The organism is Rhodanobacter spathiphylli B39, assembly GCF_000264295.1.
In the GTDB taxonomy this organism is placed as follows: Bacteria; Pseudomonadota; Gammaproteobacteria; order Xanthomonadales; family Rhodanobacteraceae; genus Rhodanobacter; species Rhodanobacter spathiphylli.
The window spans coordinates 57672-115342 of record NZ_AJXT01000021.1 but is presented as its reverse complement, the minus strand read 5'-3'; the positions used below and the strand labels follow the sequence as shown (position 1 = coordinate 115342).

The following is a 57671-nucleotide window of genomic DNA, read 5'->3' as shown; positions in this document are numbered from 1 at the left end:
TGTTTGCGGCGCATGAGCCGGGCGAACCCGATGCCGAGCGGCGCGAGCTGGCCGTGGCCATGGGCCAGGACATCGCCCTGGCACTGGAACGCGCCAGGCTGGCCGACGAGCTGGAGCAGGCTCGCGTGCAAGGCGAGACGGAGCGCCTGCGCAATGCCCTGCTCTCCTCGGTCTCGCACGATCTGCGTTCGCCGCTGGCCTGCATGATCGGCGCCGCCGACACCCTGGCCATGTACGAAACACAGTTGCCGCAGGGCGAACGGCAGGAGCTGTTGCAGGCGATCCTGCACGAGGGCCAGCGGCTCGATCGCTACATCCAGAACCTGCTGGACATGACCCGGCTGGGCCACGGCACCCTGAAACTGCATCGTGACTGGGTCGATGTGACCGAAGTGGTGGTTGCCGCCACCGACCGGCTGCACCGGCTGTTTCCGGAACAGCCGGTGCAGACCGGGCTGCCGCCGGATACGGTGTTGCTCTACGTGCATCCGGCACTGATCGAGCAGGCCCTGTTCAACGTGCTGGAGAACGCCGCGCACTTCTCCCCGCCGGGCGAGGCCGTGCGCATCGAGGCCGGCGCCATGGGCGAGCAGCTGCGGATCGACGTGATCGACCGCGGCCCCGGCATTCCGCCGGACGAGCGCGCACGCATCTTCGACATGTTCTATTCGGTCTCGCGTGGCGACCGCGGCAACAAGGGCACCGGGCTGGGACTGTCGATCTGCCGCGGCATGATCGGTGCGCATGGCGGCAGCGTGGAAGCCTTGCCCACGGCCGGTGGCGGCACCACCATCCGCATCATCCTGCCACTGCCACCTGCACCGGAGACCAGCACTTGAACACTGCCGCGCCACGCGTGCTGGTGATCGATGACGAGAGGCAGATCCGCCGCTTCCTCGACATCGGCCTGCGCGCCGAGGGATATCAGGTGCTGCTGGCGGCCAACGCCGCGGAAGGTCTTGCACTCGCCACCACCCAAGCGCCCGACCTGGTCATCCTCGACCTGGGCCTGCCCGACCGCGAAGGCCACGAAGTGCTGGCGGAGTTGCGCCAGTGGAGCTCGGTACCGGTGCTGATGCTGTCCGTGCGCAACGCCGAGAGCGAGAAGGTGCGCGCGCTGGACAACGGCGCCAACGACTATGTGACCAAGCCGTTCGGCATGCAGGAGCTGATGGCCCGGCTGCGCGCCCTGCTGCGCCACCATCCCGCAACCGCCGCGACCGACGTGCCGCCGCGGTATGACGACGGCCATCTGGCGATCGACCTGGCTCGACGTGAAGTCAGCCTCGATGGCCAAGGGGTCGCGTTGACGCGCAAGGAATACGCCGTGCTCGCGCTGCTGCTGCGCCACGCCGGCCGCGTGGTCAGCCAGCAGCAGTTGCTGCGCGAGGTATGGGGGGCCAGCCACGTGCAGGACACCCACTACCTGCGCATCGTGCTGGGCCGCCTGCGCCAGAAGCTGGGCGATGATCCGGCCGCGCCGCGCTGGCTGAAGACCGAGCCGGGCGTGGGATACCGCTTCCTGGAAGGCAGCAGCGAATCGCCGCCTGGCTGAAGTCGTGCAGACCGGCAGCGTCCCTGCCGCATCCACCGGCTCGCGGCCTCGCTGCTTGCCTACATCTCGATCTCTTCGCCGCCAAGGTCCGTGATCATCCGCTCGGCCTGCCGCACCAGCACCTGCGACGATTCCTTGTAGCGGTTCGCGATCTCGCGGATGCCGTCCGCGCAGCCGAGAAAGGCATCGACGACGTCCGGGTCGAAGTGCGTTCCGCGCCCTTCGCGGATGACCTGCACCGCCTCTTCATGGGATATCGCCCGCTTGTAGACGCGCTTGTTGATCAGTGCGTCGTACACGTCCGCCACGGCCATCAGCCTCGCCGAAATGGGAATCTCCTCCCCCTTCAGGCCCTTCGGGTAGCCGCTGCCATCCCACCATTCCTGATGGCTGTAGGCGATCTCCTTGGCATAACGCAGGAAGCCGATCTCCTCGCCGATGGCGAGTTCCGCGTTGGCAATGGCGTTGCCGCCCAGCGTGGTGTGCATCTTCATGATTTCGAATTCGTCCGGCGTCAGCTTGCCGGCCTTGAGCAGAATCCGGTCGGGAATGCCGATCTTGCCGATGTCGTGCAGCGGTGCCGACTTGAACAGCAGGTCGATCGTGCCCTCGGTCAGGAAGGCGGCGAAACGCGGGTGACGGGCGAGCTTCTGCGCCAGCAGCTTCACGTAATGCTGGGTGCGCAGGATGTGGTTGCCGGTGTCGTTGTCGCGGGTTTCGGCCAGCGATGCCAGGGCGCGGATCGTCACCTCCTGGATCATCGTGACTTCCCGCGTGCGCCGCTGCACCTCGCGCTCCAGAAACTCGCTCTTGTACTTCAGGAAGTCGCGCGCCGCCTTGAGCTGCAAATGGTTGCGCACGCGCGACTGCACCAGCGGCGGACTGATCGGCTTGGTGATGTAGTCGACGGCGCCCAGCTCCAGGCCGCGACGCTCTTCCTCGACCGAGCTCATCGCGGTCAGGAAGATCACCGGGATGTCCCGCGTCCGCGGGTCCGTCCGAAGCTGCCGCAGCACTTCGTAGCCGTCCATCTCCGGCATCATGATGTCGAGCAGGATCAGGTCCGGCGGCGTCGACGCCTGCGCCAGCTGCAATCCGCGCGCACCACCAGGGGCGACCTTCACCTTGAACTCTCCGCGCAGCACCTCGCTGATCAGGGCGAGGTTTTCCGCGGTATCGTCGATGACCAGCACGACTTCCCGAGTTTCCGATTCGCTCATTGCCTGTCTCCGTTGCTTCACGGCTGCATTCCCTGAGACCCTGTCTAACATACACCCGAGGGCTCCGGGGAAAGAATCTGTGTTCGGCGAGTCACTGCGAAAGCGCGTCGAGCGCCGTCAGCGCCGCATCGAAGTCGAACGCCGATATGGCGCGCGCCACGTCGTGAAAGACGGATGAATGTGACGCCCCGACGGTGAGGCCGAGGATCTCCTCGATCACCGCAGTGGCCTCCGCGTCGCCATCGAGCAGCAGGATGCGCAGGCGCTGGATCAGTCCCTGCAGGTACTCCGGGTCTGCACCGGCCGACGCGGCCAGCGCCTCCGGTTCGTGCGTGGTCAGGACGGCCAGCCCGGCCAGGACCTCGTCCAGTTCCACGCAGGTGCGCCGCAACAGATCGGCGATGCGACCCGGCTCCGCATCGTCGATACAGGCAAGCTCGAGTGCGGCGGCACACGCCTGCAGCTCGCGTGCGCCCAGGGTCCCGGCGAGGCCCTTCAGGGTATGCGCCGCCCGCTGCCGATCGACCGGGTCACCCTGCTCCGACGCCTTCACGAAGCGCGTCTCGAAATCCCGCTGACCGTCGCGAAACATCGTCAGCAGCCGCGTGTACAGCGCCACGTCGTCCATCGCCGCGGCGAGGCCGGCCTTCGCGTCGATGCCCGGCAACGGCGGCAGCCGGCCGGCAGTCGGAGCGCTGATGGCGGACGACGCGATGCCCTGCGCCGGCACGGTGCCCTTCCGCGCGACCACCGACGAAGCAGCCGGCCTGATCCACTTCGCCAGCGTCGCGAACATGTCGGCGACGCGCAGCGGCTTGGCGATGTGGTCGATCATGCCGGCATCGATGACCTTCTCGCGGTCGCCGATCATCGCGTTGGCGGTCATCGCGATGATCGGCATGCCCGCCAGCGCCGGCTGGGCGCGGATGGCCCGGCTGGCTTCGTAGCCGTCCATCACCGGCATCTGGCAGTCCATCAGCACCGCGTCGAAACGGCTGTCCCGGCCAAGGATGTCGAGCGCCTCCTGGCCGTGGCCGGCAACCACCACCTCCATCCCGGCCTGGGCCAGGATCTCCCTGGCCAGTTCCTGATTGACGTCGTTGTCCTCCACCAGCAGCACGCGGGCGCCACGCAGCTGACGCAAGGCCTCGCTGTTGCGTTCGGCCTTGCGATGGACGCGGGAATCGACCACCCGGCCTTTGCCCAGCGCCTCGACCACGGCGTCGAACAGCGACGAGAAGGTCACCGGCTTGGTCAGCACGGCCTGCACCCGAACCCCGCTTTTCGCCGCGGCATCGAGTGCTTCATCGCGACCATGGGCGGTCACCATGATGACCGCGGGGAAGGAAGTCATGGCCGTGTATTCCTGCAGGCGGCGAATGGCTTCCACGCCATCCATCGTCGGCATTTTCCAGTCCATCAGCACCACGTCGTAGGGATGGCCGCCGGCTGCCGCTGCAGCTTCGGCAATCATCACCAGTGCCTGGCCACCACCGCTGGCGGTATCGACGTCCACGCCGAACTCGGCGGCTATCGTTGCCAGGATCTCCCGTGCCACGGGGTTGTCGTCGACGATCAGCAAGCGCAATCCGTTGAGATCGTCGGCATACAGTTCGGGGCGAAGCGAGGGCATGGCCTGCACACCCAGCAGCGCATGAAAATGGAAGGTCGAGCCCTGGCCCGGCTCGCTGTCGACCCATATCTCGCCACCCATCATGCCGACCAGCCTGCGCGAAATGGCCAGACCGAGGCCGCTGCCGCCATATTTGCGCGTGGTCGAGCTGTCAGCCTGGGAGAACGACCTGAACAGCGCCGAGACCTGCTCGCTGGTCATGCCGATCCCCGAATCGCGCACCTGGAAATGCAGTTCGACCTGGTCACCCCTCTGGGCAACCCTCTCGACACTGACCACGACCGCGCCCTTCTCGGTGAACTTGACCGCGTTGTTGCCCAGGTTGACCAGCACCTGCCCCAGCCGCAGCGGATCGCCGACCAGCGCGGTGGGCACGTCCGGCGCGATTTCGAACAGCAATTCGAGGTTGCGCTGCTCGGCTTTCAGGCCGACCAGGTTGGCAAGGTTGTCCATCACGTCCTCCAGGCGGAAGTCGACCGACTCCATGGTCATCTTGCCCGCCTCGATCTTCGAGAAGTCGAGGATGTCGTTGATCACCCCCAGCAGGTTCTCGGCGGCGCGGTGGACCTTCTCGATGTAGTTGCGCTGGCGCGGGTCCAGCGCGGTCTGCAGGGCCAGGTAGGACATGCCGATGATCGCGTTCATCGGCGTACGTATCTCGTGGCTCATGTTGGCAAGGAAGTCGCTCTTGGCGCGGGTCGCCTCCTCGGCGATGTCCCTCGCCCGCAGCACCTCGCCCTGGACGCGCTTGCGCTCGGTAATGTCGACCAGCCAGCCGATGATGCCGTCCTCGCCATCGAATGACAGCGGAACATAGGTACCCTGCATGTCGCGAATGCTGCCGTCGCGGACAAACAGGTGGGTCTCCGCGTTCCTGGCAAAGCCGTCGCGCCGGATGATCTCCATCAGGTCTTCGCGTTCGCGCAAGTCCACATACAGACGACGCCAGTCGTCGCCCGGGCCGAGGCCGAAGGTCTTCATGAACCGCGGATTGGCGAACTTGATCTTCCCGTCCACCGAGAAGTCGATATTGATCGGACTGGTGTCGAGGATCTTCTGCAGACGCTCGCGCTCACCCGCCAGCTTGACGGTCTGCTCGCCGACCTTGGCCTCCAGTTCGTCGGCAAAGCGACGCAGCGCCTCGCTCGCGCGAACCTCGATGGTGTTGTCCACGCCGACGGTGGCCACGCCCACTGGCGCCTTTTCACCCGACACCTCGATGGGGAACCGCACCAGCTGGTGGTGTCTGGTCTCGCCCTGGGCATCGGTGAAGCTGATGTCGAATCGCGCGGGCTCGCGCTTCCGCAGCACTTCGTCACGCTGCCGCTCGCGTTGAACCCGATGTTCCGACTCGGTGGTTTCGTAGCCCGCGGCATCGACGAAGATGTCGAGCAGCGGCGCGATCGCATCGAATCGCGAGTTGGTCTGCACATACCTTCCATCGGCGGCCTGGATGCACATGTAGGCGGGGGCGTTGCTGAAAAAACTGGCGAGGCGTGCCTCGCTGCCTTGCATGTCGCGTCGCAGACGTGCGTCGCGATACGACAGCAGCAGCAACAAGGTCACCGCGGTCGCCGCCAGGGCGTAGACCCAGAACGCCGCGAACCGGGAAGGCCGATACGCTTCGGACTCGTCGATTTCCACGATCAGGCCAAGATTCATTTCCCGCAACCATTGGCCCGCCCCCACCACCGGCACCCGACGGTAGTCGAGGTAGTCGTCCATGAACCAGCTTTCGCCGCCGTTCGAGGCCAGGACTGCCTGCGCCAGCCGCGTCGGCGGATCGCTGTCCAGCGGAAGCGGCAGCTTGCCCGATGTCGCCGGGCGGTCCGACGGCACGCGAGCGTACAACCGGCTGACATGATTGCCCTGCGGCGTCGACAGGTTTCCCTGGAAAGCCGACTCGAAGCGGCTCGGCGTGCGCAAGCGCGCATCGCGACCGATCAGCATCGCCTCGCCGGTCTCCCCCTGCCAGCCTGCCGCCAGCAGGGGGAACAGCAACTTGCGCGGGTTGGAGCCAAGGCAGAAGTAGCCCAGCACCTGCGGCCCGTCAGCCACGGTGCGACAGGCCAGTTGCACGAAGTCGCGGTCGCCCGCGGCCTTCGCCTGCGGTGACAGCTTGGTCGCGCGGAACGGCGCGGACACGGCAAAGCCGTCGGCGGCGAGCCTGGGCAGCATCGCGGTCAGCACTTGCGAGGTGTCGCCGACATGCACCGGCTCATCCACGGCGAGGATCTTTCCCGCTGGGCTGTAGAGCACGTAGATCCTGAAGCCGTACTGGGTCTGGCGCCGGGCCGCCCAGGCGGCGGCCATCGAGCGCGCGCCGGCATCTGCCGGACTCCGCGAAAGTGCCCGGGTGAGGGCGACCAGCTCGGGGTCCTTCACGATGGCAGAGGTAGCCTCGATCTGGTTTCTGTACAGCACCTGCAGCAGATCGGCCGCGGCATCGAGGCTGGCCTTGAGCTGGGAGCGCACCGACTGCTGGTCGAGCACGCGAATCCGGTTGGCCGCCACGACGCTGAACAGCACGATGACGATCGCGCTCGACGCGGCGACCAGGGGCAACCAGTTGCGGAACGCGGTGACGCGATTGCCGCGCTCCCGAACGAACGAAATCACTTCCGGCAGGGACTTCATTGGTGGCCCGGGCCCGCGAGCACACCCGTTGCGAAACCCGCGGCCGTCGTGTCGGACACGGCCACCGCCACGGCGGCTGCGCTGCCAGGGATGATGCGCGTCGGCGTGACGCGGCCCATCGACAGGATCGGGACAGCCTTTCCTCGCAGCTTCGTGCCCATGTGACCTCCCCGCAACGCGACCGAGATTGCATGCGCGATCGTGTCACGCGCGCTGCCACTCCACGTTCACATGCCGGTCGTGCATGCGCCATGAAAGTGGGGCTGCGCGCAGCACCCACGCCGGCGCGAGCTCAGGCCGACAGGTGCTCGTACACGATGACCGCGCCCACGCCGATCAGGATGATGCCGCCGATCACCTCGGCGCGTCGACCCACCATCGCACCGAGCACGCGACCCAGCATGATGCCCAGCGTGACCATGGTGAAGGTGCACAGGCCAATCACCACGGCAACCACGGCGATCGGCGTGTCGACGAAGGCCAGGCCCACGCCCACCGCCAGCGCGTCGATGCTGGTGGACAGGCCGGTCAGTGCAAGGCCGACGAAGCCATGTTTTCTGGTTTCGTCCACGGGCTCGTCCGCCTCCGGCTTCACGCCGTTCCAGATCATGTGCAGGCCCAGCGCCAGCAGCAGGGCGAACGCGGCCCAGTGGTCCCAGGCCTGGATATAGCGCGAGGCGCCCCGGCCCAGCAGCCAGCCGACGACCGGCGTGATCGCCTCGATGACACCGAAGATCAGACCGGCGCGCATGGCCTGGGACAGCCGCGGGCGCGCCATGCCCGCGCCCTTGCCGATCGCCGCGGCGAACGCGTCGGTGGACATGGCGAAGCCGAGCAGCAGGATGGAAACGGGATTCATGCAATGCCTTGTGGTCGGGCCAGGCGCAACGGCAGCACGACGCGCCCGACCTCCGTGGCGCCGTGAACCGCTGGTCTCGCCAACCGGGATCGGTGTCCTCGCCACGGCGGATGGACGCCGAGCATGTTGACGAAGACGCCTCGTCGCGACGAGGCAGGCTACTCCCCAAGGGGTATGGATGAGCCGGGATGTCCGGCACAACCGGGGGCAAGGGTAACACGGCGGCCGGGGCTGTCGGCATTCCACGCTACAATTGCCGGTTCGCGTCCCCAACGACACATCTCCATGTCCAGCCATCTCCAGGAAACCCGCCGTCGCCGTACCTTCGCCATCGTCAGCCATCCTGACGCCGGCAAGACCACGCTGACCGAAAAACTGCTGCTGTTCGGCGGCGCGATCCAGCTGGCGGGCTCGGTGAAGAGCCGCAAGACGTCGCGCAGCGCCACCTCGGACTGGATGGCGCTGGAGAAGGAGCGCGGGATTTCGGTGACCTCGTCGGTGATGCAGTTCCCTTACGAGGGCAAGATCGTCAACCTGCTCGACACGCCGGGACACGCGGACTTCTCCGAGGACACCTACCGCGTGCTGACCGCGGTGGACTCGGCGCTGATGGTGATCGACTGCGCCAAGGGCGTGGAGGAACGCACGATCAAGCTGATGGAGGTGTGCCGCCTGCGCGACACGCCGATCATGACCTTCATCAACAAGCTCGACCGCGAGGGCCGCTCGCCGATCGAGCTGCTGGACGAGGTGGAGTCGGTGCTGGGCATCGCCTGCGCCCCGCTGACCTGGCCGATCGGCATGGGCAAGCGGCTGAAGGGCGTGTACCACCTGGCGCTGGACGAGGTCCACGTGTTCGAGCAGGGCAAGAATTTCACCCGGCAGGATTCCACCATCTTCAAGAGCCTGGACGCGCCGGGCCTGGTCGAGCGGATCGGCGAGGAAGCCATGCGCGAACTGCGCGAGGAACTCGAGCTGGTGCAGGGCGCGGCGCCCTCGTTCGACCTCGACGAATACCTGGCCGGCCGGCAGACGCCGGTGTTCTTCGGCTCGGCGGTGAACAATTTCGGCGTGCAGCTGCTGCTGGACTTCTTCGTCGAGCACGCGCCATCGCCGCAGCCGCGCGACACCACCTCGCGGACGATCGAGCCGGAAGAGGAAAAACTGTCCGGCTTCGTGTTCAAGATCCAGGCCAACATGGACCCGGCTCACCGCGACCGCGTGGCCTTCATGCGCGTGTGTTCGGGCACCTACAACGCCGGCATGAAGATGGTGCAGACGCGCACCGGCAAGGAAGTGCGCATCGCCAATGCGCTGACCTTCATGGCCAGTGATCGCGAGATCGTCGAAACGGCCTACCCCGGCGACGTGATCGGCCTGCACAACCACGGCACCATCACCATCGGCGACACCTTCACCGAGGGCGAACAGGTTTCCTTCACCGGCATCCCCAACTTCGCCCCCGAACTGTTCCGTCGCGCCCGGCTGCGCGATCCGCTGAAGATGAAGGCGCTGCAGAAGGGCCTGGCACAGCTGTCCGAGGAAGGCGCCACCCAGTTCTTCCGGCCGCTGATGTCGAACGACCTGATCCTGGGCGCGGTGGGCGTGCTGCAGTTCGAGGTGGTCGCCTACCGGCTGAAGGACGAGTACAACGTCGACGCCACCTTCGAGCCGGTCACCGTCAGCACCGCGCGCTGGGTGCACTGCGACGACGAGAAGAAGCTGGACGAGTTCCGCGAGAAGAACGCGATGAACCTGGCCATCGACGGGGCCGGCGAGCTGGTCTACATCGCGCCGACCCGGGTCAACCTGCAGCTGGCGCAGGAGCGCTGGCCACAGGTGCGCTTCGCCAACACGCGCGAGCACGCGGCGGCCGTCGACGTCTGAATTCCCGGCGGCATGACGGTCGTCACTGGGCAACCCGGCGACTGACCGCTAACCTGCGCTGATTCCAACCGGGGGAAACCAGCACATGCCGCAGCCAGCCATCGCCTTCGTCACGCCCGCCGATGCACCTCCGTGGAAACGCTGGCTGGTGTATTCGGCCGGTGCGCGCATCGTGATCTTCATCGCGCTGTTCATCGCGCTGAGTTTTGCCGCTGGCGCCGTGCTGCACCTGCTGGGTCTGGGCAAGGCCTCACCGCCGCTGGAACGCGCTTTCGGCCAGTTCGTCATCCGCGCCCTGATCCCGCTGCTGGTCTACCTGATCCTGGTGAAATGGATCGAACGCCGGCGCATGCGCGAACTGGCGCCAGCCACGCTGCTGCCGCAAGGCCTGCTGGGCGTGGCGTTCGGCCTGGTGCTTTTCAGCATCATCGTCGGCGTGATGTACCTGCTGGGCAGCTACCAGGTGACCGGCACCAACCCGGATGCGGCATGGCTGCCGGCCTTGCTGGTGGTGGGGCTGGGCGCGGGCATCGGCGAGGAGATCATGTTCCGTGGCGTGCTGTTCCGCATCGTCGAGGAAGGCATGGGCACCTGGGCCGCGCTGATCATCTCGGCGCTGTTCTTCGGCGCCGTGCACCTGGGCAATCCCGGCGCCACGCTGTGGAGTTCGCTGGCGATCGCGATCGAAGCCGGCCTGCTGTTCGGCCTGCTGTACCACCTGACGCATTCGCTTCCGCTGTGCATGGGCCTGCACGCGGCATGGAATTTCGCTCAGGGGACGATCTACGGCATCCCCGTTTCGGGCACTGACGCTGACGGCTGGCTGGTGTCCACCCGCAGCGGCCCGGACTGGCTCAGCGGCGGCGTGTTCGGCGCGGAGGCTTCGGTGGTCGCCCTGGGGCTGTCTTTGCTGTGCACGGTGGGCCTGCTGGTGATGGCCCTGCGTCGAGGCTCGATCGTTCCGTTGCGGTCACGCCGCTGAGCGGCGGGCGGTGAAACCGGTGGCTGGCCCGTGGCTGAATTCGCCACGGCACGCGGTTGGGGTTTGGTCGGCGTAGCGGCTACCCTGAGGACGGGTCGCCGACCGGCGACCCCACCTCGCCGGTATCGGACACCGCCATGGCCACCCACAATTCGCAGCAGCCCGGTTACCGCAGGAAGATCTCGTGGCTGGCCAACCAGCCACTGACGCGCAAGATGATGCTGGCCATCGGCCTGCTGCTGGGCGTGTTCCTGGTCGCCAACGTGGTGACCCTGCACTCCCTGCAGACGCAGGAGAGCAACCGGCGCTGGGCCGGCCACACCTATCAGGCCCTGCTGCAGATCGACACGGTGCAACGCGCCGCGCAGACCGCCCAGGTGGGCGCGCGCGGCTTTCTGCTGACGGGGTCGGACAACGAGCTCGCATTGTTCCGGAAGTCCACGCGCGAGCTGGACCTGCGCATTCGCGGGTTGCGCCAGCTGGTGGCGGACAACCCCCTGCAGCAGGGCCGGCTCGACGCCGTGGCCGCCATGGCCGGCCGCTGGCAACGCCAGGTGGTCGATCTGGGCATCACACCGTTGCAGCGGCTGGACCCGGGCGCCCCGGACGCCGCCCTGGAACGTCAGCGCATCCAGGCCGGATACATCGCCGGGCGCACCGTGCGCGTCGAGGAGATATCCGCGGTGCTGGACCAGATGGCCGACGAGGAAAGCCGTCTGCTGGCCCTGCGCAACCAGCAGCTGGACCTGACCCTGCGCAACACCAAGGCGCTGAACGCGCTTTCCATCCTGCTCGGCATCCTGCTCGGCATCACCGTCATCCGGCTGACCTCGCAACTGGTGATCCGCCCGCTGCGGCGCCTCACCGACCAGATGACCCAGCTCTCCCACCACAACCACGACTTCGAGATACGCCGGCTGGATCGCCGCGACGAGGTGGGCGAGATCGCCCGCGCGCTGCAGGTGTTCAAGCAGATGTCGCTGGACACCGCGGCGCGCTCCTGGATCCGCTCCAGGGTGGCGGACATTTCCCAGGTGCTGCTGCAGGCCACCACCCACAAGGACTTCGCCCAGTGGCTGACCAGCGAAGTGGTGCCGCTGTGCAACGCGGGCCTGGGACTGTTCTACTCGTTCGATGACGCGCGTCATCGGCTGGACCTGCTGGGCAGTTACGGCTTGCGCCTCAGCAACCGGTCCGCCGACCAGTACATGCCCGGCGAGGGCCTCGTCGGGCAGTGCGCGGTGGATCGCAAGGCGATCATCCTGGACCAGGTGCCGGCCGACTACCTGCACATCGATTCGGGCAGCGGCGAGGCGGTGCCCACCCATCTCGCGATCCTGCCGGTGATCTATCGCGAAACCCTGATCGGCGTGCTGGAACTGGCCAGCTTCGCGGCGCTGACCGCCCTGCAGAGGCAGCTGCTGGACGAGTTGCTGCCGATCGTGGCGCTGGCGCTGGAGAACCTCAACCAGGCCGTGCATACCCAGGACCTGCTGCAGCAGACGCAGGAACAGGCGGACGAGCTGCGCCTGTCCGAGCTGGTGATGCGCCAGCAGAAGGAGGTGCTGCACGAAAGCAACGCCACGCTGCAGGCGAAGACCGCCGAGCTGGAGGAGCAGTCGAAGCGCCTGATCGCCTCCGAGGAGGAACAACGCGTGCAGGCCGAGGAGCTGCGCTCCTCCAACGAAGAGCTGCGCGACATGACGGACAGCCTGAACCGGCAGAAGGTCGTGCTGGAGGAGTTGCAGCAGGAAACCGCGGAAAAGGCGGCCGAGCTGGCGCGAGCCAGCCAGTACAAGTCGGAATTCCTGGCCAACATGTCGCATGAGCTGCGCACGCCGCTGAACAGCCTGCTGATCCTGTCGCGCAGCCTCGCCGACAACGACACCGGCAACCTCGACGACGAGCAGATCGAATCGGCGCAGATCATCCACGACGCCGGCAACAGCCTGCTGCACCTGATCAACGACATCCTGGACCTGTCCAAGGTCGAGGCCGGCAAGATGGAGCTGATGGTCGAGGAGGTTTCCCTCGCCGAGCTGGGCAGGCGCTTGCAGCGCAACTTCACCCATGTCGCCAGCAACAAGCAGCTCGGCTTCGAGATGACGATCGACCCGGGGTTGCCCGACGTCATCGCCACCGATGGCGGCAAGGTCGAGCAGATCGCCAACAACCTGCTCAGCAATGCGTTCAAGTTCACCGCCAGCGGTGCGGTGACACTGCACATCGGCCGTCCGCAGGCTGACCTGGAAATGCCTGCGGCGCTGTCCGGCCAGCCGCTGCTGGCGATCACCGTGAGCGACACCGGCATCGGCATTCCGCCGGACAAGCTCGAGCGCATCTTCAACGCGTTCGAGCAGGTCGACGCCAGCACCAGCCGCCAGTTCGGCGGTACCGGCCTGGGCCTGGCGATCTCGCGCAAGATGGCGCAACTGCTGGGTGGCGACGTGGTGCTGCGCAGCGACGCCGGACGCGGCAGCCAGTTCACCCTGTTGCTGCCGGAAACCCCGCCGGCCACCACTGCACCCGTCGTCGAGACGGAAGCCGCCCACGCGACGCAGGCCCGTCGCATCGCCCCGCCGGCGCTGCTGCCCGCCGCCATCGAGGACGACCGGCAGTCGCTGCTGCCGGGCCAGGTCACCATCCTGGTGATCGAGGATGACCCCGCTTTCGTGCGCATCCTGATCGACCTGATCCATCGCCGGGGCTATCGGGCGCTGGCCGCGCTGGACGGCGAATCCGGCCTGCAGCTGGCGCGCGAACATCACCCGTCGGGCATCCTGCTGGACGTGTCACTGCCGGTGATGGACGGCTGGACGGTGCTCGATCGGCTCAAGGTGGATGAGGCCACGCGCTCGATCCCCGTCCATTTCGTGTCGGTCAGCGACGTCGGCAGGCGCGGCATGGAACGGGGCGCGGTCGGCTTCCTGACCAAGCCGGTCAGTCGCGAGGCGATTGCCGAGGCCCTGGATCGCCTGCTGCGCTTCGGCGAGGGCAAGCGCCGCCGGTTGCTGGTGGTGGAGGATGACGCCGCCTCGCGCAAGGCCATCCGCACCGCGTTGCGTGGCCACCACGTGGAGCTCGATGAGGCGGATTCGGCCGAGGACGCGCTGCCGAAGATCGCCGAGGTCAGCTACGACTGCATCGTGCTGGACCTGGGCTTGCCGGGCATGTCGGGCCTGGAGTTGATGGAGCACCTGTCGGACCGACCGGAAGCGATGCCGCCGGTAGTGGTGTACTCGGGGCGCGAACTGGACCCGGCCGAACAGCTGAAACTGCGCCGGTACGCCGACGCCATCGTGCTCAAGGGCGCCCGTTCCAGCGAACGCCTGCTGCAGGAAGTGGGCGCCTTCCTGCAGGACATCCCGCGACCCGCAGCGACGCCCGCAACGACGGAGGCGGCTCCGACAGCCACGCTGGCCGGCCACCGCGTGCTGCTGGTGGACGACGACATGCGCAACCTGTTCGCGCTGTCCAAGGTGCTGCGCGGCTGGGGCCTGCAGGTCGAGATGGCCCAGGACGGCTACAAGGCGCTGGCCGCCTTGCAGACCGGCGAGCGGCCCGACCTGATCCTGATGGACATCATGATGCCGGGCATGGATGGCTATACGACGATACGCAACATCCGCGACATGGCCGACTTCACGACGCTGCCGATCATCGCCGTGACGGCGAAGGCGATGACCGGCGACCGCGAGCTGTGCCTGCAGATGGGCGCCAACGACTATCTGTCCAAACCGATCGACATCGACAAGCTGGCCATCATGCTGCGCCATTGGCTGACGAGCGAGCCATCGTGAGCGCCAGCCGCGAGAGGCCGCAGCAGGCGCTGCCCGGCAGCAGCGCACTGGTGGAAGCGGACCGGGTTCACGCGGCACCACGGCCGCATCGGCTACGGTGCCCTTCCGGACGCGGGGAGCAGCGGGCATGACCAGCGAATCGATGAAGCCGAAGATCCTGATCGTCGACGACACGCCGGCGAACCTGGTGGCGATGCGCCGCCTGCTCGCACACAGCGGCGCGCAACTGTTCGAGGCGACCAGCGGCAACCAGGCGCTGGCGCTGTGCCTGGATCACGAGTTCGCGCTGATCCTGCTCGACGTCAACATGCCGGACATGGACGGTTTCGAGGTGGCCAGCCTGCTCGGCGACACCGAGCACCTCAGCGGGACGCCGATCATCTTCGTCACCGCCGCCTACGCCGACGACCTGAACCGGCTCAAGGGGTACCACTCCGGCGCGGTGGATTACATCGCCAAACCGATCAACGACGTGATCCTGCAGTCCAAGGTGCGCGTTTTCCTGGAGCTCCATTCCGCGCGGATGAAACTGCGCGAGGCGATGGCCGAGCTGGCCGATCGCAACGAGGAGCTGCAACGCGAGATCGCCGAGCGCAAGCTGATCGAAACCATGGTGCGCCACCAGGCCAGCCACGACCCGCTCACCGGCCTGCCCAACCGCATCCTGTTCCGTGACCGCCTGCAGGGAGCGATCCAGCGCGCCAACCGGCATCACATCAGCTTCGCCCTGGCCTGCATCGACATTGACGGGTTCAAGGGCGTCAACGATCGCCACGGCCACGCCGCCGGCGACGCGCTGCTGCAGGAGATCGCCAGTCGCCTGCCCACGCACCTGCGCAGCAACGACACCGTGGCCCGCCTGGGCGGCGACGAGTTCGCACTGGTGCTGGAGGAAATCGACGACCCGCAGATGGCGCTGCAGTTGTGCGAGAAACTCTGCGCCGCACTGGGCGAGCCCTACAGCCTGCGCGTCAACGGCGAGCGGGTCGAGGTTCGCGTCGGCGCGAGCATCGGCATCGCGCCATACACCCCGAGCGGACAGGCCGATGCGGAAGAGCAACTGATGCAGGCGGCGGACAACGCCATGTACGAAGCCAAGCGCAACGGCAAGAACCGCTGCGTGCTGGCAAGGACGTGAAACGCACCGCGCCACCCGTCAGGTGGCGCGGCGATCTTTCGGACCTGGCGATCTTTCGGACTTAATGGCCGGCCGAATTCTGCGGACGGATCTTGAGTGCGCGCAGCTCATCGGTATCGAAGTCGTCCACCGAGATGAACTCGAACACGCCTTCGCGCACGCGGCGCAGCAGGTCCGCTTCGGCCTCGGAGATCACTCCCGCCTGCTGCGCCTCGGCGAGCTGGCCAAGGTAGTCGTGCGCGGCGAACTGGCCCGACTTCAGCGCCTTGCCGAACTTGCGGTCGACCGGCTCGGCGGCGATCACGTCAGGCAGCAACGCCTTCATGCGGCCGATCGTGTTGTTCGCCGTGGGCGTGCTGTAGACCCAGGCGGTGAGGCGTTCGAGCGCCTCGTTCGGCGCGGTGAGCAGCGCGGCCACGCGACGGCCCAGGCGATCGGACGGCGGCACTTCGCGACGACCCAGCGGGAACACCAGCACGCGCAGCAGCCATGCCACCGGGCGCACCGGGAAGTTGCGGATCGCGCCATCCAGCGCGTTCTGGATCAGCCACATGCACTGGTGGAAACCCCAGGCCAGGAACGGGCGATCCGCTTCCGGCCGGCCATTGTCCTCGTACTGCTTGAGCATGGCGCTGGCGATGTACAGGTAACTGAGCACGTCGCCCAGGCGTGCGGACAGCTTCTCCTTGAACTTCAGCTTGCCGCCCAGCACGCCCATGAACACGTCGGCGCACAACGCCAGCGCGGCGGAGTAGCGATCCAGCTTGCGATAGTAGCGGCGCGTATAGGCGTCGCCGGCGGTCTCGCCGATGCTGGCGCCACTGAGGCCCATCGCCAGGCTGCGCACCGCGTTGGAGATGCCGAAGCCGATGTGGCCGAACAGCAGGCGATCGAACACCTTCAGCTGCTCGCCGCGATCGGCGATCGACAGCGCCTGCATTTCCTTCAGCACGTAAGGATGGCAGCGGATCGCGCCCTGGCCGAAGATCATCAGGCTGCGCGTCATGATGTTGGCGCCTTCCACCGTGATCGCGATCGGCACCGCCGACCAGCCACGCCCGGCGTAGTTGCTCGGCCCCAGCTGCACCGCCTTGCCGCCGTGCACGTCCATGGTGTCGCTGGCGATCTGCCGCGCCCATTCGGTGGCGTGATACTTCGCGATCGCCGACGGCACCGCCGGCTTCTCGCCGCGATCAACCGCGGCCGCGGTGGCACGTGACAGCGCTGCGGTGGCATAGGTCAGGCCGCCGATGCGCGCCAGCGCCTCCTCGACGCCCTCGAAACGAGCCACCGCCAGACCGAACTGCTTGCGCATGCGGGCGTACGCGCCGGTGGCCAGCGCCGAGGCACGCATGCCACCGGTGGCGTTGGACGGCAGCGAGATCGCGCGGCCCACCGACAGGCACTCGACCAGCATGCGCCAGCCGTGACCGGCCATCTGCGGGCCGCCGATCAGCACCGACAGCGGCGCGAACACGTCCTTGCCGCGCACCGGTCCGTTCTGGAACGGGATGTTCAGCGGGAAGTGGCGACGACCGATTTCCAGTCCCGGCGTGGCGCGCGGCAGCAGCGCTAGGGTAATGCCGAGGTCTTCCTTGTCGCCGAGCAGATGCTCCGGGTCGAACATGCGGAAGGCCAGGCCGACCACCGTGGCCACCGGCGCCAGCGTGATGTAGCGCTTGTCGAAGCTGAGCCTGATGCCCAGCGTCTCCACGCCGTCGACAAGCTGCTTGCAGACGATGCCGGTATCCGGGATCGAGGTGGCGTCGGAGCCGGCGTACGGGCCGGTCAGCGCGAAGCAGGGAATTTCCTCACCCACGGCAAGCCGCGGCAGATAATGATTCTTCTGCTCGTCGCTGCCGTAGTGCAGCAGCAGTTCGGCCGGCCCCAGCGAGTTCGGCACGGCCACCGTCGAGGCGACCGTGGCCGACATGCTGTTGAGCTTCTGCAGCACCGCCGAGTGCGCCAGCGCGGAGAACTGCAGGCCGCCGTACTGCTTCGGGATGATCATGCCGAAGAAGCGGTTCTTCTTGATGAAGTCCCACACGTTCGGCGGCAGATCGGCCAGCTCGTGGGTGATCTGCCAGTCGTCGATCATCGCGCACAACTGTTCCACCGGGCCGTCCATGAAGGCCTGCTCTTCCACGCTGAGCTCCGGCTTCGGCTGCTTCAGCAGCTCGTGCCAGTCCGGCTTGCCGGAGAACAGCTCGCCCTCGAAGCCCACCGTGCCCGCTTCCAGCGCGGTCTGCTCGGTCTCGGACAGTTTCGGCGTGACCTTGGCGAACATCTTCAGCAGCGGCGCGCTGATCTGCCTGCGGCGGAAGTCGACCAGCAGCAGCGGCACGGCGATCGCCAGTTCGATGATCAGCAAGATCGCCGTGGTCCACGGCGCATGCACCAGCAGGCCGACCACCAGCGTGGTGACGATGGTGGCGATCGCCCACGTACGCAGGCTGGTGCGATGGTAGGCGCAGGCGCCGGTGGCAATCAGCGCCGCCAGCAGGGTCAGTAGCACGGACATCTCAACACCTCATTGCGATTGAACGGCGGCGGCGAGCCGGCCGACGGGTAATGAATCAAGACTCTGCACGAAGCGCACGACCTCGCGCGTGAAGGCATCGTTCGCGTCACCGGCCACCATGTGCGTGGCGTGCGGCAACTCGACGTGTTCGGCGTGCGGCACCAGTTGCAGGAACTCGTCGACCGTGGCACGCGACACCACGTCGCTGCGGGCGCCGGACAGCAGCAGCACGGGCACGGAAATCTTCATCGCGGCGGCCTGCAGGCGAGGCTGATAGCGCTCGCTTTCCTGCACCAGATCGCCCGCCAGCAGGGCCGGGTCCCAATGCCAGCGCAGCCGACCGTCGGCACCTTCGCGCAACAACGGGCGCAGCTGCTGTTCGCTCTTGCGCTCGCGTCGCTGCGGCAGGTATGCGGCGATCTGCTCGGCCGCATCGGCATAGTTGTCGAAGCCGTCCGGGTGCGCCTGCATGAAGGCCAGGATGCGTTCCACGCCGGCGGTTTCCCAGCGCGGGGTGATGTCGACCAGCACCAGGGCGCGAAACGGCGAAGGATGGATCTCGCCGGCCAGCACCATGCCGAGCAGACCGCCCATCGACGCGCCTACCAGGATCGGCGGCTGCGGTTGTGCATGGGCCAGGCGCAGCAGGTCATCGGCGAACTGGTCCATGTGATAGCCGGCCCCGTGGGGAACGCGATCGCTTTCGCCATGACCACGGCTGTCGAACGTCACGCAGCGGCAACCCGCCTCGGCCAGTGCCATCGCTGCGCCCGTCCAGGCATGACGGGTCTGGCCGAAACCGTGGGCAAACAGCAAGCCGGGATCGCCATCGGCATGGCGGATCTCCACCGCCAGATCCAGGTCGGCGACGGGGAAGCGGGAGCAGGCAGCGGCGTGGCGATCACTCTGAACCATACGTATGAGTATGGATTGCCTCGGCGAACCTCGTCAACCGTGCCGCCAGCGTGGGTTGACCAGCGCGCGCCCGGGCTCCGCGGCCCCACACATTACAAATGCACGGCGTCTGGCTACCATACGGACATGAATGTCAGCAGCAAGCCAGAACGTACCCGGCTGTCCGCCGAAGATTGGGAACTTGCCGCCCTGCAGCTGATCGCCGAACAAGGCGTGGGCGCGCTGGCGGTGGAAGCCCTCGCCCGCCAGCTCGGCGTCACCAAGGGCAGCTTCTACTGGCATTTCCGCACCCGTGAAGCGCTGCTGCATGCAGCACTGGAACGCTGGGAACAGTACGGCGAGCGCGAAGTGCTGGGCCAGATCGAACAGATCAGCGACCCGCGCAAGCGGCTGCCGGAACTGTTCCGTCGGGTCGCCCACGAACTGCAGCCGCACCGCGTGTACGCCGCGCTGCTGAAAGCGCTGGATCACCCCCAGGTGGTGCCGGTGATGGCGCGGGTGTCGCAGCGCCGGATGGAGTTCCTGACCACGGCCTACCGCGAATCCGGCCTGCCGCCGCCGCAGGCCCTGAACCGGGCCCGGCTGACCTACGCCGCCTATGTCGGATTCCTGCAGCTCAACTTCACCCTGGGGCTGCCGCGACTGAACCTGGAAGAGTTCGACGCCTATGTCGAACACATGATCGCGACCCTGATTCCGGCCTGAACGGAAAGCGCTGGAAAAGCCCCGAACGGCGCCCTCTGGCGCCGTTTTTTGTTGCATGCAGCCTTGCAATACCAGTGCCTGCAAACTACCGTTTCAGATCAATTTTTCAAAAAACCTCAAGAGGACACGATGGCCAGCAAGCTGGAAGCGCTCGCGCAGTGGGTCGATGAAGTTGCCGCCCTGACCCGCCCCGCGAAGATTCACTGGTGCGACGGCTCGGATGCCGAATATCAATCCCTGGTGCAGCAGATGCTGGCCGACGGCACCCTGATCGAACTGAACCAGCAGACCCATCCGGGCTGCTACCTGCACCGCTCCCACCCCACCGATGTGGCCCGGGTCGAACACCTCACCCTGGTCTGCCACCCGAACCAGGAAGACGCCGGCCCGAACAACCACTGGATGGACCCGGCCGAGGCGCACGCGAAGATCGACGCCCTGTTCGACGGCTGCATGGCCGGCCGCACCATGTACGTGATCCCGTACTGCATGGGCCCGATCGACTCGCCGCTGTCGCGCTGCGGCGTGGAGATCACCGACAGCCCGTACGTGGTCGCCAACATGAAGATCATGACCCGCATGGGCGCCGCCGCGCAGGCGCGCATCGAGCGCGAGGGCACGTTCGTGAAGGGACTGCACTCCAAGGGCGAACTCGACCCCGAGCGCCGCTGGATCATGCACTTCCCCGCCGAGCTCTCGATCAAGTCCTACGGCTCGGGCTACGGCGGCAACGCGCTGCTGGGCAAGAAGTGCCACGCACTGCGCATCGCCTCGAACCAGGCCCGCACGGAAGGCTGGCTGGCCGAGCACATGCTGATCGTGGGCATCGAGAACCCGCAGGGCGAAACGCACTACGTCGCCGCCGCGTTCCCCTCCGCCTGCGGCAAGACCAACCTCGCCATGCTGATTCCACCGGAAGGCTACCGCCAGGCTGGCTGGAAAGTGTGGACCGTGGGCGACGACATCTGCTGGATGCGTCCCGGCGCGGATGGACGGCTATATGCGATCAACCCAGAAGCGGGTTTCTTCGGCGTGGCACCGGGCACCAGCAACGCCACCAACCCGAACGCGCTGAAGAGCATTTCGCGCGACACCATCTTCACCAACGTCGCGGTCACCGCCGACAACCAGCCGTGGTGGGAAGGCCTGCCCGGCACGCCGGTCACCGACTGGCAGGGGCGTCCATATGACCCGGCCAATGGCCCGGCCGCCCATCCCAACTCCCGCTTCACGGTCAGCGCGCGCCAGTGTCCGACCTGGTCGGAAATGGCCGAAGCGCCCCAAGGCGTGCCGATCAGCGCGATCGTGTTCGGCGGCCGTCGCCCCTCGCTGCTGCCGCTGGTGATGGAATCGCGCGACTGGACGCACGGCGTGCTGATGGGCGCCGCGATGGGTTCGGAAACCACCGCCGCCGCCACCGGCGCGGTCGGCGTGCTGCGCCGCGACTCGATGGCGATGAAGCCGTTTGCCGGTTATCACTACGGCGACTATTTCGCGCATTGGCTGTCGTTCGACCAGCCGGGCGCGAAGCTGCCGAAGGTGTTCCACGTCAACTGGTTCCGCAAGGGCGCCGACGGCAAGTTCCTGTGGCCGGGCTTCGGCGACAACCTGCGCGTGCTGGAATGGATGATCGATCGCGCCGAAGGCCGCGTCAGCGGTGTGGAGACGCCGATCGGCATCCTGCCGGCCGAGGGCGAGCTGAAGCTGGACGGCCTCAGGCTCGACCAGGCGCACGTGGACGAACTGCTCGACGTGGACCAGGCCGGCTGGCAGGCCGAACTGGCCGCCATCGGCGACTACCTGCAGACCTTCGCCCCGCGCCTGCCCGAGTCGTTGCAACGGGAGCAGCAGCGGGTTGCCGACGCACTGGACAGGGTCAGCGAGCAGCCGCGCCGCGAAGCGACGGCGTCCTGAAGTGACCGATCGCGGGCAGGCCGCCACGACCTGCCCGCGCGGCTTCAAACCCTTTCGCGCGGTGGCGCATCCAAGCTGGCAAGATGAACGCCGCCTGCCCCGCTCTCGGAAGCACCATGTCGCCTGCCCCAGCGGGAACCAACGACAGCGATGACGTGCGCGCCGCCGCTGCCGGCGACCGCCGCGCATTCCAGCGGCTGTACCAGTTGCACGTGGGACGTGTGCACGGCGCGGTGTACCGGCTCGCCGGCTACGACCACGCGCGCGCCGAGGATCTCACCCAGGACGCCTTCATCCGTGCATGGCAGAAACTGCCGGGCTTCCGCCATGAAAGCGCGTTCGGCACCTGGCTGTACCGTCTGGCGGTGAACGTGGCGCTGATGGACATCCGCGCCCGCGGCGCCGATCCGGTCAGCATGATGGACGAGGAAGACCTTCCCGACGCCGGCGGCACGCCGTTCTGCGCCGCCGAGCGCGAGGAACTGGAACACGCCGTGGGCAAGCTGCCCCCGCGGGCCCGCGCAGTGCTGGTGCTGCACGACGTCGAAGGCTGGAAGCACGAGGAAATCGGTGCCGAACTGGGCATGGCGGTGGGCACCTCGAAAGCGCAGTTGCACCGCGCCCGCGGCCTGCTGCGCAAGGTATTGGGAGAAAGCTCATGAATGAATTCGAATGGCGTCGACAGATGCGCGAGCTGTGCCAGCCGATGTCACCATCGCGTGACCTCTGGGCGGGCATCGACTCGGCGCTCGATCAGGCCGAACACCGCGACGTCAGCGCAGGCAACCATGCCCCCGCGCATCGGCGACGCTGGCTGTTCGGTGCGGCACTCGCCGCATCGCTGCTGCTGGCCGCCGGCATCGGCTGGCACGCCACGCGCGGCCCGGCCGACATGGTGACCACCCGGGTCGCCGCGAGCACTACCTCGTGGAAGCCATCCGATCCACGCCTCAGCGGCGCCGCCATCGAACTGGACGCCGCCCGCATGGAACTGCAACTGGCGATCCGGCAGGCGCCTGACTCGCTCGCGCTGCACCGTCTGCTCGGCCGCACCGAACAGCAACAATCCCAACTTCGCCAACTGGCCAACCAGTCCGGCTGATACATCAAGGAACAAGCATGAAAACCGCACGCTATCTTCCGTTGCTGCTTTGCCTCTGCATCGGCCAGGCCCTGGCCGACACGCCGATCAACCTGCACCACGACGCCTCGGCTACCGCCAGGGTCAGCATCAGCAATGTCGCCGGCACGGTGAACGTGATCGCCTGGGATCGCAATGAGGTGCAGGTCAGCGGCCGCCTCGGCGAGGGCGCCAAGCCATTGGCGATCACCGGCAGCAAGGATCGCCTGGAAATCAAGGTGGAACCCAAGGGAAGCTCCGGCGGCTGGTTCAACTGGGGCGGCGACAACAACATGTCCGCCACCACGCTGGAACTGCATGTACCCAGGGCCGCCTCGCTCGAGGTCGACGTGGTCAGCGCACCGCTGGTGATCGACGGCATGGATGGCGGCAGCATCGAGGTCAATACCGTGAGTGGCAAGGCGCGCATCAATGCACGCACGCCCTCGCTGACGGTGGACAGCGTCAGCGGCGGCATCGAGCAGGCCGGGCATGCGGACAAGGTCGAGCTGCAGACCGTCAGCGGCGACATCCTCGCTCCCTCACTCGGCAACCACGTCGAACTGCAAACCATCTCCGGCCGCATCCAGGCCAGCGGCGGGCCCTGGCAGAAACTCACGCTCAGCACGGTATCGGGCAACGTCCAGTTGAACGGCGGGCTGACCGCCGACGGCAGCATCAATATCGACAGCATGAGTGGCGACGTGCAATTGCAGGTTCCCGCCGGCACGAATGCAAGCCTGCACGCCACCAGCTTCAGCGGCAATCTGCGCAGCGACTTCGGCACGGCAACCCAACCCGAACATGGCCCGGGCAGCTCGCTCGATGCCCGCCTGGGCAACGGCCAGGGCAAGATCAACGTCGAGACCTTCAGCGGCGACCTGCGCGTGCGCCGGCAGGACTGAACAGGTCGGCGTGGCCCTGCCCGCGCCATGCACAAATGAAAACGCCGTCGCGCAAGCGACGGCGTTTCTGTTCCGGTGAGATCCTGGCTGCGGCAAAAGCCGCCGCTCAGAGATCCTGGTGGTACTGCACGTAGGGCGTACGCGACTGGTCCGGCTCGGGACCCGCCGGCGTATTGGCCGGCGTGCCGGAGGACCACAGGTTCTGCGCGCCGACGCTCAGCGAGCCGCGCCACGGCAGGCGCCAGGTCACGCCCAGATCGATGCTGTTCCAGCGGCGATCGGCATTGAGGTCGCCAGGGATGGCCACCTGTGGTTGCATCGTGCGGCCCGTCAGCACACCGCTCAACGAGCCGTGATCGACGCCGAAGCTCAGCGCCTTCTGATCCAGCGTGTCGACGCCGAGCAGGTTGCCGGGAAGCAGATGGATGCGACCGACGCTGGCACCCAGGTCGATGCCGCTCTTGCTGCCCAGCGCGAGACGGCCGCGGGCATTGAGCTGTGCGCTGTTGTCGAAACTGGAAAGGCCATCCACGCCCGGCGCCGCACCCGGCAGGACGCGCGGCAGGACATTGCCCGCGTTCGGCGCGCTGTTGGTGCCCACGCTGACGCCCACGCTGTAGCGGTCGGTCGCATAGGTGGCGCCCACTTCGCTGCCGCGCAAACGCTGCCCCGGATGGGTCCAGGAAAGCTCGCTCACCTCGGCATGTGCCTGCAGGCGGGGGCCGAGTCCGTATTCCACGCCGGTGCTGGTCACGCTGGAGCCGTCCAGCACCCGCAACGCCAGCGGCGAATGGCTGGCCATGGCTTCGGCCGTGCTGCTGCGATCGGTCTTCAGCGACAGCACATGGCCATCGGCCGTGCGCCACAGCGGTACCATCGTGCCCGCGTCCGCCCGGGTGGCGGAAGCCGCCGGCTGCGCCAGCAAGGCATCGGCCACCCCGCTGTCGGCGCCCACGGACTGACCGGCCGCGGCAAGCGGCAAGGCAAAGGTCAGCAGGAGGGCGGAGAGACGGCGCATGGTCGGAACCGGTGACTCACTCGAACAGAAGCGTGATTGGGGGCAAGTGTACCCCGTTTTACGTTTTGCTAACACCCTGAAAAGCTGCCGAAACGCACATATCGGGGACTCGGCGAGCACATTCGACCCCCGGCCGGCGCGGGGGTTCCCCGGGCTGACGCTGGCGGGGCAGCGGGTTTACACGATATAAAGGCGTGTCATCCCGGCTCAACCAGGTCGTCCCGGAAGCAGCCTTAGCCTCATGAGCGCCACACCGACGATCCGTCCCTCTCCGTCACCGCCGGTGTCGCGAGACCCTGCGGCCTTGCACGCGGCGGTCGAACGCCTGTTCGAGGCGGCGGATGCGGCTGGCGTGATGGAGATCTGCGAGCTGGTGCTGACCCATTTCGGGGTCCAGGGGCATCTGCGCTGGCGCCGGCGCGACGAACAGGTCGCGCACCTGGCTGGCCAGCTGGATCTCGCCGAAGACCCGCAAGGTTCGCGCACCCTGATCCTGGAATGGGCCGACCTGCCGCTGGCCGAGGTCACGCGCGACCAGCTGGAGTGGCTGGGTCGGCTGGCCGACATCCGCCTGCGCCAGTTGGCCGAGACCAGCCGCCTGTACGAGGCCATTTCGCGCCTGGCCCTGGCCGAGCGCCTGCAACGCGCGCTCTACGCCATCGCCGAACAGGCGGGCGCCGGGCATGACATGCCCGAGATGATGCGCTCGCTGCATGCCATCGTCAGCAGCCTGATGTACGCGGAAAACTTCTACATCGTGCTGTACGACGCGGCGACCGACACGGTTCGCTTTCCCTATTACGTCGACATCGCCGACACCGATCCGCCGCCGCCGGACCAGAGCGTGCCGATGCACGAGCTGCTGCACAGCCTGACCTGGAACCTGTTGCAGGAAGGCCGGCCGCTGATGGGTTCCATCGACGAGCTGAGGCAGCAGTTCGGCGACCGCTTCGTGCTGGTCGGCCCCAGCTGCGAGCACTGGCTCGGCGCGCCACTGCTGCGCGCCGGTCGCGTGGTCGGCGGCATCGTGATGCAGAGCTATCGGCCGGACACGCACTATTCGCGGCACGACCTGGACCTGCTCAACTACGTGGCCCAGCACGTGCAGACGGCACTGGAACGGCGCGAGGCCCACATCGAACTGGGACGGCGCGTCACCGACCGCACGGCGGCGCTGCGCGAGGCCAACCGCGTGCTGCGCCAGCAGGTGCTGCAGCGTCAGCGCGGGGAACGCCTGCAGGCGGCGCTGTTCCGCATCGCGGAACTGGCCAACACCGCCGAAAGCCTGGAGAAGTTCTACGCCGCCACCCACCAGGTGATCAGCGGGCTGCTGTACGCGCGCAATTTCTACATCGCCCTGGTCGACGAGGAAAGCGGGCAGCTCACCTTCCCGTATTCGGTGGACGACATCGACAACGTGCGTCCACCGCGCGCGCACGGTCGAGGCGCCACCGAATATGTGCTGCGCCACGCGAAGCCGCTGCTGGCAACGCCGGCCGAGATCGAGCGGCTCAGCGCGCTCGGCGAGATCAGCCACTTCGGCACCCGTTCGGTGTGCTGGCTTGGCGTGCCGCTGATCTGGGGCGGCAAGGCGACCGGCGTGCTGGCGCTGCAAAGCTACTCGCCCGAACACACCTACAACGAGCGCGACCAGGAACTGCTGACCTTCGTCAGCTACCACATCGCCAACGCGTTGCAACGCAAGCAGGCGGCGACCTCGCTGAAGCAGGCCTACGCCGGGCTGGAACGCCGCGTCACCGAGCGCACCCGCGCCCTGGCACTGGCCAATCGCGACCTGCGTGAACAGATCGCCGAGCGCGAGCGGGTCGAGCGCCGGCTGAAGTACGAGACACTGCACGACTCGCTGACCGGCCTGCCGAACCGCACCCTGTTGCTGCAACGCCTCGAACAGGCAATGCAGCGTTACATCGCCAATCCGAACGAACAGTTCGCGGTGCTGTTCATCGACCTGGACCGCTTCAAGGTGATCAACGACTCGGTCGGGCACCTGGTCGGCGACGACCTGCTGTTCCAGGTGGGTGGCAGGATTCGCGCCTGCCTGAAAACGCGCGACGTGGTGGCGCGGCTGGGTGGCGACGAGTTCGCCGTGCTGCTGGAAGGCATCGTGGACACCGCCAAGCCGATGCTGATCGCCGATCGCATCATCAGCGAACTGCAGACGCCGTTCCGGCTTGGCACCAAGGAGATCTTCACCTCGGCGTCGATCGGCATCGCGCTGTCCAGCCCGCATTACCGCCAGCCCGAGGAACTGCTGCGCGACGCCGACGCGGCGATGTACAACGCCAAGGATGGCGGTCGCCATCGTGCAGCGATGTTCGACGACCGCCTGCGCCGCGAGGCGTTGTCGCTGCTGGACATGGAAAGCGACCTGCGCCACGCGCTCAGCCGCAACGAATTCGAGCCGTTCTACCAGCCGATCGTGGAACTCTCCGACGGACGCGTCACCGGTTACGAGGCGCTGCTGCGCTGGCATCATCCCGAACGCGGCCTGCTCTCGCCGGGCGATTTCCTGTTGATCGCCGAGGAATGCGGCTGCGCCGAGGCGATCGACTGGCAGATCTTCGAGCAGGTGTGCACCCAGGCCGTGCGCCTGATCGGTACCGAAGGCTTCATCAGCATCAACGTGTCCGGCCGGCACTTCCGGGTGGCCGATCTCGACCAGCGCCTGCTGGCGCTGTTCAACCAGTACGCCGTGCCCACCCGCTGCATCCGCATCGAGGTCACCGAGCACGCGCTGCTGGAGAATCCGACCCAGGTCAAGCAGATGCTGCAGAACCTGCGCAGCCACGGCGTCGGCATCGCGCTGGACGACTTCGGCACCGGCTATTCCTCGCTCAGCTATCTCCACCAGTATCCGTTCGAGACGCTGAAGATCGATCGTTCCTTCATCACCGAGCTGCCGCCGGACGACACCGAGACCCAGGGCTTGGCGCTGGTGCGCGCGATCCAGGTGCTGGCCGATTCGCTGCAGATGAAGGTGATCGCCGAAGGCATCGAGGAAGAGTCGCAACGCCAGGCGCTGATGCGCGTGGGTTGCCGTTACGGCCAGGGATTCCTGTTCGCCCGGCCACAACCGGCCAGCACCTGGCTCAGTGCCGAAAAACCCCTGCTGCTGGCCTGAAGCAGTTCACTGCGCGGTACCTGGCGCCGCTGGCGCCGCACTGTCACTGAGCAGATGCTCGGCATCGATGCGGTCGAAGTGGTAGCGCTGCGCGCAAAACTCGCAGATCACCTCGATCTCGTTGTCGCGGGCCAGCAGGGCCGCTTCCACTTCCTCGCGACCCAGCGAACGCAGCATCGCCGTCACCCGTTCGCGGCTGCAGCTGCATCCGAATGCCAGCGGCCGAGGTTCGAACAGGCGCACCGACTCCTCGTGATAAAGGCGATACAGCAGCTGCTCCGGCGCAACGCCCAGCAATTCCTCCACGCCCAGGGTCGCGGTGAGCTGCAGCACGCGGTTCCAGGCGTCCTCGTCGTGCACGGCGTCGATGCCACCCTCGCCCGGCAACTTCTGCAGCATCAGTCCGACGGCATGTTCGCCATCGGCGGCCAGCATGATGCGCGCCGGCAACTGCTCGGACTTCACGAAGTAGTCCTCCAGCGAATCGGCCAGACCGGCGTGCCGCAACTCGACCAGGCCCTGGTAACGCTGGCCGCGATCCACATTGCCGATGGTGATTGCCATGATCGCATCGGACAACGCGTCCAGGGCCAGCGGTGCAGGCAATGGTTCATTCCAGCGAGCCAGTCCGCGCAGATGCCCCTGATCATTGCATTCGGCAAACAGCAGGCGCAGCGCGCCGGAGCTCTTCAGTTCCAGCGACAGCGCGCCATCGAGCTTGATGTTGCCGGTAAGCAGCGCGCTGGCCGCCAGCGCCTCGCCAAGCAGGCCGCGCAGCGGCAGCGGATATTCCGCGCGCGCCGCCACCTCGCGCCAGGCCGGCCCGAGCCGGACCAGCGCCCCGCGCACGCCGGCGCGTTCCAGCAGGAAGCGATGCAGCACGTCCTGGACGGGCAGGTTTACGTCTTCGACAGGCAGGTTTTCCACAATCGGGGATTCCGTTTCGATTCAATCGGCCGAGATGGGGTCGCCATGGCGCCCGCACAACGCCCCTTATACTGCCAGCCATGCCCGCCTTGTTCAGTCGCCTCCCGTTTCGTCGCCTGCTGCGATCGCTCGCCATTCTGCTGCTCGGCTGGCTGGCGCTGAGCTGGCTGCTGGTGCTGGTGTTGCGCTTCGTGCCGCCATGGACCTCGGCCGTCATGCTGGAACGGCAGCTCGGTGCCCTGATCCATGGCGAGAAGGACTTTCACCTGCGCCAGCACTGGGTCCCGTGGGAGCAGGTTTCGCCCTGGGTGCCGCTTGCGATGGTGGCCGGCGAGGACCAGAAGTTTCCCTATCACCACGGATTCGACCTCGACTCGATCCAGGACGCGCTCGACGCGGCCGATGACGGCAAGCGCCTGCGCGGGGCCAGCACGATCAGCCAGCAGACCGCCAAGAACCTGTTCCTGTGGAACGGCCGCAGCTTCGTGCGCAAGGGCCTGGAAGCGTACTTCACCGTGCTGATCGAACTGACCTGGCCCAAACAGCGCATCCTCGAGGTGTACGTGAACATCGCCGAGCTGGGCGACGGCGTCTACGGTGTCGGCGCGGCCAGCGAGATCTATTTCCACACCCCACCGGCACGACTGGGGCCGGCCCAGGCCGCCCGCCTGGCCGCGGTCCTGCCCAGCCCGCGCCGCATGCACGCAGACCGGCCCAGTGCCTACGTGCAGCGCCGGACGAACTGGATCCAGCAGCAGATGATGCAGCTGGGCGGAACCGGCTACGTCGAGGGCCAGGCTCCGGCACATCCGCCACGGCGGGGCCGTTGAGCCCGGCGGCAGGCATGGGCTCGCTGCTGCGCGCCACGATTCACAACTTCACTACACGCGCGAACCAAGGCGGCGCTAGACTCGGCACCGGGCAGCCCGTCCGTAGCCGAATGGGGATCCGCGCATGAGCCAGGTCAAACATCTTCTGCAAGGCAAGGGCAATGCGATCTACCGCGTTGCACCGGAAACCCCCGTCCTCGAAGCGATCAAGCACATGGCCGAGCATCGCGTCGGTGCGCTGCTGGTGATGCATGGCGAGAAGCTGGTCGGCGTGATGTCCGAGCGCGACTACGCGCGCAAGGTGATCCTGCAGGGCCGCTCCTCCTCGCAGACCGCGGTGTCCGACATCATGACCGGCACCCCGCTCACCGTTGGCCCCGACACCGACGTGTTCGACTGCATGCGCCTGTGCACCGACAGCCGCATCCGCCACCTGCCAGTGGTGGAAGGCGACACGGTGGTCGGGGTGATCTCCATCGGCGACCTGGTCAAGGCGGTGATCGACGCCCAGGCCGAACAGATCGAGCATCTGGAGCGCTACATCACCAGCTGAGATTCGGGAGAGCCCGCCTCAAAGCGGCGCTTCCGCATCCGTGTTCGCGCGCACCCTTTCTTCCGGCTCCAGGTCCGGCGACCAGCCTGCACGGCGGGACACCAGCGTCGCCAGCGCCGCCACACCCGCGCCGGCGAGCGCCAGTCCGCCGATGCCCCAGCCCAGCATCCGCAGCCAGCTCACCGCACTGGTCACCACCAGGTCACCGAAGCGCCACACCGCGGTCTCGACGAAGTTCTTGCCCTTGTAGCGCATCTCGCGCGGCACCCGCGTATACAACGCATCCACCGCGGGCTTGGTCATGCCGTAGGCAAAGCCGCGCGTGATTACCAGCATCACCGCCAGCAACAACGGCACGCTGTAGCCGAAGAACGAAACGCTGCCGCTGCCGATCAGCGCCACCGCAGCCAGCAAAACCAGATTCACCAGCGACGGCACGACCAGGCCCCAGCCGGCGCCGCGACGCACCAGCAGCCACGGCGTGATGCTCAGTTGCAGCGCCGCGCCGAGCAGGTTGGTGGCCAGATCCAGATTGTTGTAGAACGCCGTGCGCGCCACGGCATCGGCGAAATTCGCCTTGGCGTAATCGGCCACCATCGCGTACGCCAGCGTGCCGATGCCGTCACCGAACAGCATCAGCAAGGCCATGTAGCGCAGGAAGGGATGTGACCACAGCTGCTTGATGCCGGCCCACAACGAGCCGCCGATCACCTCGTCGCCCTGGCTGCCGGGCTGACGATCGTGACTGGCGGAAAGACGCAGCAACAGGATCATCGATGCGGTCAACGACACCGATGACACCAGCAGCAGTGGCGCGACGCCGATCAGATGCACCAGCAGCTTGGTCACCAGCGGCCCGAAGATCGCACCGGCCATGCCACCCAGCGCGATCAGCGAGAACACGCGCCGCGCCTGGCCGCTGGAGAAGATGTCCGCCATGAAGCTCCAGAACAGCGACACCACGAACAGGTTGAACACGCTGACCCAGACGAAGAACACCACGCCCAGTTCGCGCGCACCGATCCGGTCCTGCGCCATGAAGGCCGGCACGAACGCGAGCAGGCACACGATGAAGAAGCTGTAGCTCCAGCCCAGCAGCTGGCGACGCGGAAAACGCGCCACCAGGGCGCCGAACAGCGGCGTCATCAGCAGCATCACCACGAACACCGCGCCGTAGAACAACGGCAGCGACTGCGAACCGACCGCACCGCTCAACTGGTCACGCACCGGCCGGATGATGTAATACGAAGTCATCACGAAGAAGAACGCCAATGCGGAGAGCATCGGCGCTGCAGCTTGTTTCACCATGGTCCGACGGTACAGACTCACTTCGCACATCCGGCGTGGGGCGCGGCAAGCCTAGCACGCGACCATGTTCACTCTTCGGGGGCAGCAGCTTGATGGATCGCCATGACTACATCATCGTCGGCGCCGGCTCGGCCGGCTGCGTGCTGGCCAACCGGCTCAGCGCCAACCCGGCCACGCGCGTGTTGCTGCTGGAGGCGGGCCCGACCGACTGGAACCCGCTGATCCACATGCCCGCCGGCATCGCGCGGCTGGCCAACAATCGCCGCCTCAACTGGAACTACCGCACCGAAGCGGAGCCTGCGCTCAACCAGCGCCGACTGTGGTGGCCGCGCGGCAGGACGCTGGGCGGTTCCAGCTCGATCAACGCGATGTGCTACATCCGCGGGGTCGCCGCCGATTACGACGAGTGGGCCCGGCTCACTGGCGACCCGCGCTGGTCGTGGAACGAGGTGCTGCCCTGGTTCGTGCGCAGCGAAGACAACAGCCGCGGCGATAGCCCATTGCACGGCATGCACGGTCCGCTCGGCGTATCCGACCTGCGTCACGTCAACCCGTTGTCACGGGTGCTGATCGAGGCGACCGCCAGTGCGGGGCATCCGCGCAACGACGATTTCAATGGCGTCGGCCAGGCCGGCTTCGGCCTGTACCAGGTCACCCAGCGTGACGGCGCCCGCTGCTCGACGGCAGCGGCGTTCCTGAAACCGGTGCGCGGTCGCGCCAACCTGCAGGTGCGCACGGGCGCGCTGGTCGAGCGCGTGCTGATCGAGCACGGCCGCGCCATCGGCGTGCAGTTGCGCCGCGGCCGGCACGGCACGGAACGGATCGAGGGCGGCGAGGTGATCCTCGCCGCGGGCGCGATCAACTCGCCGCAACTGCTGATGCTGTCGGGACTGGGCCCGGCCGATCACCTGCGCAACCACGGTATCGCGGTGCAGGCGGACCTGCCCGGCGTCGGCGGCAACCTGCAGGACCATCTGGACATCTGCACGCTCGATGGCAATGCGACCCGGATCAGCTATGACCACCTCAACGAACTGTCCGCGGGCCTGCGCTGGTTGCGCCACCGCGATGGACCGGGCAGTTCCAACGTGGCCGAGGCCGGCGGTTTCGTGCGCAGCCGCTTCGCCGGCGACGAGCGTTGCGACCTGCAGTTCCATTTCGTGCCGGCACTGCTCGACGATCACGGCCGCCACCGCCTGCCAGGCTACGGCTATACGCTGCACGCCTGCTACCTGCACCCGCGCAGCCGCGGCCGGTTGCGCCTGCACTCGGCCGATCCGGCGCAACCGATCGCGATCCACGCGAATTACCTGGGCGACCCGGAAGGCCATGACCTGAAGCTGATGATCGAGGCCGCGCGGCTGTCGCGCGAGATCCTGGACCAGCCTGCATTCGCCCCCCATCGTGGCGCCCCGGTGTTTCCCGAACGCCGCATCGACACCGACGCCGAATACACCGACTTCATCCGACGCAAGGCGGAAACCATCTATCACCCGGTCGGCACCTGCCGCATGGGCAACGACGATCACGCGGTGGTCGACAGCGAATTGCGCGTGCGCGGCATCGATGGCCTGCGCGTGGTCGATGCCTCGGTGATGCCAGCGCTTCCCACCGGCAACACCAATGCACCGACGATCATGATCGCCGAGCGGGCGAGCGCGTTGCTGACGGGAAGCGGCGCGAGTCAGGCAGTGGCCTGATTCACCCCGTTACCGAGCGGCACCGGACAATGCAGGCTGGCGCAGATCACGCGCAGCAGTTCGGCTTCTTCCACGCTGACCAGGTCGTCGGCGTTGATTGCCGCCACGAGAGCCTGGATCACCAGCTCCTTGGCGATCGGCAGGAGGTCGTCCAGATCGTCCAGCGCGCGCTCGAACGGCGCCTGCCAGGCCGCTGGCGGCGGCGTCCATTCGATCGCCTCGCCGGGAAAGACGCTCTGCATCGCCACCAGCCAGGCGCGCCGCGCGCGGGCTTCGTCGGAACAACCGCCCGCGGCAACCACGGCGCAGACCATGATGACGCTGGCGCGGCAAGCCGGCAGCTTCTTCGCGCCATCGATCGGCGCACGTCGAGGCTGCTGCGCCTCGCTCAGCTGCAGGCGCAGCAGCCGGGCCAGACAATACTCGTTGAGGTCGACCCGGCCATCGGCATGGACCAGCGCATCAAGCGTGTTCTGCACGGTCTGCTGACGCGCCGGCGGCAACTGCTTCAGCGCGGGGAAGGCCAGCGAGGCCAGCGGCAGCCGGGCAATCGGCGGCAGTTTCACCACTTCAGCGGCGAGGCCCTGCACCGCCTGGTGCACATCGTCGCCAAAGGCATCGGCGATGATGCGCCGTTGCGACGGCTGCGGTCCGGCCGCTGAGGCGGTCAGCGCCAGCACCACCGCAAGCGCCGACTCGGGCTGCTGCGCGGCTTCCCGCAAGCGCGTGGGCAGCGCCTGATGCAATGCCGCCGCGCGCTGGAACTGTCCGCCGGCCGGCGTGCCCGCGCTCGCCAACGCGCCGGCCAGCAGCGACGGCACGACGGGAGGGATCGCCGCTCCGGGAATGACCCCGGCACGCATCGCTGCCACAGCCGGTGCCGATGCCGACAAGGGGCTGGCCGCAGCTGGCATGGCCGCGCGCTGCATCGCCACGCCAATCCGGACCAGTTCCTCTTCGCGAAAACCCGGTTCCAGTGCACGAATGCGCTGCAGCAGCGGCGGATGGGTGGCGAACAGCGCATTGAAACGGCCGGCCTCGCCGAACAGCATGTGTGCCACCTCCTGCTTGTTCGCCATCTGCAGGCGCGAGCCCTCGCCGAGCGCCGCGATCTTCTTCAGCGCGCCGGCAATGCCGTCGGTCTGGCGGGTGAACTGCACGGCCGAGGCATCGGCCAGCGCCTCGCGCGAACGCGACACCGCAGCCTGGATCAGCCGCGCGAAGAAGTAGCCGATGTAGCCGACCACGATCAGCGCCAGCCCGATCAGCACCACCTGCCCGCCACCGCCACGCCGACTGCTGCGGCCACCGCCGAACCCGATCACCCGCCGCCCTGCGATCGCCAGCACCAGGACGCCGAACAGCAGGCCCATCAGCCGGATGTTCAGTCGCATGTCGCCGTTCAGCACATGGCTGAACTCGTGCGCGATCACGCCCTGCAATTCATCGCGGGTGAGCTGGTCCAGGCAACCGCGGGTCACGCACACCGCGGCGTCCGATGCCGAGTAGCCCGCGGCGAACGCGTTGATGCCGGGCTCGTCCGCCAGCAGGCAGATGTCCGGCACCGGCACACCGGCCGCAATCGCCACTTCCTCGATCACGTTGCGCAGCTGGCGCAATGCGGGGTCGCGGGTATCGACCGGTACCACCACCGCGCCCACGCTTTCGGCGACGGCCCTGCCGCCGCCGGACAGGCTCCTGATGCGGAACCACGAACTGAGCCCGATGCCGGCGATCACCGCCAGGCTGCTGCCGAGCAGCAGCGGCAGGTTTGAGCGCGCCGGCCCGCCGTCCACCGGGTGATGACCCAGCGTGAACCACACCACGGCATCGATCGCCGCCACGATGGCGGCCACCGCCAGCACGAACAGCACGACCAGGCGCCGGCTGCTGCCACGCACGCGAGCCTGCTGCGCAAAGAAATCCATGGAGACTCCCGGACCCGCTTCGTGGCGTGAGCCACGAAGCGACAGCGATCAGCTGAAGGACACCTTGGGCACGTCGCGCGCGGCGGGATTCTCGATCTTCAAGGGTTCGGCGGCGGCGAAACCGAAACTGTTGGCCACGAACGAGGCGGGAAACACTTCGCGCCTGTTGTTGTAGGTCAGCACGGAATCGTTGTACGCCTGCCGCGCGAAGGCCACCCGGTTCTCGGTCGAGGTGAGTTCTTCGGACAGCTGCATCATGGTCTGGTTCGCCTTCAGGTCGGGATAGGCCTCCTGCAGCGCGAACAAATGACCCAAAGTCTGTGTCAAAGCATTTTCACTGCTGGCCAGCTGCTGCATCGCAGCCGCGTCACCCGGCCTGGCCTTGGCACCGGCCAGCCCGTTCACCGCGGCGTTGCGCGCCTGCACCACGGCCTCGAGGGTACCCCGCTCGTGGGCGAGGTAACCCTTGGCCGTCTCGACCAGGTTCGGGATCAGGTCATGCCGGCGCGTCAGTTGCACGTCAATCTGCGCAAACGCGTTCTTGTAGCCGTTGCGCGAAGTCACCAGTCCGTTGTAGATCGCCACGAAGTACAAGACAATCAGAACGACGACAATCAGAACAATGATCAGACCCATCGACAAATTCCCCACCCTGAGGCGCATCCCCACGCCGGAACCAGATCAGAATACCATGCAGTTTCACAAGCTCTTCTTGCTGGTCGCAGGCGCTCTCGGGCTGGCCTGCGCGCCGCTTTGCGCGCAGGCGGCGCCCTCTTCCGCCGCATCGGCACCAGCGCCCACCAGCGTGAGTCAGGCACCGCAGAAGTTGCCGGCGGCACGCGTCAAGCAGACACTCGCGGACTACCAGCGCTGGCTCAATCGCGTCGCGCAACGCGATGCGGTCGCCGGGCTCGCCACCGCCGTGGTGATCGATGGCAAGGTGGTCTACGAGGGCACGATCGGCTACACCGATGCCACCACGAAGGATCCGATCACGCCGCATACCGTGTTCCGCCTGGCATCGCTGTCCAAGGCCTTCGCCACCGCGATCACCGGCCTTCTGGTCGACGACGGCAAGCTCGGCTGGGATACGAAGCTGCTCGACGTGCTGCCGTATTTCAAGCTGAAGGACATGCAGGCTGCCGCGCAGGCCACCGTCGGCGACATCCTGGGGCAGCGGCTGGGCCTGCCGCGCAACACCTACGACAACATGCTCGAAGGCGACACCTCCTACGAGGAACTCGTGCGCAAGCTGGACGAGGTCGACATGGTCTGCGGCGTCGGTCAGTGCTACGGCTACCAGAACGTCGCCTTCAGCATGATCGGCGACGTGGTGCTCGCGCGTACCGGCGACTTCTTCTATCACCAGGTCGACAAGCGCATCTTCTATCCGCTGGGCATGACCACTGCGAGCTATGGACGCGCCGCCCTGGAATCCAGCAAGAGCTGGGCGCGACCGCATCGTGGCAGCAGCCGCGGCTGGATTCCGTTCGATCCGAACGAGACCTACTACCGGGTGGCTCCCGCCGCCGGCGTCAACGCCAGCATCCGCGACATGGAGAAATGGCTGATCGCGCAGATGGGCGGACGCCCCGACGTGTTGCCGCCTTCGCTGCTCGACGTCCTGCACGCGCCGGGCGTGTCCACGCCCAGCGAACTGCACGCCACGCCCTGGCGTCGCGCACGGCTTGCCGACGCCCACTATGCACTGGGCTGGCGCGTGTACGAGTACGGCGGTGAAACCCTGATCTATCACGCCGGCGCCGTAGCCGGCTACCGCACCATGATCGGCTTCTTCCCGAAATATCGCGCCGGCGTGGTCACCTTGTGGAACTCCACCGGCCCCACGCCCAGCGGGCTGATGCCGATGGTGCTGGACGACCTGCTCGGCCTGCCACACGTCGACTGGGCCGAAATCGAAGGACCCGCAAAGGCCGCGGCGCCGACCAAGGCCAGGAACCCGAAGCACCAGCCACGCGCGCGCCACCGGCCGGCACGCAAGCACTGAGAGCGCGCGGCGTTGGCGCAAGGCGGTTCTCGCTCGCGCCGTGACCGCGGCATTCAGGCGAGTGCGGACATGCACCTGGCTCGCCATGGAAGAAAGCCGCGGGAAGCCACCTTCTTCGCGAACCCGGATTTCCGCCGGCCGAAAAAAAGGCGGCGCATGCAGGGCATGCGCCGCCAGTTCATCGCTCACTTCCGGATCAGAGCTTGAACTCGATCCGCTGCTGCTTGATGCTGGAAACCGCCTCACCGTTCTTCATCGCCGGCGTGAAGCGGTAGCGCTCCACGGCATCGATGGCCGCACGGTCGAATACATGGCGCGGCTGCGATTCGAGCACCTTTACGTCACTGGTCTTGCCGTCAGGATCGACGGTGAACGTGACCACGACCCAACCCTGCTGGCGCGTGCGCATGGCCGCGGTGGGATAGCGTGCCGGAGCCGCCTTCACCAGCACGGCGGCGGCGTTGGTCCCGGTCGCGCCGGACTGATCCGCACCGGCGGCCGCAGCGCCAGTCGAGTCGGTGGCGCTGGCTGCCGTCGAGGTCTGCTGACTCGCCTGTTGCGCCGCGCGCGCCTGTTGCGCCTTCTGCTGTTCGGCGGCCAGCGCCTTCTGCTGTTCGGCCAGCTGATCGGCGGCAGCCTTGTCCGCCGCCGCCTTCTGCGCGGCAAGCTGCGCCGCCTTCTCCTGATCCAGGGCCAGCTGTTGCTGCTTGTCCAGGGTCTTGCGCTGGGCATCCAGCTTGGAACGCAGGATGGTCAGCGTGAAGTTCGCCGGATCCGCCTTGGCCAGCAGATCGATCTGGCGCTGGGCCTCGTTGAAGTCACGCGAGTTGATCGCCTGCTCCGCCGAATTGGCTGCGAACGGGAACGTCTCGCGCAAGGCATCCGAAGCGACCTTGTTGCCCGGCTCCTTCTCCAGCACGCGCAGGTAGAACTCGAAGGCATTGTTGCCGGACGGCGCCAGATAGCGCTGCTCGTTCATGGCGGTGCGCGCCTCGGCGAGCAGCTGGTTCAAGTCCATCGCCGCCACGTTGGCCGGTGGCGGCGCCGCCCGCGTTGCAGTGGAAACCGGCGTGGACGGATGGCCACCCGAGTCGGCCATCACCAGATCCTGGTGCGGCTTGATGATGAGGAACCACGCGCCTACGGCAAGCAGGACAACGATGGCGATGACGGCAATCATGGTGGGGCGAATGGCCCCGCGCGCATGCCGGCGCGCATCAAGTATGTATCGGGTATCCATGGTCTCTCACTGAGTGTCGACAGATACCCGCGCTTTTTCCCCCTGTACACCCAGGAGCGACGAATCCCCCGGATTCACCGCGGCGCGGATGTGCAGAAGGTAACTCCAATGGGACAGCACGGCAAATGGCCCGCGAATTCAGGGCCGGGGAACGAGGCCTCGCCTGCCGGCACGTCGGGGTGCGGACCAACTGGCCCGGGTGTCGCGCCGGACTTTTCGTCGCCGGAAACGAAGCGTCCCGGCCAGGCCGGGACGAATCTTTCGAAGTGCTCTCCCCGCGCTGGGCACCGCGGGGAGAGAAGTCGATGGCTTGTCTTATTGTTGGGTGACGCGGGTTACTTACTTCTTCGCTTTGGCTTTGGCGGTCTTGGTGGCCTTCACCACCTTGGCCGGTGCAGCTTTCTTGGCGGCAGCCTTCTTCGGCGCAGCCTTCTTCGCAACCTTCTTCACGGCAGCTTTCTTGGCAGCAGCCGGCTTCTTGGCAGCAGCCTTCTTGGCGGCCGGCTTCTTGGCGGCAACCTTCTTGGCTGCCGGCTTCTTCGCTACCGGCTTCTTGGCGGCAGCCTTCTTGGCGGCAACCTTCTTCACGGCGGGCTTCTTGGCGGCGGCCTTCTTGGCGGCCGGTTTCTTTGCAGCGGGTTTCTTGGCAGTGGCCATGGTTCGTCTCAGCTCCTCATCAGTTGGCAGTGGTTGCCCAGTAAAAGCGTGCAGGAACGCTTCGACCAACACGTCACTGTTGGTAGCGTGCCGAAGATTGTTCACTTGACGGTGGGTGCGCAAATCAGAAAGCCGCCGCAATACATGCAGCGGAATCGAGACAGTGATCTTGCGTACTGCATTCGCCTTTTCACCGTGTTCGACGTACGGCTTGATGAATTTGGTTGTTGCCATAAAACGCATTCCCCGTGATCTGTTGCGAAAGCTATCCCTGAAGATTTCTGGTGTCAATTGATTTCAATCATGAAATCGACCGGCCCGACCGGCCGCAATCCGCCCGGAACCACCACGCGATGCGGCCTGCGGGACTTGACGGCATCTTTCAATTGGACGTCCATACGTCCAAACGAAATTTGATCAACATTTGACCAATGCCTTGAAAGCCTTGCACTGCAAGGCTTTCGCCATGCGCGGCTGAAAAAAGTCGAAAATCGGTTGCACGAATGCGCAAGTCCGGCGCAAGACCAAACGGCCATCGCGACGTCGCCGCTGGCAGATGAACGGAACGCGACTGAAATCTTTTCTGCCAGGCGCCGGAAGATGACTCCGACCCAGGACCGGACAGCCTCGGAACGCATCGTCGCCCGGCCGAGGCATCCGGACTTCCTCACCAGGGACGATGCATGAGCACGCGCTTGCCGACCGATCGATCGTCGTCGCGTTCCGTTCGACGACTGCGCGAGGAAGATCTGCCGATGAAAATCCTGGCGGGAACTCCGCGCCAACTTCCCCGTGATTTCGTCGTGATCCGCATCACCCGTTCCCGAAGGATGCCGCGGTATCCGTCTTGTGCCGAATGACTCCGGCGCGGCACGACGAACCATCCGGAGTGGCCAGACCGTTACCCCGAAAACGACGCCGGCCGCGAAAGCGGCCGGCGGGTCGGGACTCGACGAATGAAGGACTCAGTGGTCTTCGTTCTCGACCAGATCCTGGTAGTCGTTCGCGTCCAGCAGTTCGTCGAGCTCGGCACGGTCACTGGGACGCACCAGGAAGATCCAGCCTTCACCGAAGGCATCCTCGTTGATGGTTTCCGGCTTGTCGTTGAGCAGCTCGTTGACCTCGACGATCTCGCCCGAGACCGGTGCGTAGATGTCCGAGGCAGCCTTCACCGACTCCACCACGGCTGCGCCGGTGCCGGCCTTCACCGCCGAACCGACTTCCGGCAGCTCGACGTAGACAAGGTCGCCAAGCTGGCCCTGCGCGTGATCGGAGATGCCCACCCGAACCAGGCCGTCGTCCTCGACGCGGGCCCACTCGTGGGACTTGAGAAATTTCAGATCGCCGGGAATCTCGCTCATGATGGGTTCCACTCATTGGGTTGGGTTGCAGGCGATGATTCTAGCCACATCCGCCTGCGGGAAGAATGTGCCGCGAGCAGCACGCGCACGACGACAGCCTAGATCCCTTCGCAGGGTTTGCCGTCGCGCACGAAGGGATATTTCACCAGACGCACCGGCACCTCGCGACCGCGGATGTCGACGCGCACGTCGCCCGGCTCGCCGGCGGGAATGCGCGCGAACGCCACTGCCTTGTTGAGGGTGGGCGCAAAGCTGCCCGAGAGGATCTCGCCCTCGCCGTTCGCGGTCAGCACCTTCTGGCCGTGACGCAGCACGCCCTTGTCATCCAGCACCAGCCCGACCATCACGCGCGGCACGCCGGCAGCCTTCTGTTGTTCCAGTGCGGCGCGACCAATGAAGTCGCGTCCCTCGTCCAGCGCGATGGTCCAGCCCAGGTTCGCCTCCCACGGCGTGACAGTCTCGTCCATGTCCTGGCCATACAGGTTCATGCCGGCTTCCAGGCGCAAGGTGTCGCGTGCGCCGAGGCCGGCCGGTGCGACACCTGCCGCAGCCAGCGCTTCCCACAACGCGACGGCATGCTCGGCGGGAACCACGATCTCGAAACCGTCCTCGCCGGTGTAACCGGTACGCGCCACGAACAGCGGCATGCCGTGCGGCCCCTGCGCCGCAGCGGCGGCAAACTTGCCGAGCTTCTCGATGCGCTGGCGATCCACTTCATGCAACAGCCCCAGCACCTTGGCCCGGGCAGCCGGACCCTGCACCGCGATCATCGCGAACTCGGGGCGTTCCTTCACCTGCACCTCGAACGCCTGCGCCTGGCGCTCGATCCACGCCAGGTCCTTGGCGCGGGTGCCGGCGTTGACCACCAGCCGGTAGAACTCGTCGCCCAGGTAATACACGATCAGGTCGTCGATTACCCCGCCACGCTCGTCGAGCATGCAGGAGTACAGCGCCTTGCCGTGCACCTTCAGCTTGTCGACGCTGTTGGCCAGGAGGTGGCGAAGGAAGTCGCGTACGCGCGCACCATGCAGATCGATCACCGTCATGTGCGAAACGTCGAACATGCCGGCTTCACGGCGTACCGCGTGATGCTCCTCGATCTGCGAGCCGTAGTTGATCGGCATGTCCCAGCCACCGAAGTCGACCATGCGTGCACCGAGTGCGCGATGGGTGGCATTGAGTACGGTCTTCTCGGTCATTGCGACGCAGCCTTGCGGGGGGAATGCGCCATTATCCCCGCCGACACCCGGCAATCCAAGCCGAGCCCACGTCTGCTCGCTCCAGGCCCGGCCGGGTGGCGATGACCTGCTCGGCCAGGGCATCGGCACTGACTTCCGCCACCTCGGGCGTTGCATGGCGCGCATCGATGCCGGTGAATCGCAAACGCGCCGGATCGTGCCTTGCGGCACAGCCGCCGGGGCGCGTCGCCCCATGCCGCCAGCGAGGCATCCATGAACACCTGGATGATCCCGCCCGGTCGAACACGTCGCGCGCGGAACGGTCACCCGGTGCGGAAGGCCGCCTGTACTTCGCGCATGATGCGAACGCCGCCGGCTCGAGCTCGTCCAGCTGCAATGGCGATGGAATCGGCAATCATGTCGTCCCCTCGGGCACGGCAGCTTCGCGATGCGGAATCAGCAGCCGCGTCGGTGCGGCAGGCACCGCGTGTCAGCCGTTCTTCAGGCAAGCACCGGGTAGGCGGGGTCGGCATCCAGCGTCGCGGCGCATACCGCCGCCAGTTCAAGCAGGCGCAGATCCGAACCGCGCGCCCCGACCAGTTGCAGTCCCACCGGCATGCCGTCTGGCAGCGTCCCCATCGGCAGGCTCACCGCGGGGCAACCGGCCAGGCTGGCAAAGCTGGTGAGGTCGGCCTGCGAATCAGGCACCGGACCATCCAGCGGGAACGCACCCTGGGGCGTGGTCGGCATGACCAGCACGTCGACCTGGGAAAACAGCCGGCGCATTTTCAGCGTGGCCGCGTCGAGCACGCGATCGGCCACCGCGTAATCCGCCGCGCTCTTGCGGCCGGCGTAGCCGAGCATCTGGCGGAAGCGATCCGACACGGGACGCTCGGTATTGGCCAGGTCGGCGGCGAAGGTGCCGAGCATCTCCGCCTCCATCAGCAACAGACCGGCGCGGCGCGTGCGGGCGAAATCCCAGTCGGCAAAATCCACCGTGCGCCGATCGCCCAGCGCATGCGAGAGCTTCGCCAGCGCCGACTCGAACACCTCGATCACTTCCGGCTGCACGCCCACGCCAGCGAGATCGGGCAGCAGGCCGGCGCGCAGGTTGCCCGGCTCCCAGTCCGGCAGGGCGAACGCGACGCGACGGCGGCGCGAGCGCGCATCGTCGGCATCGTAGCCGGCCAGCACCTGCAGCAGGACGGTCAGGTCGTCGGCGCTGCGCGCCAGCAGGCCGACGGCATCCAGTCGCCGCGCCGCCGGCACCAGGCCACGCGCGGAAATTTCGCCATGTGTCGGCTTCAACGCATACAGGCCGCAGTAGCTGGCCGGGATGCGGATCGAGCCGAGGCTGTCCGAACCCACCGCGGCTACCGCCAGGCCCGCGGCGACAGCCGCCGCTGCGCCGCCGGAAGAGCCGCCGGCGGTGTAGCCGTGCCGATGCGGATTGTGGGTGGCACCGAAGTGCGGATTGTCGGTGGTGGCGCCCAGCGCACCTTCGTCCATGTTGGTCTTGCCCACCAGCAGCGCACCGGAGGCACGCAGCCGCGCCACCACGTGGGCATCTTCCTGCACCGGCTTGCCGCGACCGGGAAGGCCGACCCGCGTAGGCCAGCCGGCAATGTCGAAGTTGTCCTTCACCGCCAGCGGAATGCCGTCCAGCCGTCCGATCACGCCGTCGCGACGACGCCGGTCGGCCAGGTCAGCCTGATCCTGCAGCAGGCCCGAGCGCTGATCGACATACGCATGCAGTTCCGGGTCCAGCCGTTCGATCGCCTGCTGGTAGACATCGGCCAGCGCCCGCGGCTGCACCCGGCCCGTGGCCAGCCAGTGCAGCAACTGGCAAAGCGAGGCACGACGCAAGTCGAGATCGGCAATCGGCGGCATCGAATTCATGAAAACTCCCTGAGATATGCCCCGATTATCGCCGCGTCCGGTGAAGTGAATGCAAGCGGTGGCGCAGCACGCGTTGCCGCGCGGCGCCCGAAACCGGACAATGGCCGCGTGATCCATACCCCGACGCACGGCAACCGCCTGCGCCTTCACCTCGCATCCCGGAGTCCGCCATGAGCGAACGCGAAACCATGGAATACGACGTCGTCGTCGTCGGCGCCGGTCCGGCGGGACTGTCATTCGCGATACGGCTCAAGCAACTGAAGCCCGACGTGAACGTCTGCGTGATCGAGAAGGCCTCGACCATCGGCGCGCAGATCCTCTCCGGCGCGGTGATCGAGCCGCAGCCGCTGGACGCCCTGCTGCCCGGTTGGCGCGACCGGCCACCACCTATTTGCGTGCCTGCAGGCGACGACGAATTCTGGCTGCTCGGCAAGGACGGCGGCCGCAAGCTGCCGGTACCGCCGGGCATGCGCAACCACGGCAACTTCATCGTGTCGCTGGGCGCGATGTGTGCGTGGCTGGCCCCCCAGGCCGAGGCGCTCGGCGTGGACGTGTTCCCCGGTTTCGCCGCCGCCGACAACATCTACAACGAAGACGGCTCGGTGGCCGGCGTGCGCATCGGCGACATGGGCGTGGCGAAGGACGGCACGCACAAGCCCGGTTACACCGAAGGCATCGACATCAAGGCGAAAGTCACCGTACTGGCCGAGGGGGCCCGGGGCAGCCTCACCAAGCAGCTGATCAAGCGCTTCAAGCTGGACGCCGACAGCGATCCGCAAGGCTATTCCATCGGCATCAAGGAGCTGTGGCAGCTGCCTGCCGGCCGCGTCACGCCGGGCAAGATCGTGCACAGCTTCGGCTGGCCCGCCGACACGCATACCTATGGCGGCAGTTTCATGTACCACCTGGACAAGGATCGCATCGCGCTCGGCTACATCAGCGGGCTCGATTACAGCGACCCGGAATACAAGCCGTGGGAGGCCTTCCAGCAGTGGAAGAATCACCCGATGGTGAAGCCGCTGCTGGAGGACGGCACGATCCTGTCGGCCGGCGCGCGCGCCATCGTCACCGGCGGCTGGCAGTCGCTGCCGAAGTGCGAGATGCCCGGCGCGATCCTGATCGGCGACACCGCCGGCCTGCTCAACGTGCCCAAGGTGAAAGGCACCCACCAGGCACTGAAGAGCGGCATGCTGGCGGCCGAGCATCTCGCCGCGAACGGCCTGGACGCCACCGGTTTCGACGCGAAGTTGCGCGGTTCGGACGTGATGGCCGAACTGAAAAAGGTGCGCAACATCAAGCCCGCGTTCAAGAAAGGCCTGTGGTTCGGACTGCTCAATGCGGCGTGGGAAACCGTCACCGTCGGCCTGTCGCCGTGGACGCTGAAGAACAAGGCCGACTGGTCCTCGCTGCACAAGCTCGGTGCCCAGGAAGAACCGAAGCGCGATTACCTGCAGCGCACGCTGGCCCCGCGCGACCGCCTGGCCGGCGTCTACTTCGCCGCCACCGAGCACGACGAAGACCAGCCGATCCACCTGCACGTGGCCGACACCGACATCTGCGCCACGAAGTGCGTCGAGGAATACGACAATCCCTGCACCCGCTTCTGTCCCGCCAACGTCTACGAGATGGTGGCCGATGAAAGCCAGCCGCACGGCAAGCGCCTGCAGATCAACGCGGCCAACTGCGTGCACTGCAAGACCTGCGACATCAAGGACCCGTACGAGATCATCACCTGGGTCACGCCCGAAGGTGGTTCCGGACCGAATTACCAGAACCTCTGACTGATCGAGGGCAGTCCGCTGACCGGCAACCTGCACTGGCGCCTGAAGCGCCTCGGCTACCTGTGGCAACGCACGCGTTCCAGCATCGCGTTGCGCGGCTGGAGCGGCACGCTGGCGCGCATGCGCCAGGAATTCCAGGCGCGTCCCGCGTTCGACGAGGCGTTGGCGCTGTTGCCACTGGACGAGCCGTTCGCACCCTTTGCATTGCCCGTCAGCGGGCAGCCTCGTGTCTCGGTGATCATCCCGATCCACGGCAAGCTTGCCCATACCCTCGCCTGCCTGCGTTCGCTGGCGCGACATGGCGCACGGACGGCTTTCGAAGTGATCGTGGTGGATGACGCGTCGCCGGACGACAGCGCCGCGACACTCGCCCGGATCGCCGGCCTGCGCCTGCTGCGCAATGCCACCAACCTCGGTTTCGTCGGCAGCTGCAACGCGGGCGCGGCCGTTGCCACCGGCGAGTTCCTGCTGTTCCTCAACAACGACACCCAGGTCACGCCGGGCTGGCTGGATGCGCTGCTGCAGTGTTTCGCCGATCACCCCGACTGCGGCATCGCGGGCAGCAAGCTGGTGTATCCGGACGGTCGCCTGCAGGAAGCCGGCGCGCTGGTGTTCGCCGACGGCAGCTGCTGGACCACCGGTCGCTTCGAGCCGCGCCAGGCCGCGACGTTCCGCTGGCGTCGTGAAGTCGACTACGTCTCCGGCGCGGCCCTGCTGATCCGCCGCGAGGTCTTCCGGCAGGTTGGCGGTTTCGACCTGCGTTACGCCCCGGCCTACTACGAGGATGTCGACCTGGCGTTCGCCGTGCGCCGGCTCGGCCTGCGCGTGTACTACGAGCCGGCCAGCACGGTGATCCACTGCGAAGGCATCAGCGCGGGCACCGATCCCGATCGCGGCATGAAACGCCACCAGCGCCTCAACCAGCTGACCTTCGTCGACAAATGGGCCACCGAACTGGCAGCCCAGCCACCGGTTGGCACGGCGGTGGAACGGGCGATCCGCTGGCGCCAGCGCGGCCTCGTGCTGGTGGTGGATGCGATGACGCCGGAACCGGCGCGCGACTCGGGCTCGCTGCGGCTGTGCGCGATCCTGGGCCTGCTCGACGGACAAGGCTGGGGCACCGTGTTCCTGCCCGACGACGGCCGCGCCAGTCCCGCGGAAATCGATGCACTGGGCGCGCTGGGCTGCGAGGTGCTGTGCCGGCCCGCGGTCGCCGACCTGCCGCATTGGCTGCGTCGGCACGGCCACGAGCTGCATGCGGTGATCCTGTGCCGCCACACGGTGGCAGGCCAGTACATCGCCGCCGTCCGGCGCCACGCGCCGCAGGCCCGGCTGATCTTCGACACCGTGGATCTGCACTTCCTGCGCGAGGGCCGCGCTGCCGAAGTGGGTGGCAGCGCAGCGATGGCCCGCCAGGCGGAAGCGGCACGCCGCAGCGAGCTGGCCCTGATCGAACAGTCCGACGTCAGCCTGGTGGTAAGCCCGCACGAACGGGACTTGCTGGCGCAACTGCTGCCCCGGGCGCGGGTGGAGCTGCTGTCGAACATCCACACCGTGCAGGCTTGCCGGCGCGGCCACCACGAGCGGCGCGACCTGGTCTTCATCGGCGGCTACGGCCACCCGCCGAACAGCGACGCGCTGCGCTGGATCGCCACGGAAATCCTGCCGAAACTGCGCGAGCTCTCACCGGAGATTACCGTGCACGTGCTGGGCGACATGCCCGACACCGCACGGCGCGAGCTGGCCGTGCCCGGCATGGAACTGCATGGGCGCGTCACCGAGCTGACACCGTGGCTGGATGCGTGCCTGGCTTCCATCGCACCGCTGCGCTTCGGTGCCGGTGTGAAGGGGAAGATCAACATGGCGATGAGCCATGGCGTGCCGGTGATCGCCACGCCGGTGGCGGTCGAAGGCATGCAACTGGGCGATGGTCGCGACGTGCTGGTAGCCAGCGACGCCACCGGTTTCGTCGAGGCGGTCCTGCGGCTGCAACGTGACGAGGCGCTCTGGCGGCAACTGTCGGCCGGTGGACAGGACAACGTGCGCAAGCACTTTTCGCCCGAGGCCGCCGACGCCACCCTGCGTCGGGTGCTGGATTGACCACCGCTCTTCCAGCGTCGATGCTGCGGCATTGCCCCTGATCCTCCGTCATGCCCTCCTCTCATTTCGCCAAGCGACTCCTGTTCACCGCGCTGCGTGCCGGCTTCCGCCTCACGCCGATGCCGGCGACCACGCGTGACCGGCTGCGCCAGCGATTTCTGGACCGCCACGCCGATCTGCTGCCGCCCGGTCCGCGCGGCCAGGCGGGCAGCGGCTCGCAGGTCGAACACCGGCTGCGCACCAGCGCGGACGCACGCGCCATCGGCTTCGCGCCGCATCGCGCCGGCAACCTGCCGGCATCGCTGCCCGCCACCGTGGTCGCGTTCTACCTGCCGCAGTTCCATCCGATTGCGGAGAACGACGCCTGGTGGGGCGCCGGCTTCACCGAGTGGCACAACGTGACCCGCGCCCTGCCGCAATTCGAGGGACACGCGCAGCCTCGCCTGCCCGGCGAACTGGGCTTCTATGACCTGCGCCAGCCCGACGTCATGCGCCAGCAGATGACGCTGGCCCGCGAGTACGGCGTCGGTGCGTTCTGCAGCTATTTCTACTGGTTCGCCGGCAAGACCCTGCTGGAGCAGCCGCTGCGGCAATGGCTGGCCGATCCCGCGCTCGATCTGCCGCTGTGCCTGTGCTGGGCGAACGAGAACTGGTCGCGCCGCTGGGACGGTCGTGCGGACGATGTCCTGATCGGCCAGCAACACAGCGCCGCGGACGACCTTGCCTTCATCGCGCATGTCGCACGCTATCTCGCCGACCCGCGTTATCTGCGCGTGGACGGCAAGCCGCTGTTGCTGGTCTATCGGCCCGGCTTGCTGCCGGACGCCAAGGCCACCGCCGCGCGCTGGCGCGAGTGGTGCCGCGTCAACGGCATCGGCGAGATCCAGCTGGCATACGTGCAGAGTTTCGATCGCGTCGATCCGCGCACGATCGGTTTCGATGCCGCCGTCGAATTCCCGCCGAACAACACCACGCTCGACCCGATCACGGCCAGGCAACGCCTGCTCAATCCGGACTATCACGGCGACGTGCATGACTGGCGCGAACTGGCCCGGCAGTCGATGGCGCAAGCCGATCCGCCGTATCCGCGCTATCCCGCGGTCAACCCGGGCTGGGACAACGAGCCGCGGCGCAGCGGGCGCGGCCGGGTGTTCGCGCATGCCTCGCCACGCGGCTACCGCGACTGGTTGCGTCATGCGGTGGCCACCGCGCGACGGCGCTTTCCGGCGCAACCGCTGGTCTTCGTCAACGCCTGGAACGAATGGGCCGAAGGCGCGGTGCTGGAACCGGACAGACGCCTCGGCCACGCCTGGCTCGAAGCCACCCGCAACGCACTGCAGGCTGAAGCGACCCCGGACGCGCGACCCTGCGCGGTGATCCACATCTGGTACCCCGAACTGCTGGACGAGCTGGTCGCCGCGCTGCGCGCCAGCACCATCGACTGGCGCCTCGTGATCACCACCGCGCACGAGCGCGAACAGGCGGTGCGCGAGCGCGCCGGTCAACTTGGCCTGGACGCCGAGATCGACGTGTTCGAGAACCGCGGGCGCGACATCCTGCCGTTCCTGCACGTGGCCAACCGCCTGCTCGACGAAGGCGTGACCACGGTGCTCAAGCTGCACGGCAAGCGCTCCACCCATCGCCAGGACGGTGAGGCCTGGCGCCGCGAACTGCTCGACAAGCTGCTCGCGCCGGAACGGGCCAGTCGCATCGCCGCCGCCTTCCGCGACGACGCGGAGCTGGGCGTGGTGCATGCCGAAGGGCATCTGCAACCGCTGGACTACTACTGGGGCGCCAACCAGGACAACGTCGACTACCTCACCCGGCGCCTGGGCATTGCGGCGCCGGACGTGGAGACCGACCGTTTCATCGCCGGCAGCATGTTCTGGGTGCGGCCGGCGGCGTTTCGCCCGCTGCTCGACGCGCACCTGGAAATGGCGGGCTTCGAGCCGGAGGCGGGCCAGCTCGATGGCACGCTGGCCCATGCGATCGAGCGGGTGTTCAGTCTCGCCGCGCGCAGCGGGGGATTCACCGTGAAAAGCGCGGCCGGGCTGCTGGGGCTGGCCGACACCGTCCCCGGACCGTATCCCTATGCCCGGCGAAGTGGCTGAGACCGCGTCGCATCGCCGCAGGCCCGCCCGTTTCGTACGAATGTTTGATGGCGGTTAGAATGGGCGTTCCCGGGTCCCGGCAGGGACAGTTCACGAGGCAAGGAATCACAGATGAAAATTCTGGTCGGCTACAAGCGCGTCGTTGATTACAACGTGCGCATCCAGGTCAAACCCGACGGCAGCGGCGTGGTCACCGACGGCGTGAAGCTCTCGGCCAATCCGTTCGACGACATTGCGCTGGAAGAGGCGCTGCGGCTGCGCGAGAAAGGCGTCGCCGACGAGGTGATCGTGGTCGGCATCGGCCCGGCCGATCTCACCGCGCACCTGCGCAACGGCCTGGCGATGGGCGCCAATCGCGCCATCCACGTGACCACCGCCGATGCCGTGCAGCCTCTGACCGCCGCCCGCGTGTTCCTGAAGCTGATCGAGAAGGAGCAGCCGGGGCTGGTGATCCTGGGCAAGCAGGCGATCGACGACGATGCCAACCAGACCGGCCAGATGCTGGCCGCGCTGTGGGACCGCCCGCAGGCCACCTTCGCCAGCCAGGTCGAGATCGCCGACGGCAAGGCCACGGTGACGCGCGAGGTGGACGCCGGCCTGGAAGTGATCGAGGCCGAGCTTCCCGCGGTGATCACCACCGACCTGCGCCTCAACGAGCCGCGCTTCATCAAGCTGCCCGACATCATGAAGGCCAAGAGCAAGCCGATCGACACGATCGAGTTCGGCTCGCTCGGCGTCGAGGCACACGACCACCTCAAGACCACCCACCATGCCGCGCCGGCCAAGCGCAGCAAGGGCGTGATGGTAAAGGACGCGGCCGAACTGGTCGCCGCGCTGAAGCAGAAAGGGCTTTTGTGATCGTCCCTGATCAGGCCCCGGCCATCCATGGCCGGACTTTCAAATAAAGCTCCCACGCTCCAAGTTTGAGGAAAACCCCATGAGCAAGATCCTGGTCATCGCCGAACACCTCGGCGGCAAACTCAACTCCGCCACCGCACGCGCCGTGAGCGCTGCCGTCGCCGTCAAGGGCGAGGCGATCGACGTGCTGGTGCTGTCGGACGCACCCGATGCGATCGCTGCCGAGGCCGCGCAGATCGACGGCGTGAGCCGCGTGCTCACCGTCGCCAGGCCCGAGAACGCGCATCCGCTGGCCGCCGTGCTGGCGCCGCAGATCGCCAAGGCCGCCGCCGGCTACAGCCACGTGTTCGTGCCGTCCACCACGTTCGGCAAGGACATCGCCCCGCGCGTCGCCGCCCTGCTCGGGGTGGCCCAGGTCAGCGACGTGATGAGCGTCGAGGCCGCGCACACCTTCAAGCGCCCGATCTACGCCGGCAACGCCATCATCACGGTCGAGGCCGATGCCGCCCACACCGTCGTGGCGACCATCCGCTCGGCCTCGTGGCCGGCCGCCGCCACCGGCACCGGCAGCGCGCCGGTCGAGGCACTGGCCATCGACGTCGCCCTGCCCGCGCATACACGCTTCATCGAACTGAAGCAGGGCAGCAGCGACCGCCCCGACCTGCAGAGCGCGAGCAAGGTCGTCTCTGGCGGCCGCGGCGTGGGCTCGAAGGAAAACTTCGACATCATCTTCAAGTTCGCCGACCGGATCGGCGCAGCCGTGGGCGCCTCGCGCGCCGCCGTCGACGCCGGCTACGTGCCCAGCGACCTGCAGGTCGGCCAGACCGGCAAGATCATCGCGCCCGAGCTGTACATGGCGATCGGCATCTCCGGCGCCATCCAGCACCTCACCGGCATCAAGGACGCCGGCACCATCGTGGCGATCAACAAGGATGCCGAGGCGCCGATCTTCGAAATCGCCGACTTCGGCCTGGTGGGTGACCTGTTCAAGATCATCCCGGAGCTGGAACAGGCACTGGGCTGAGGGGCGTTGCGGACATGAAGCTCAAGGAAATTTTTCTCATGGACATGCATGCATGACGCCTCTTGCCGGGCCGGGTTGGCCAGACATGGAATCATGATCAGCCTGAAGAGGCGCATCGCCGACCGTTTTCATACTTCGCGACTGGCGCGAAGCTCCGTGGTCGTCCTGCTGGTCATGCTCCTCTGCCTGGCGACCTGGGCGACGGACAGGCGTTCGCTTCATCTCCAGCTGCTCACTTACGCGGGAAGCCTGGGGTTCATCGCAAACTCCGTTCCGGTGGTTCTGCTGTTTTTCATGGTACTCGTGGTCAGTCGACGGGTGATCTTCACGTCGTTGATCGTTTCCGCACTGATGGGAGCCGTGTACAGAATAAACGCCATCAAGCTTGAAACCCTTCAGCAACCGATCGCCTTCAGCGACGTCTACTTTCTTCGACAGGTAAACGCATCCGTCATCCACCTGCTGTCCCACTATCTGTCGGCCAGGATCTTCCTGTTCGCAGTCGTTTCGCTGGTGATCCTCGGTGGAATGTATTTCTGGGAACGCCCGCTGCTGAACCTGAAGCGACTCTCCCGTATCGTGAGCGCTCTGCTTCTGGCTCTTGTCGCTTTCGGTCTGTATCGAGGCGTTTCGCCTGCGCGCAAACTCTATGACCGAAATGTCCTCCGCATCGCTCCATGGGCTCCGGCAGCCTCCGAGCTCCATGCGGGGTTGCTGGGCACACTTGTCTACCAGGCCATCGAATCCTCCACTGCACTGCGCGAACCTGTCGACAACGCCGCCATCACGCGTCTCGCCAGGCTGGAGGTTCCCGACGCCGGCGCACCTTCGCCCGTCGCCTCGCAGAAGCCCGATATCATCGTCATACAAAGCGAGTCGTACTTCGATCCTTCGACGCTTGCAGGGATCGACGACACCAGCCGACTCCTGCCCGTGCTGGCGAGAGCGCGCCTGGCCGGCTCGGTGGGTCAGATGAGGGTCCCCACGTTCGGCGGCGGCACATTGCGCACCGAATTTGAAACCCTGACCAGCGTTCCTCTGGCGGCCTTTCCAAAAATCGAATTTCCCTATCTCCAGATCCACGACAAGACCATGCCGAGCCTGGTCCGCGTGCTCAAAACGCAAGGGTATCTTGCATACGCCGTCCATCCCAACGATGCCAATTTCTGGAATCGTGAGCGGACATTCCAATCCATGGGTTTCGATGCCTTCTACAGCCGCAAGGACTTCCCGGCCGATGCGCCCGAGGACGGCTGGGCGATTGCCGATTCCTCGTTCACGGAAAAAATGGAGCAGCTGCTGGATCGGGAAAGCCGCCCCGTGTTCATCATGGGGATAAGCATGGAGGGTCACGGCCCTTACCTGGAAAATCCCGTTCTGGACAAGGCCATGCGTGATTCCATCCCGGTTCCGTCGACGTGGCCGGAAAATGCCGCCAAGGAATACCGCAACTACGCGTATCACATCCACCACGCCGACCACGAACTTGGGCGTCTCTGGGATTACCTCGAGCGACGAAAGCGTCCGTATATTCTCGTCTTCTACGGGGACCATCTCCCCGGCTTTTCGAAGGTCTATACCGCCGCGGGCGGATTTGACGACCATCAACCGGCATCGACCCAAATGGTGCCGTGGGTCATGGTGTCGAACCTTGGGCTCAAGATGCCAGGCCAACCCATTTACTCCTGGATGACCGGCGGCACGATCCTATGCAGCTTTGCAGGCCAGGGAAACGATTACTACGCCATGATCCAGAAGGCGCAGCGGCACCAGGCAGAGCGCCGAATGGCATCGCTGGACAGGGAAACTCTCGAAGGCATCGAATCCCTTTCGAGACTTTACCTGCGAGGTGAGGCGATGCCCGGGAATGTCAAGGAAAGCGCAAGGCAGTCGTTCTGCGCCGCAACCGGGGTGACCAACCCGTGAGTGCATGGAAATGGTCCGCTTTCGCGTTTTCCACCGCGGCTCTCCTCTCCGGTTGTCATCGCGTGGAATTCGATCTGAGTCCGCAACACTTTTCCGAATGCCAGGGCACCCGCGTGGCTGTCCATGTCAGGTGGAGCGTCCCGGCAACGACTCCCAAACCCATAAGCATCTACGTGAATGGGGTTGGCTTGCCGGAGACGCTGTGGACCGGCGGCGGAACCAGTGGACAAGCCGATACAGGCAAGTGGATGTTTGACGGGTCATCCCTTTCACTTCGAGACGGCAATGGCGCGCTCCTGGCGAGAAGAACCATGACCACGGAACCGTGCAGTCAACGTAGTCAGGGGACGGCCACGCCCGATTGATCAGCGCTCAATCGCAACAAGCCCCCTGGGGGAAGGATGCCTGCGACCACAGATGCATCCGTCTGCGTGAAATGGAATCTTTCCGCGGGCCGACTTCGTCCGGCATGCTCCTTTCGAAGCGTCGTCAACCGTTCCTTTTGACGCTCCTGCCTCCAACCCCGCAAGGTCGCATCCAAATTCGACGGCAAGGAAGGGTGACTGGGAAGCCACGCTGTGACAAATGCAAAGCCAAGCCACAGCGCCGTGGCAGGTCGATTCGAGCCCCTTCAACCATGCCGGACCGGCTCGATCCGGCGCTGATTGCGCGACGCCGCAGAACGACAACTTCCGCAAATCCCCCTGGTCTTGGCTGCGAAGGCTCGCAGGCTACGTCGATGTCAGCTGGAGCGACAGAGTCCGTTCGCGCAGCCCGGCGGAAGTTTCGGTCGGTTCCGACAGAAGCCCGCTGCGAGCATCATTTCAGGCGCAGCATTTGCTTCTCAAGCAACGTCCACGACCCGTATCCCATTACCGTCGCCATTGCCAACGACGAACCCACGTGCAGAGTCAGTCCCGCGCCCGGGAAGATATGGGCAACTGCCTGCTGGCACGGCCAGCCCCAAAGATAGATTCCATAGGACGGATCACCAAAGCGTTCCAGCCAGCGCCACGGGGGCATCAGATAGGCAATGAACCCCACCACACCAGCCAGGGCCAGTGCGAAAACCATCGGGTAGGGCGGCAAATGCCGCACCAGCACCGCGGCCAGCACAAGCGCCACCACCAGTTCCAGGCTGACCCGAATGCTGGCGCGATGCAGATATATGCATACACCCAGCATGAAGTACCCCGCCAGCCGGAGCCAGGTCTGGTTCAACGGAAAAAGTTCCGGGTGGACCAGCCCCGTCAGAAACAGCGCCGCCAGCACCAGGGTAGCGACTCGAACTGACGCAAACAGGCCAATCGCGCCCAAGATTCCAAGCAGAACATACATCCGCACTTCAGCGGGCAGGGTCCATTGCGCACCATTGATGGCGGCTGTCTTTGCGCCATCCTCAAACACGCCAGGCAAAGTCCAGACCATGTTGGACGACATCTTCAGGTTGGTGGCGATGTAATTCCACACGCCGCCATGGTGCAGATACTCGGCGGATGGCAAGCTGGTAAACATCAATCCGTACACTGTGGCCAGCAGCACTACATTCAACACGAATGCGGGATAGACCCGGAGAATGCGCGCTTTCGCAAACTTGTAGAAGCTACGCTGGCGGATGTAGCTGCCAGTCACAAGAAAGCCGCTGATCAGAAAGAAGATGTTTACAGCGATGTCGCCACTGTAGATCCCCCAGCCCAGCCTTACGAAAATGTCTCTTGTGCCAACCGATGGCGCAATGGCGGACGCATGCCCGTAGATGACGGCCGCTGCCGCGGCGATGCGCAGCACGAGGAAATTGTCCTGGCGGCGAGCCAGACCCTCTTCCACGGTGATTGAACTGCGAAGAAAGGCCCACAGCCGATCGAAGTGACGAAACATCCAGCGGCCCCGCCGCTTCGTCATGAAATCAGTACCGCTACCCACAGGCGTATCCACATTCTTTCCTTGACGCTGCATTATCGATGAAGCCATGCACGAGCGTCGCGGCACGCGCATTCGCCCGAGCAGGCATGCATGGGCTCCGCGCCGCGGCCCGGCTGTACTGACTCATGAAGCAATGCTGGGCGGTCGTCATGCTCCGCCCCCGTTCCTCCGGCGTTCGATATCCGATGATGAGCAAGCGCTCATTCCTCAGTTCGCACAGTTCTTCCCGGTCTTCACCGTATAGGAAACCAGCTCCACACCGGTTTGATCGTCGTAGACATGGAACCTGGTGCCTGCAACGACCCAATTGCCGGCCCGCGAACTGCCGCCAAACCCCGCCTTGGCAAAGAGCTTTTCCTCGGGGTTTGCAGGATTGTCGGTAGTCACCCTCGTGCTCCTGATCGAGGGATCGATTCGTTGCCAACTGACCACGGGGTCGATGGTCGCTCCGACTTCGCAACTGTCCACCGTCCCCGGAACCAGCTGCAACGTTGCCCTGGGCGGCGCATCGCTCTTTGCAACTTCGGTCTTGGTGCCCATGGATCCGGGAGCAGGCGATTGCTCCTGGCTGCAGCCCATCAGCGCGACCGACAACAATGCCCCGAAAGCCAACACGCCAATTCTACTCATCATCCAATCCTCGGTAAGTTCTCGGTCAAGGCCGACGTGCAACGAAAATTGCGCCAGAACGCCCTGTCAGCGACATTCTGGCGCGCTGATCCAATCACCCATGCGCAATTCAGCCGGAGAAGTTCTGGCCAGGCCGTCATCAGGCAGCTGGATGTGCGCGCCGGGGGTCACGCATTACCCGCACCACCGGGACGACCTTCGCCGTACCCCTCCAGCTTGTCCCTCAGCAGCGTGGTGCTGGCCGCGATGAGGCTCGCGTACTGGGTGTTTTGAAAGCCCCACAGCGTGGAATGAAGCTCTTCCTTGTGTCCAACGAGGAAGGGCAGCGTCGTGACGATCCTTATTGATCGGGACCGTTCCAGATATCGGTCAATCGTATTGGTGGCCGCATCCCTGTTGCCCTCGTCCCATGAAGCGATGGCATCGTAGGTGCTTGCGTTGTAGACGTTGAAGACCATGCTGATCAGCCTGTCCGTCATGACGAACTGCATGCCATTGCGCTCATAGGCTCCCAGGATTTCCAGATCCGCATGCACGTCGGCCATGAGGCCGGAGAAAACGTCCCAATCATCAGGGGCCGCACGCAAATGCTCCTGGATGGCAGCCCAGCGTGAATCGAAGCCCTGTGGAAATTCCACGTCATCCTCGCAGATCGCCACGGACGGCAGGCCCTGTTGCCTTGCAAGCATGATCATCAGCTTGTAGCTCATCGCACAGCCCAGCCAGCCCTGGCAATGACGCAGGCCCGTGAAGCGCACGAATCCGAAGCGATTGTCACGATCGAAGCTTTGGGATCGCCGCACGAACTCCGGCAGGCTCAGGCAGATCCTGTCGCCCGGCAGATTCATGTGCCGGCCGGCGACATTCCAGAACTCGTCGAAAGTGATGTTGTCCGTCGCAAGCAGGAAGCGATAGAACTGGGCATCGAACTGATTGGGCAGTCCGCGCAAAATCTCCTCATTGCGTTGCAGCCGCTGCTGACGCAGCTCTTCGTTGCTCAACCAGAAGCGGACCCTCTCCACCATTCCGGCGCAGTCATCCACATCGACGAAATCGACCACATCAGCAAGTTCGCCGTGCTGATCCATGTCGACCGAGCGCTCCGACACGACCAGCTTGCCCAGCGAAAGGCATTCCCACAGACGGGTAGTCTCAAGAAGCGCTCCCGCGTAATAGTGAATGTTCACTACCAACTTGGCTCGGGCCAGCTCGTCATGCAGGGCATCGCCAAAAAGATCGTTGATCACCTTGACCTTGCAGACCCTGCTCAATTCCGCGATGAACTCGCGGCGACGCGCGTTCTGGATGTCCCCGTAGAAAATCACGTCGTAGTCTGTGGACGCCGCCGTCGAATCGCTCCGATACTGGTCCAGGTACCCAATCGGCACGTGGTACATCTGCTGCGCATACAGCCCCATGTTCTGGAGCTTGGCGATATTCGCCAGCGAATAGTCGAAAATCGCAAAAGAGTTTTCCAGCCGGCGCACGTATTCCTCGGTGAACCAGCGCGAGCTGACGGACTGCTCCATCTGAAAGGAAACATACAAGCCCGGAAGCTGTTCGAACATCTGGGGACAGACGACAAAATGGGGCACATCGTCGTAGCCGGCCTCCGGCATCTTGTAGATGATGCGAGACGGTATCTCGACCCGCCGCAGGGCTGCCGCGATTTCTTCGGCCACGTAGGTACAGTGCGCCGTGGTGAGGATCACGATGGGCGAATCGCTTCCGCGAAGGTCGAACACCGGCCTGCGGGCAGACACCGGAACCGAAATTTT

Annotated in this window: 42 protein-coding genes (2 of these 42 cut by a window edge); 23 read left to right on the top strand and 19 right to left on the bottom strand. The window is 66.2% G+C overall.

What is annotated here, in order from left to right:
* A protein-coding gene (locus UU7_RS09355) for an ATP-binding protein (RefSeq protein ID WP_007807655.1) crosses the window boundary here: on the top strand, nucleotides 1-839 show its 3' portion. Its footprint begins 607 nt before the window's first position; 839 of the gene's 1446 nt are visible here — the last part of the coding sequence; its start codon lies beyond the left edge, outside the window; the stop codon is at nucleotides 837-839.
* Entirely contained in the window at nucleotides 836-1555 is a 720-nt protein-coding gene (locus UU7_RS09350) for a response regulator (RefSeq protein ID WP_007807653.1), read from the top strand. The genes UU7_RS09355 and UU7_RS09350 overlap by 4 nt, the downstream gene beginning before the upstream one ends.
* Nucleotides 1556-1614: 59 nt before the next feature.
* On the opposite strand, the gene UU7_RS09345 is transcribed toward UU7_RS09350, so the two are convergent.
* The 4 genes from UU7_RS09345 to UU7_RS09335 all read right to left on the bottom strand — a co-directional run bounded on the left by UU7_RS09345 (nucleotide 1615) and on the right by UU7_RS09335 (nucleotide 7904).
* Nucleotides 1615-2775 carry a response regulator gene (locus tag UU7_RS09345; protein ID WP_007807651.1) on the bottom strand — a complete coding sequence of 387 codons (1161 nt, stop codon included), beginning with the start codon at nucleotides 2773-2775 and terminating at the stop codon, nucleotides 1615-1617.
* A gap of 91 nt (nucleotides 2776-2866) precedes the next feature.
* Nucleotides 2867-7045, bottom strand: coding sequence for a hybrid sensor histidine kinase/response regulator (locus UU7_RS09340; protein ID WP_007807649.1), 4179 nt, complete (start codon nucleotides 7043-7045; stop codon nucleotides 2867-2869).
* Nucleotides 7042-7206: a hypothetical protein gene (locus UU7_RS18340; RefSeq protein ID WP_157582091.1), complete on the bottom strand. Its 165-nt coding sequence runs from the start codon at nucleotides 7204-7206 to the stop codon at nucleotides 7042-7044. The genes UU7_RS09340 and UU7_RS18340 overlap by 4 nt, the downstream gene beginning before the upstream one ends.
* A 131-nt stretch (nucleotides 7207-7337) precedes the next feature.
* Nucleotides 7338-7904 carry a manganese efflux pump MntP gene (locus UU7_RS09335; RefSeq protein ID WP_007807647.1) on the bottom strand — a complete coding sequence of 189 codons (567 nt, stop codon included), beginning with the start codon at nucleotides 7902-7904 and terminating at the stop codon, nucleotides 7338-7340.
* A gap of 285 nt (nucleotides 7905-8189) precedes the next feature.
* On the opposite strand from UU7_RS09335, the gene UU7_RS09330 reads away from it, so the two are divergent.
* The 4 genes from UU7_RS09330 to UU7_RS09315 all read left to right on the top strand — a co-directional run bounded on the left by UU7_RS09330 (nucleotide 8190) and on the right by UU7_RS09315 (nucleotide 15711).
* Nucleotides 8190-9791 carry a peptide chain release factor 3 gene (locus tag UU7_RS09330; protein ID WP_007807645.1) on the top strand — a complete coding sequence of 534 codons (1602 nt, stop codon included), beginning with the start codon at nucleotides 8190-8192 and terminating at the stop codon, nucleotides 9789-9791.
* 85 nt (nucleotides 9792-9876) lie between these two features.
* Nucleotides 9877-10773, top strand: a complete 897-nt coding sequence (locus UU7_RS09325) for a CPBP family intramembrane glutamic endopeptidase (RefSeq protein ID WP_007807643.1) — start codon at nucleotides 9877-9879, stop codon at nucleotides 10771-10773.
* Nucleotides 10774-10910: 137 nt separating this feature from the next.
* On the top strand, nucleotides 10911-14573 hold the full coding sequence (locus tag UU7_RS09320) for a response regulator (RefSeq protein WP_007807641.1): 3663 nt from the start codon (nucleotides 10911-10913) through the stop codon (nucleotides 14571-14573).
* 127 nt (nucleotides 14574-14700) lie between these two features.
* The gene (locus UU7_RS09315) at nucleotides 14701-15711 is read left to right on the top strand and encodes a diguanylate cyclase domain-containing protein (RefSeq protein ID WP_007807639.1); all 1011 of its coding nucleotides are present in this window, start codon (nucleotides 14701-14703) and stop codon (nucleotides 15709-15711) included.
* A 61-nt stretch (nucleotides 15712-15772) separates the two neighbouring features.
* Here UU7_RS09315 and UU7_RS09310 read toward each other — a convergent pair whose 3' ends face one another.
* Both UU7_RS09310 and UU7_RS09305 read right to left on the bottom strand, forming a co-directional pair.
* Nucleotides 15773-18232 carry an acyl-CoA dehydrogenase gene (locus tag UU7_RS09310; RefSeq protein WP_007807637.1) on the bottom strand — a complete coding sequence of 820 codons (2460 nt, stop codon included), beginning with the start codon at nucleotides 18230-18232 and terminating at the stop codon, nucleotides 15773-15775.
* 9 nt (nucleotides 18233-18241) lie between these two features.
* A complete protein-coding gene (locus tag UU7_RS09305) occupies nucleotides 18242-19147 on the bottom strand; it encodes an alpha/beta fold hydrolase (RefSeq protein WP_007807635.1) in 906 nt (301 codons plus the stop codon).
* A gap of 126 nt (nucleotides 19148-19273) precedes the next feature.
* On the opposite strand from UU7_RS09305, the gene UU7_RS09300 reads away from it, so the two are divergent.
* From UU7_RS09300 to UU7_RS09280, 5 genes are all read left to right on the top strand, one after another.
* Nucleotides 19274-19852: a TetR/AcrR family transcriptional regulator gene (locus UU7_RS09300; RefSeq protein WP_007807633.1), complete on the top strand. Its 579-nt coding sequence runs from the start codon at nucleotides 19274-19276 to the stop codon at nucleotides 19850-19852.
* A gap of 78 nt (nucleotides 19853-19930) precedes the next feature.
* Complete coding sequence (locus tag UU7_RS09295; RefSeq protein ID WP_338000497.1) at nucleotides 19931-21766, top strand: phosphoenolpyruvate carboxykinase (GTP); 1836 nt, start codon at nucleotides 19931-19933, stop codon at nucleotides 21764-21766.
* Nucleotides 21767-21882: 116 nt separating this feature from the next.
* On the top strand, nucleotides 21883-22428 hold the full coding sequence (locus UU7_RS09290; RefSeq protein ID WP_007807630.1) for an RNA polymerase sigma factor: 546 nt from the start codon (nucleotides 21883-21885) through the stop codon (nucleotides 22426-22428).
* Nucleotides 22425-22868: a hypothetical protein gene (locus UU7_RS09285; RefSeq protein WP_007807628.1), complete on the top strand. Its 444-nt coding sequence runs from the start codon at nucleotides 22425-22427 to the stop codon at nucleotides 22866-22868. The genes UU7_RS09290 and UU7_RS09285 overlap by 4 nt, the downstream gene beginning before the upstream one ends.
* Before the next feature lie 17 nt (nucleotides 22869-22885).
* Nucleotides 22886-23791, top strand: coding sequence for a DUF4097 family beta strand repeat-containing protein (locus UU7_RS09280; protein WP_007807626.1), 906 nt, complete (start codon nucleotides 22886-22888; stop codon nucleotides 23789-23791).
* A gap of 106 nt (nucleotides 23792-23897) precedes the next feature.
* On the opposite strand, the gene UU7_RS09275 is transcribed toward UU7_RS09280, so the two are convergent.
* Nucleotides 23898-24809, bottom strand: a complete 912-nt coding sequence (locus UU7_RS09275; protein WP_007807624.1) for a hypothetical protein — start codon at nucleotides 24807-24809, stop codon at nucleotides 23898-23900.
* 241 nt (nucleotides 24810-25050) lie between these two features.
* On the opposite strand from UU7_RS09275, the gene UU7_RS09270 reads away from it, so the two are divergent.
* Nucleotides 25051-27951: a bifunctional diguanylate cyclase/phosphodiesterase gene (locus UU7_RS09270; RefSeq protein WP_040673170.1), complete on the top strand. Its 2901-nt coding sequence runs from the start codon at nucleotides 25051-25053 to the stop codon at nucleotides 27949-27951.
* Nucleotides 27952-27957: 6 nt separating this feature from the next.
* Here the strand turns inward: UU7_RS09270 and hslO are convergent, their stop codons facing one another.
* On the bottom strand, nucleotides 27958-28878 hold the full coding sequence (gene hslO / locus UU7_RS09265) for an Hsp33 family molecular chaperone HslO (protein ID WP_007807620.1): 921 nt from the start codon (nucleotides 28876-28878) through the stop codon (nucleotides 27958-27960).
* Between the two features lie 80 nt (nucleotides 28879-28958).
* Here hslO and mtgA point away from each other — a divergent pair, with 80 nt between their 5' ends.
* Both mtgA and UU7_RS09255 read left to right on the top strand, forming a co-directional pair.
* Nucleotides 28959-29708, top strand: a complete 750-nt coding sequence (mtgA, locus tag UU7_RS09260) for a monofunctional biosynthetic peptidoglycan transglycosylase (RefSeq protein ID WP_007807619.1) — start codon at nucleotides 28959-28961, stop codon at nucleotides 29706-29708.
* A 124-nt stretch (nucleotides 29709-29832) separates the two neighbouring features.
* Nucleotides 29833-30261, top strand: coding sequence for a CBS domain-containing protein (locus UU7_RS09255; protein ID WP_007807618.1), 429 nt, complete (start codon nucleotides 29833-29835; stop codon nucleotides 30259-30261).
* A gap of 18 nt (nucleotides 30262-30279) precedes the next feature.
* Here UU7_RS09255 and UU7_RS09250 read toward each other — a convergent pair whose 3' ends face one another.
* Nucleotides 30280-31545, bottom strand: coding sequence for an NTP/NDP exchange transporter (locus UU7_RS09250; protein ID WP_007807617.1), 1266 nt, complete (start codon nucleotides 31543-31545; stop codon nucleotides 30280-30282).
* A gap of 116 nt (nucleotides 31546-31661) precedes the next feature.
* Here UU7_RS09250 and UU7_RS09245 point away from each other — a divergent pair, with 116 nt between their 5' ends.
* A complete protein-coding gene (locus tag UU7_RS09245; protein WP_007807616.1) occupies nucleotides 31662-33269 on the top strand; it encodes a GMC family oxidoreductase in 1608 nt (535 codons plus the stop codon).
* Here UU7_RS09245 and UU7_RS09240 read toward each other — a convergent pair.
* Nucleotides 33254-35197, bottom strand: a complete 1944-nt coding sequence (locus tag UU7_RS09240) for a M48 family metallopeptidase (RefSeq protein WP_007807615.1) — start codon at nucleotides 35195-35197, stop codon at nucleotides 33254-33256. The two genes, UU7_RS09245 and UU7_RS09240, sit on opposite strands and share 16 nt — an antisense overlap.
* Nucleotides 35198-35245: 48 nt before the next feature.
* Nucleotides 35246-35833 carry a LemA family protein gene (locus UU7_RS09235; RefSeq protein ID WP_007807614.1) on the bottom strand — a complete coding sequence of 196 codons (588 nt, stop codon included), beginning with the start codon at nucleotides 35831-35833 and terminating at the stop codon, nucleotides 35246-35248.
* A gap of 169 nt (nucleotides 35834-36002) precedes the next feature.
* Here UU7_RS09235 and UU7_RS09230 point away from each other — a divergent pair, with 169 nt between their 5' ends.
* Complete coding sequence (locus UU7_RS09230) at nucleotides 36003-37205, top strand: serine hydrolase domain-containing protein (protein ID WP_238530918.1); 1203 nt, start codon at nucleotides 36003-36005, stop codon at nucleotides 37203-37205.
* A gap of 196 nt (nucleotides 37206-37401) precedes the next feature.
* On the opposite strand, the gene UU7_RS09225 is transcribed toward UU7_RS09230, so the two are convergent.
* On the bottom strand, nucleotides 37402-38445 hold the full coding sequence (locus UU7_RS09225) for an energy transducer TonB (protein ID WP_040673169.1): 1044 nt from the start codon (nucleotides 38443-38445) through the stop codon (nucleotides 37402-37404).
* 339 nt (nucleotides 38446-38784) lie between these two features.
* Nucleotides 38785-39336, bottom strand: coding sequence for a met regulon transcriptional regulator MetJ (gene metJ / locus UU7_RS19090; RefSeq protein ID WP_082542781.1), 552 nt, complete (start codon nucleotides 39334-39336; stop codon nucleotides 38785-38787).
* Between the two features lie 449 nt (nucleotides 39337-39785).
* Here metJ and UU7_RS18970 point away from each other — a divergent pair, with 449 nt between their 5' ends.
* Complete coding sequence (locus UU7_RS18970) at nucleotides 39786-39962, top strand: hypothetical protein (protein WP_157582088.1); 177 nt, start codon at nucleotides 39786-39788, stop codon at nucleotides 39960-39962.
* Between the two features lie 105 nt (nucleotides 39963-40067).
* Here the strand turns inward: UU7_RS18970 and gcvH are convergent, their stop codons facing one another.
* From gcvH to UU7_RS09205, 3 genes are all read right to left on the bottom strand, one after another.
* Nucleotides 40068-40463: a glycine cleavage system protein GcvH gene (gene gcvH / locus UU7_RS09215; protein ID WP_007807610.1), complete on the bottom strand. Its 396-nt coding sequence runs from the start codon at nucleotides 40461-40463 to the stop codon at nucleotides 40068-40070.
* A 98-nt stretch (nucleotides 40464-40561) separates the two neighbouring features.
* Complete coding sequence (gene gcvT / locus UU7_RS09210) at nucleotides 40562-41662, bottom strand: glycine cleavage system aminomethyltransferase GcvT (RefSeq protein WP_007807608.1); 1101 nt, start codon at nucleotides 41660-41662, stop codon at nucleotides 40562-40564.
* 480 nt (nucleotides 41663-42142) lie between these two features.
* On the bottom strand, nucleotides 42143-43540 hold the full coding sequence (locus UU7_RS09205; RefSeq protein WP_007807606.1) for an amidase: 1398 nt from the start codon (nucleotides 43538-43540) through the stop codon (nucleotides 42143-42145).
* Between the two features lie 170 nt (nucleotides 43541-43710).
* On the opposite strand from UU7_RS09205, the gene UU7_RS09200 reads away from it, so the two are divergent.
* From UU7_RS09200 to UU7_RS09175, 6 genes are all read left to right on the top strand, one after another.
* On the top strand, nucleotides 43711-45321 hold the full coding sequence (locus UU7_RS09200; RefSeq protein WP_007807604.1) for an electron transfer flavoprotein-ubiquinone oxidoreductase: 1611 nt from the start codon (nucleotides 43711-43713) through the stop codon (nucleotides 45319-45321).
* Between the two features lie 90 nt (nucleotides 45322-45411).
* Complete coding sequence (locus UU7_RS09195) at nucleotides 45412-47421, top strand: glycosyltransferase (RefSeq protein ID WP_238530917.1); 2010 nt, start codon at nucleotides 45412-45414, stop codon at nucleotides 47419-47421.
* Between the two features lie 50 nt (nucleotides 47422-47471).
* Nucleotides 47472-49532, top strand: coding sequence for a glycoside hydrolase family 99-like domain-containing protein (locus UU7_RS09190; protein WP_007807601.1), 2061 nt, complete (start codon nucleotides 47472-47474; stop codon nucleotides 49530-49532).
* 111 nt (nucleotides 49533-49643) lie between these two features.
* On the top strand, nucleotides 49644-50390 hold the full coding sequence (locus UU7_RS09185; protein WP_007807599.1) for an electron transfer flavoprotein subunit beta/FixA family protein: 747 nt from the start codon (nucleotides 49644-49646) through the stop codon (nucleotides 50388-50390).
* Between the two features lie 79 nt (nucleotides 50391-50469).
* Nucleotides 50470-51414: an electron transfer flavoprotein subunit alpha/FixB family protein gene (locus tag UU7_RS09180; RefSeq protein WP_007807598.1), complete on the top strand. Its 945-nt coding sequence runs from the start codon at nucleotides 50470-50472 to the stop codon at nucleotides 51412-51414.
* A gap of 93 nt (nucleotides 51415-51507) precedes the next feature.
* On the top strand, nucleotides 51508-53340 hold the full coding sequence (locus tag UU7_RS09175; RefSeq protein ID WP_040673167.1) for an LTA synthase family protein: 1833 nt from the start codon (nucleotides 51508-51510) through the stop codon (nucleotides 53338-53340).
* A gap of 819 nt (nucleotides 53341-54159) precedes the next feature.
* Here the strand turns inward: UU7_RS09175 and UU7_RS09170 are convergent.
* The 3 genes from UU7_RS09170 to UU7_RS17400 form a co-directional block, all read right to left on the bottom strand.
* A complete protein-coding gene (locus tag UU7_RS09170; protein WP_162098643.1) occupies nucleotides 54160-55311 on the bottom strand; it encodes an acyltransferase family protein in 1152 nt (383 codons plus the stop codon).
* 159 nt (nucleotides 55312-55470) lie between these two features.
* Complete coding sequence (locus UU7_RS09165) at nucleotides 55471-55893, bottom strand: hypothetical protein (RefSeq protein ID WP_157582081.1); 423 nt, start codon at nucleotides 55891-55893, stop codon at nucleotides 55471-55473.
* A 167-nt stretch (nucleotides 55894-56060) separates the two neighbouring features.
* Nucleotides 56061-57671, bottom strand: partial view of a DUF4915 domain-containing protein gene (locus tag UU7_RS17400; RefSeq protein WP_007807590.1) — the 3' portion only. Its footprint extends 1623 nt past the window's final position; 1611 of the gene's 3234 nt are visible here — the last part of the coding sequence; the start codon falls outside the window, past its right edge — the gene reads right to left on this strand; the stop codon is at nucleotides 56061-56063.

What these genes read in the sequence shown, in the direction of transcription:
- UU7_RS09335 (WP_007807647.1), bottom strand. Translation starts at nt 7,904, where the DNA reads ATGAATCCCGTTTCCATCCTGCTGCTCGGCTTCGCCATGTCCACCGAC.
- UU7_RS09190 (WP_007807601.1), top strand. Translation starts at nt 47,472, where the DNA reads ATGCCCTCCTCTCATTTCGCCAAGCGACTCCTGTTCACCGCGCTGCGT.
- UU7_RS09315 (WP_007807639.1), top strand. Translation starts at nt 14,701, where the DNA reads ATGACCAGCGAATCGATGAAGCCGAAGATCCTGATCGTCGACGACACG.
- UU7_RS18970 (WP_157582088.1), top strand. Translation starts at nt 39,786, where the DNA reads ATGAGCACGCGCTTGCCGACCGATCGATCGTCGTCGCGTTCCGTTCGA.
- metJ (WP_082542781.1), bottom strand. Translation starts at nt 39,336, where the DNA reads ATGGCAACAACCAAATTCATCAAGCCGTACGTCGAACACGGTGAAAAG.
- UU7_RS09175 (WP_040673167.1), top strand. Translation starts at nt 51,508, where the DNA reads ATGATCAGCCTGAAGAGGCGCATCGCCGACCGTTTTCATACTTCGCGA.
- UU7_RS09280 (WP_007807626.1), top strand. Translation starts at nt 22,886, where the DNA reads ATGAAAACCGCACGCTATCTTCCGTTGCTGCTTTGCCTCTGCATCGGC.
- UU7_RS09185 (WP_007807599.1), top strand. Translation starts at nt 49,644, where the DNA reads ATGAAAATTCTGGTCGGCTACAAGCGCGTCGTTGATTACAACGTGCGC.
- UU7_RS09170 (WP_162098643.1), bottom strand. Translation starts at nt 55,311, where the DNA reads ATGGCTTCATCGATAATGCAGCGTCAAGGAAAGAATGTGGATACGCCT.
- UU7_RS09165 (WP_157582081.1), bottom strand. Translation starts at nt 55,893, where the DNA reads ATGAGTAGAATTGGCGTGTTGGCTTTCGGGGCATTGTTGTCGGTCGCG.
- UU7_RS09325 (WP_007807643.1), top strand. Translation starts at nt 9,877, where the DNA reads ATGCCGCAGCCAGCCATCGCCTTCGTCACGCCCGCCGATGCACCTCCG.
- UU7_RS09300 (WP_007807633.1), top strand. Translation starts at nt 19,274, where the DNA reads ATGAATGTCAGCAGCAAGCCAGAACGTACCCGGCTGTCCGCCGAAGAT.
- gcvH (WP_007807610.1), bottom strand. Translation starts at nt 40,463, where the DNA reads ATGAGCGAGATTCCCGGCGATCTGAAATTTCTCAAGTCCCACGAGTGG.
- UU7_RS09285 (WP_007807628.1), top strand. Translation starts at nt 22,425, where the DNA reads ATGAATGAATTCGAATGGCGTCGACAGATGCGCGAGCTGTGCCAGCCG.
- UU7_RS09240 (WP_007807615.1), bottom strand. Translation starts at nt 35,197, where the DNA reads ATGGATTTCTTTGCGCAGCAGGCTCGCGTGCGTGGCAGCAGCCGGCGC.
- UU7_RS09270 (WP_040673170.1), top strand. Translation starts at nt 25,051, where the DNA reads ATGAGCGCCACACCGACGATCCGTCCCTCTCCGTCACCGCCGGTGTCG.
- UU7_RS09290 (WP_007807630.1), top strand. Translation starts at nt 21,883, where the DNA reads ATGTCGCCTGCCCCAGCGGGAACCAACGACAGCGATGACGTGCGCGCC.
- gcvT (WP_007807608.1), bottom strand. Translation starts at nt 41,662, where the DNA reads ATGACCGAGAAGACCGTACTCAATGCCACCCATCGCGCACTCGGTGCA.
- UU7_RS09200 (WP_007807604.1), top strand. Translation starts at nt 43,711, where the DNA reads ATGAGCGAACGCGAAACCATGGAATACGACGTCGTCGTCGTCGGCGCC.
- UU7_RS09250 (WP_007807617.1), bottom strand. Translation starts at nt 31,545, where the DNA reads ATGCTCTCCGCATTGGCGTTCTTCTTCGTGATGACTTCGTATTACATC.
- UU7_RS09330 (WP_007807645.1), top strand. Translation starts at nt 8,190, where the DNA reads ATGTCCAGCCATCTCCAGGAAACCCGCCGTCGCCGTACCTTCGCCATC.
- UU7_RS09245 (WP_007807616.1), top strand. Translation starts at nt 31,662, where the DNA reads ATGGATCGCCATGACTACATCATCGTCGGCGCCGGCTCGGCCGGCTGC.
- UU7_RS09255 (WP_007807618.1), top strand. Translation starts at nt 29,833, where the DNA reads ATGAGCCAGGTCAAACATCTTCTGCAAGGCAAGGGCAATGCGATCTAC.
- UU7_RS09235 (WP_007807614.1), bottom strand. Translation starts at nt 35,833, where the DNA reads ATGGGTCTGATCATTGTTCTGATTGTCGTCGTTCTGATTGTCTTGTAC.
- UU7_RS09180 (WP_007807598.1), top strand. Translation starts at nt 50,470, where the DNA reads ATGAGCAAGATCCTGGTCATCGCCGAACACCTCGGCGGCAAACTCAAC.
- UU7_RS09345 (WP_007807651.1), bottom strand. Translation starts at nt 2,775, where the DNA reads ATGAGCGAATCGGAAACTCGGGAAGTCGTGCTGGTCATCGACGATACC.
- UU7_RS09320 (WP_007807641.1), top strand. Translation starts at nt 10,911, where the DNA reads ATGGCCACCCACAATTCGCAGCAGCCCGGTTACCGCAGGAAGATCTCG.
- UU7_RS18340 (WP_157582091.1), bottom strand. Translation starts at nt 7,206, where the DNA reads ATGGGCACGAAGCTGCGAGGAAAGGCTGTCCCGATCCTGTCGATGGGC.
- UU7_RS09310 (WP_007807637.1), bottom strand. Translation starts at nt 18,232, where the DNA reads ATGTCCGTGCTACTGACCCTGCTGGCGGCGCTGATTGCCACCGGCGCC.
- mtgA (WP_007807619.1), top strand. Translation starts at nt 28,959, where the DNA reads ATGCCCGCCTTGTTCAGTCGCCTCCCGTTTCGTCGCCTGCTGCGATCG.
- UU7_RS09340 (WP_007807649.1), bottom strand. Translation starts at nt 7,045, where the DNA reads ATGAAGTCCCTGCCGGAAGTGATTTCGTTCGTTCGGGAGCGCGGCAAT.
- UU7_RS09205 (WP_007807606.1), bottom strand. Translation starts at nt 43,540, where the DNA reads ATGAATTCGATGCCGCCGATTGCCGATCTCGACTTGCGTCGTGCCTCG.
- UU7_RS09305 (WP_007807635.1), bottom strand. Translation starts at nt 19,147, where the DNA reads ATGGTTCAGAGTGATCGCCACGCCGCTGCCTGCTCCCGCTTCCCCGTC.
- UU7_RS09275 (WP_007807624.1), bottom strand. Translation starts at nt 24,809, where the DNA reads ATGCGCCGTCTCTCCGCCCTCCTGCTGACCTTTGCCTTGCCGCTTGCC.
- UU7_RS09225 (WP_040673169.1), bottom strand. Translation starts at nt 38,445, where the DNA reads ATGGATACCCGATACATACTTGATGCGCGCCGGCATGCGCGCGGGGCC.